We start from the raw sequence: 55,260 nt of genomic DNA on the forward strand, positions 1-55,260 counted from the left end.
GCCTTCATCATCGCCGTCTCGGCGCCGACGGCACTTGCCATCCGCACCGCAGACGACGCCGGCATGACGCTGGTGGCGCTGGTGCGCGGCGATGATTTCGATATTTTCACCCATCCTGACCGCGTGGTTTCCGGAGTTGCCAAGCATGTCGCATGACGAAGGCCACCTCATGAGCACCAGCGAAAAGCTGGTTCGCATGGCCAACCAGATCGCTGCCTTTTTCCACTCCAAGCCGCGCGAGCAAGGCATTGCCGGCGTCGCCGAGCACATCAACAAGTTCTGGGAGCCGAGGATGCGCCGGCAATTGTTCGAGATGCTCGACAGCGGCGGCGAAGGCTTCAACGAGCTTGTCGTCGCGGCCGCCCCACACATCAAGCGGCCGGGCGCGCCGGAGGGCGCAGGTTTTAGCGTCGGCGGAGCGAGCACCGAGACTACGGCTGCGTCACAGAAGTAGGCGCCGCGGGCCTACATTCACACCCTCTAAGGTTTCATCTGCCGCAAGTCTCGCGGCTCTGCTATGATCCGGCGATAAGAAATCGTCGGGTCGGGCGGACAAACCTCGTGAGGCCGATCGAAACTCGCTACGCGCTCAGCGGCGACGTGCGGATCGCCTATCAGGTGGTCGGCCAGGGATCGCTCAATCTCGTCTTCGTGCCGGGTTTCATTTCCAATCTCGACCTGCACTGGGAAGACGAAGGCTACAGCCGGCTGTTGGCGTTCCTTGCGGAACACCGCAGTCATACATCGTCTCTTATGCAAGGTGGCGGCAGCCGGGGCAGCGCAAGCCTCCATGACTACGGAGAGCGAAACCCCCTACTCGCTCTCACCCTCCAGCGCCGGCACCGACACCCCGGCAAGCTCCGCCGCCAGCAACCGCGCGGCACCGGCGCGCGCGATCCTCAGCATCAGCGCCTTGCGCGTCGCCGCCGCCATCCGGTGCTCGGGCGCATCGCGCAGGACCTCGGCACCATAGCCGTCGGAGAGAATGAAGCCGCACTCTTCCGGAAAGATCTCCTGGGGCACGCCGGGATGGGTGGCGAAGAAGAAGCGGTCGGAATGCAGCCGGTAGTCCGGCCATTTGCGGTCGACCCTGAAATCCTCGATCGAGGATTTGATCTCGATGATCCAGATATCGCCCTGGCGGGTCAGCGCTACGAGATCGGCGCGGCGCCCGGTGGCCAGCGACAGTTCGGGCAAGACATGCGCGCCCATCTGCTTGAGCAGCCGCTGCACGCCACGCCTGACCAGCATGGCACGCTCCGACTGGCGACCGTCGATCAGCGGGTTAAGGGGTAGAGGTGAGATGATAGGCATGGCCGCACCATGTCAGATTTTGTTCACGGTTTGAACCCGGTTTTTTGGGGCGATTATCCGGTTGACAAACCCAACCAGAACGGGACACCGCCGGTGCAGAACCCTGAAGCGCAAGCGGCCCACCGTGGGTGTTTTCCTACGGGTATTTACTGCCTGCAAGCTGTCTGGCACGACCCTCGGCAGTGGTTGCCTTGCGGGTTAGTGGGCCGCACATTACCCTTTCTCCACCTGGTGTGTTTATATAATAAGCACGCACACAGTATTTATTTGGAGTGTCCGGAAGACAAAGTTCACGCTTGTGGCCTGACCCCGGCTCAACATAGATTCTACAGGTTTTTTTACTCGTGTCATAAGGAACGTTCGCCTGGCTAGTGCATGCCGATGCACTGACGGCAATGGCTATAACGATGGCTATGCGGATCATGTTTTCCCCCAACACAACCGCATTTGAATCATGTTTTGTCGCCGCTGCCAAGGCGGGTTGCCAACCGGATAATCGCCTTTGTGCTGGGGCCAGTGCTGGTCTAGGAGCTCTTGTCTGTCGGATTAAGCCACTCACGCGCCTTCCGGTTTTTCAAATCAAATCGGTATAAGGAACAGGCGAGCACCGCTGGAAGACCAATGCCTCCGACAATAACCAGCGCGATAGGGCCAAACCAGCGGTAGGCTAGAACCCCAACCAAACTGAGGATCATGGCTCCAATGAAACTACTAATAGGCGCGGGCGTCACGGCTGATTTGTAGCGGAGCTTTGGTCAGCGGTCATCCGGGTTTGTCAAATATATAGCCGCCTTCTGGGCGGCTATTATCTGGTTGACAACCCCCTCTAACTGACCGGCATCATGCCCTCCAGAGCAATGATCCTCGTCTTTGCACAGCGTTCGCGGATGGCTTTGAGGCGGCCGTATTCCGGAGAGTCGTACCATGCGAGGAGCGAGGCCATGTCGGGAAATTCGACGATGACAAGGCGATGAGGCTCCCAATCGCCTTCCAGCACTTTGGTGGCTCCGCCACGAGCGATGTACCTTCCCCCGTAGCGGGCTTCGGTTGCAGGCACGTCCCGGCGGTATTCCTCGAAAACGGCGGCGTCGGTTATGTCGACATCGGCAATAAGATAGGCTGCCATTGACCTTACTCCCCTTAGGAAAGGCATTGAAGCAGGTCCATTAGCGGTCCCGCAACTAAGCCAGCGGTACTACGCCTCGGAAACGACTCGCGTTCTCCCGGATTGGGGCGCTTTACTACATTCGTGGGGATAGCTCTGGGAGGAGACGAACCATGCCGATGTATCTCACGCGATTCAGCTACAGGCCCGAAACGTGGGCGCGCTTGATGGATAATCCCGAGGACAGACGCGAGGCTGCCCGTTCCTACATCGAGTCGGTCGGCGGAAAGCTGCACGGGTTCTGGTATGCCTTCGGAGAACACGACGGCTGGAATCTGTGGGAGGCGCCGGACAACGTCTCCATGGCATCGGTCATGCTTGCCATTGGTGCGGGAGGCGCGCTCAGCTCCTACGAGACCACCGTGCTGCTAAGTGTCGAAGAGACGATGGAAGCGCTTGGCAGGGCGAAGTCGATCCGGTATCGCCCACCGGGATCGTGACGGCCGCCCGTGCTTCGCGGAGTGTCGAAGGCTAGGTAACGCTTGCTGTCGAACGGCGCACGCTCCTAAACTTTTGCGCAAAAAAATGTCCGCTGCACCCTCTTGGCAGCGCCGGCAGCTTGCGCTTTCAATGTCGGCCACGGGATTTTTACGAGGAGCATTAGATGACGGACGATGACGGACGCAAATCGGCGACACCGGAGGAAATCCGCTCGGCCGTTAGAGGATGGGCGGTGCTTGGGGCAATCATCGTTGCCGTGTTTGGTGCCGCCTACGTCATGATCGATAGTTGAATGGCCGACGATCCTGGTCGCCCCGATGGACTGCCTGAAAAGATCGGCACGGTCCTTGGTGCAGTGGTGGTGATCGGCACGTTCGGGCTTCTGGCTTGGACGGTGCTTCGCGGCGTTCTTTATTGAACCGGCCTATTGAACCAGGCTTGTCAGGATTATCTCCTGCAGCGGCCGCGTCTCAGGCGAGATCAGGCCGATCTCCTCGTAGTAACGGATGGCCTTGGCTGGCCGGCCAGAGCGCCAGCCAGCGTCACCGACATTCATGGTGATTCCCCGTCTCGGGGTTCTTGTTCTTGGCCCATTGATTTTGCAGCATAATCCTGCGGGGGCTGTTGCCGAAATGCCATAGTCGCAGGTTTACCAGCACGCAAGCCCAAGGATATAGGCATCGCCCGCTTGGCAAGCAAAGCAAATGCCAGCATGAATGAAGATGAAAAAAGCGGCCGACTCGAGCCGCTGTTGTTTGGGCAGGCATCGGACCTTTTCATGCGCATGAAGTCACTTGCAATCGTCGCGGCCCTGGCGCTGTCGACGGCTGTCGCCGGTTGCAGCACCATCGGCTCGCAGATCTTCACCAACAACTACGGCGCGGTGACCGATGCCGGCTATCATCTGCCGCGCATCCCGATCGAAAAGGTGCCGTTCAAATACCGCCGCCAGATCGTCGACTACGACACCAGGGAAAAGCCGGGCACCATCATCGTCGATACGCAGAACAAGTTCCTCTATTTCGTCATGGGCGACGGCGAGGCGATGCGCTACGGCATCGGCGTCGGCCGTGAAGGTTTCGAATGGCACGGCACCGCCCGTATCGCACTAAAGCGCGAATGGCCGACCTGGACGCCGCCGTCGCAGATGATCAGGCGGCAGCCGGAGCTGGCCAAGTTTGCCGGCGGCATGGAGCCGGGGTTGAAGAACCCGCTCGGCGCGCGCGCCATGTACCTGTTCAACAAGGGCGGCGACATGGGCTACCGCCTGCATGGCAGCCCGGAATGGAATTCGATCGGCAAGGCGATGTCGTCGGGCTGCATCCGGCTGATGAACCAGGACATTATCGACCTCTACGACCGCACCTCGGTCGGCGCCAAGGTCATTGTGCTGTAAGACCATGATCCCGAAAAGCGGGACCCGGTTTTCGGACAAGATCATGGTCAAACAAGAAGAGCTTTATACGCGGACCGTCTAGGCAACACACAGACGTCGCAAACAGAAAACCGGGCACTTTGGCCCGGTTTTTTGTTGTCTATCGACGTTGACGATGGAACGGCGCGTCAGGAGACCTGTTCGACGTGCTGCACTTCCGGCACAAAGTGCCGGAGCAGGTTCTGGATGCCGTGCTTCAGCGTCGCCGTCGAGGACGGGCAACCGGCGCAGGCGCCCTTCATGTGCAGGAATACGGTGCCGTTCTCGAAGCCGCGGAAGGTAATGTCGCCGCCATCCTGGGCCACCGCCGGGCGCACCCGCGTGTCGAGCAACTCCTTGATGGTGACGACCAGCTCCTCGTCGGCCTTGTCGTAGAATTCGCCGGTCTGGCTGGTCTCGGCGGCGGGGCCGGCCTTGGCCATCACCGGGGCGCCGGACATGAAATGCTCCATGATGGCGCCGAGGATAGCCGGCTTCAGATGCTGCCAGTCGGGACCGTCCTTGGTCACGGTGATGAAATCATAGCCGAAGAAGACGCCGGTGACGCCGGGGATCTCGAACAGACGGCCGGCCAGCGGCGAAGCCGTCGCGGCGCTGTCGGCATCACGGAAATCGGCGGTGCCTTCTTGCAGCACTTCCTTGCCGGGCAGGAATTTCAGCGTCGCCGGGTTTGGCGTCGACTCGGTCTGGATGAACATGGCCATCTCCGTGCCCGTTTCGGGCAGCTAGTTTGGAATAATTCTAATTAGGCTTTATCCGCCCGACATTCAAGCGAAAGGCATCGCGGGGAACGGCTGGCTGGTGGAATGTTTTGCTAGCTCGCTGAAACAATTGGAGATGTGTTGAGATTCAGGTCAGGCCGAGCCGAAAATGATGGTTTCCGAGAACCGGAGCGGAGCGTACTTTTGGTACGTGAGCACCGGAAGCGCAGGAAGCCGCCATTTGTAGGCCGGCCTCACCTGAATATCGGCACATCTCAGGCGAGGCTGTCGATCTCCTCGTCCGACAGGTTCTGCGGCACCACAGTCACTGGAATCGGAAAGGCGGCGCCCTTGCCGGCAACCGCGCCGACCAGCGGCCCAGGCCCTTCCTTGCCAGCGCCTGCCGCCAGCACCAGGATGGCGATGTCCTGGTCTTCCTCGATCAGCTTGTGGATCTCTTCGGTCGGCTTGCCTTCGCGCACCACCAGTTCCGGCTCGATGCCGAGCTTCTGGCGCACCTTGTTGGCGTAGCTGTCGAGCGCGGCGCGCGCCGTGGCGGTCGCCTCCTCGCGCATGATCTTCTCGACGCCCAGCCAGTGCTGGAAATCATCCGGCTCGATGACATAGAGCAGCACCAGCACGCCGCCCGTGCTTTGCGCCCGCTTCGAGGCGTAGGCGACGGCGCGCTCGCATTCCGGCGTGTCGTCGATGATCGCCAGGAACTTGCGGCGATGACCGGCTTCGCGGCTGAGGCGTTTGGAGACCATATTCACCCTGCTCGATGGTTTTCGGCCGCAATCTGCCACCGCCACAGCCCGCCCGCAAGCGACCGGCGGCTGTGGCGATGTTGGTGCAGCTTAAAGCGCGTCGCGTTCGACCGGCCTCATGCGACGCGCTTCAGGTTCTTGTTTTATGCATGTCGTTATCGCAAAACCGCTGCACACTTTTGCGCGACATAAATTAGCCTTGCAGCAGGCCGATAATGTCGCGCACGGTCTTCATCGTCGCTTCGGCCAATGTGCCGGCACGCTCGCCGCCATCCCGCAGCACCGCGTCGACATAGGCGCGGTCGCCGGAGATGCGGCGCATCTCGCCGGCGATCGGCGCCAGCTTTTCCACCGCGAGATCGGCCAGCGCCGGCTTGAACACCGAAAACTGCTGGCCGCCGAATTCCTTCAGCACCGCCTCTTTCGATATTTCGGCGAGGCCGGCATAGATGCCGACGAGGTTTTCCGCTTCCGGCCGGCCGGCAAGCCCGTCCAGTTCGCCGGGCAAAGCCTCCGGGTCCGTCTTGGCCTTGCGGATCTTCTTCGAGATGGCGTCGGCATCGTCGGTCAGGTTGATGCGCGACAGGTCCGACGGGTCGGACTTCGACATCTTTTTCGAACCGTCGCGCAGCGACATGATGCGCGCCGCCGGGCCGCCGATGACCGGCTCGGTCAGCGGAAAATAGCCGTTCACCGTCTCTTCGCCCACCTGCATCTCGACGCCGACACCAAGCGCCGCGATACGGTCCGAAAAATCGTTGTTGAATTTCTGCGCAATGTCGCGGGTCAGCTCCAGATGCTGCTTCTGGTCGTCGCCGACCGGCACATGGGTGGCGCGGTAGACGAGGATATCGGCGGCCATCAGGGAGGGGTAGGCGAGCAGGCCGAGCGAGGCGTTCTCGCGGTCCTTGCCGGCCTTGTCCTTGAACTGCGTCATCCTGTTCATCCAGCCAATGCGCGCCACGCAGTTGAAGATCCAGGCAAGCTCGGCGTGCTGCATCACCCGCGACTGGTTGAAGACGATGTGCTTGGTCGGATCGATGCCGGAGGCGAGAAACGCCGCGGTGATCGAACGCGTCTGGTCCTGAAGATCCTCATAGACGAGCTGCGCGGTCAGCGAATGCAGGTCGACGACGCAGTAGATGCAGTCGGAGGTGTCCTGCAGGGCGACGAATTTCTTGATGGCGCCGAGATAATTGCCGAGATGCAGATTGCCGGTTGGCTGGACGCCGGAAAAGACGAGTGGCTTGAAGGCGGGCTGGTTGAGGCCGGTCATGGTGTATCCCTGGCTTGTGGAGGGCCGTTTCGCGCGCGGCGAAAGTCTTGCGACGGCGCGCTTATGGACGAGAGCGAGGAGACGATCAAGAGGGGTGTTGGCTAGGCCGCGCGGGGCTTTGACCGTGGCCGAGCAAGACGCCACAGAAGGCTGTTTGAAGGGGATGGCGCCGACCAGAATCAAAAACCCGCCTTGCGGCGGGGTCGTCGGTGCGAATCAGCACCATACGCAAATTACTAGCATAGCTGCAGGCACAAAGCAAGAACAAAATTGGACCTGACGAATTTTCCGCCTCACGAATCCGGAGATTGCTCCTTGACCGGCTGGGAGCCTTTACGCCCGATATTGCGGCGGATCATGCCGAAATCCGCACCCCCGGTGGCAAACGCAGTGACGAAGTAAAGCAGCGCCCCGCCGGCGACGAGCGCAAGCAGCGTTACCGCCTTGATCACCAGCGGCGAGCCCGAGCCGAGACTTGCGGCGAACCAGTGCTCGGCAAAATAGAGCGCCGCCGCCATCACCGCCGCCGACAGCACCAGCCGCGGGATGCGTTTCATGAGCGGCAAGTCGCGGCCCCAGTGGCCGCGCCGGATCAGCACGGCCAGCAGCATCGCCGCATTGACCCAGCCGGCGACGGCGGAGGCAACGGCAATGCCGGGCGCGCCCATCGTCGGAAACAGCGTCAGTGCCGTCGTAATGTTAACCGCCACCGAGATGGCGGCGAAAATCATCGGCGTGCGCGTGTCCTCGCGGGCGAAATAGCCTGGGGTGAAGGCCTTGATCAGCACGAAGGCCGGCAGACCGAGGCCGAAGATCTCCAGGATTGCCGCGACCGTCGGCGTCGAATTGTTGGCGGCGAAGGCGCCGCGCTCATAGACCAGCCGCACGATCGGCTCGGACATGACCAGCAGGGCGGCCGCCGCCGGCAAGGTCATGAACAGGGTGAACTCGACCGAGCGGTTCTGCAGATTGGCCGCCTCGACCAGATTGCCTGACTTCAGCGCCCGCGACAGTTCCGGCAAAAGCACGATGGCGACGGCGACGCCGACAACGCCCAGCGGCAGCTGGTAAACGCGGTCGGCATAGGCCAGCGACGACACCGCGCTGTCCTGCGCCGACGCGATCGCCGTGCCAATCAGCTGGTTGATCTGGGTGATGCCGCCGGTGATCGCCGCCGGCAGTGCCAGGATCAGCAGCCGCTTGACGCTGGGCGTCATCTTCGGCCGGCGGAAGCCGATCGAAATGCCGGCATGGCGCACCGCCGCCCAGACGATCGCCAGCTGCACCAAGCCGGCCGCCAGTACGCCCCAGGCCAGCCCGAAACCGACGGTGCGGGCGTCCGAACCCTTGTACCAGGCATAGGCAAGCACGGCGATGAGGATGATGTTGAGGAACACCGGCGCCACCGCGGCGGCGAAATAGCGGCGCAGCGAATTCAGCATGCCGGCCATCATGGCGCCGAGCGACATGCAGATCAGGTAAGGGAACATGACGGTCGCCAGTGCCACCGTCATCTCGAATTTTCCGGGCGTGTCGGCAAAGCCCGGCGCCACCAGGTAGCGCACGATCAGCGGCATCGCCAGTTCCATGGCGATGGTCAGCGCCAGAAGCGCGGTGAACAAGACGCCGAACACCTCTTCGGAAAAACGCTTGGCGCCGTCGGTGCCGTGCGTCTCGATCTCTTTGGCGAACAGCGGCACGAAGGCGGCGTTGAAGGCGCCTTCGGCGAACAGCCGGCGAAAGGTGTTGGGAAACTGGAAGGCGGCGTTGAAGGCGTCGGCGATCGGCCCGGTGCCGAGTGCGGCAGCCATCAGCATCTCGCGGCCAAAGCCGAGGGCGCGGCTCATCAGCGTGCCGGAAGCGACCGTGGCGAATTTCTTGACAAGGCTCATGCGCTTGAAGACTGCCTGTGGGATTGGGGCAAATGGAAGGTAACAGTCACTCGGCGGCCGTTTTGGTCTTGCCGCGCTCGGACGCCGTGCCCTCGAGCACCGCGATCAGCCTGTTGCGGATGGTCGCCGTACGCGACGGGCTGTCGATCTTCTGGCCGGTGAGATCGGTGACGTAGAACGTGTCGATGACCTTTTCGCCGAAGGTGGTGATGTGGGCCGAGGCGATGTCGAGCGACAGGTCCGACAACATGCCGGTGATCTCCGACAGAAGGCCCGGCCTGTCCAGTCCTTCGACCTCGATCACCGAGAACCGGTTCGACAGGGTGTTGCGGATCTCGGCGCGTGGCGGGATGCGGAAGACCTTGGCGCCGCGCCGTGGCTTGGTGCGCTTCTCGATCATTTCGGGCAGCCAGCTCTTGCCCGACAGCATGTCCTCGATCAGCCGGCCGACGCGCTCGGCACGGCGACGCTCGTCCTCGTCGCGGTCGAACTCCCTCGAGATCAGGATGGTGTCGAGCGCGCGGCCGTCCGAAGTGGTGAATATCTGCGCGTCGACGATGTTGCCGCCGGCCGCAGCACAGGCGCCGGCAATCACCGAGAGCAGGCGCGGATGGTCCTGCGCCAGCACCGTGATCTCGGTCACCGCCTCGAACTGGTGGGTCTTGACCATGGTGGCGAGCTTCTTGCCGGCGTGATCGGCCTCGCGGATGAATTCGGCATGGCGCAGCTGGTCGGGAAGATCGACCGCCAGCAGATAGTTCTCGTAGTGCTGGCCGACATAACGCTTGCGGGCCTTTTCCGGCCAGTCGGCAAGTGCCTCGGCCAGTTGTTCGCGCGCCGCCGCCGTCCGCTTGGCGCGCGACACCTCCGAAAACCCGCCGGTCAACAAAAGCTCGGTCTCGTAGTAGAGCGTACGCAGCAGCTGGCCTTTCCAACCGTTCCAGACCCCCGGCCCGACGCCACGGATATCGCAGACGGTAAGCACCAAAAGCATCTTCAGCCGTTCGACCGACTGCACGATGGCGGCAAAATCCTCGATCGTCTTGCGGTCGTTGAGATCGCGGGTCTGCGCCGTCATCGACATGACGAGGTGGTTCTCGACCAGCCAGGCGACCGTTTCGGTGTCGGCCGGCGAGAGCCCCATATGCGGGCAGATGCGCCGCGCGATCCTGGCGCCGGCTTGCGAATGGTCCTCAGGCCTGCCCTTGGCGATGTCGTGCAGCAGCACGGCGACATAGAGCGCCTCGCGGCTCTTCTTCAGCCCCGGCATCAGCGCGTGGGAAAGCGGATGCACCTTTTCGCCGTCGCCGCGCTCGATCTCGGCCAGCACGCCGATGCAGCGGATCAAATGCTCGTCCACGGTGTAGTGGTGATACATCGAGAACTGCATCATGGCGACGATCTTGCCGAAGTCCGGGATCAGCTTGGCAAGCAGTCCGGCCTCGTTCATTCGCCGCAGATTGAGCTCGGCGTTGCGGTCCGAGGTCAAGATGTCGAGGAACAGCCGGTTGGCCTCCTCGTCGCGCCTGAGCGCCTTGCCGACGAGGCCGAGAGAGCGGGTCAAAAGCTTCAGCGCATCGGGGTGGAATTCCAGGCCGTGCTTGTCGGCAAACCAAAACAGCCTGAGCAGGTTGACCGGATCGCGCTCGAACACCTCGTCGTCGGCAATGTTGATGCGGTGGTTGTCGACGATGAAATCGGCCGTGCCGGCGAGCTTGCGCTTGCGCCGCGAGAAGGTGAGGAAGATGCGGTTGAAGCCCGGCACATGCTTGGCCTGCTCCTCTTCCAGCGCGGCGCAGAAAATGCGGGTCAGGTCGCCGACATCCTTGGCGACGAGGAAGTAGTGCTTCATGAAGCGCTCGACCGCCGACAGGCCGGGATGGGTGGTGTAGCCGAGCCGCTCAGCGATGTCGCGCTGGATGTCGAAATGCAGCCGCTCCTCCGCCTTGCCGGTGAGGAAATGCATGTGGCAGCGCACCGCCCACAGGAAGTCCTCGGCCTTCTGGAATTCCCTGTATTCGGCGTCGGTAAAGACGCCCTTGTCGACCAGTTCCTCGCCGGTGCGCACCCGGTAGAAATATTTGGCGATCCAGAACAGCGTCTGCAGGTCGCGCAGGCCGCCCTTGCCGTCCTTGACGTTAGGTTCGACCAGGTAACGGCTCTCGCCGGCCTTGGCGTGACGCTCGTCGCGTTCGGCAAGCTTGGCCTGGACATATTCGGGGCCGGTGGTGCGCACCACCTCGTGGTCGAAGCGCTGCAGAAGCTCGTCATAGAGCTTTTGCTCGCCCCACAGGAACCGCGCCTCCAGGATCGAGGTGCGGATGGTGATGTCGGTGCGCGACAGCCTGAGGCACTCGTCGATGTTGCGCGTCGCGTGGCCGACCTTCAGCCCGAGGTCCCACAGCATGTAGAGCATATATTCGACGATCTGCTCGCCCCATGGCGTCTGCTTGTAGGGCAGCAGGAACAGCAGGTCGATGTCGGAGCCCGGCGCCAGCGTGCCGCGGCCATAGCCGCCGACGGCAACGACCGCCATGCGCTCGGCCGACGATGGGTTTTTCACGCGGTAGACATGGGTGGCAGCGAAATCGTAGAGCGCACGGATGATCTCATCCATCAGATGCGACAGCCGGGCGGCGCAGGCGGTGCCGCTGCCGTCGTCCATCAGCATGCGTTCGGCGACAGTGCGCCCGTCGGCGAGCCGGCTTTTGAGCAGCTTGAGGACGCCGCCGCGCGCGGCCTTGCCCGAACCGTCGCCTGCCGTGGCCGCGGTCAGTTCGGTCATCTCGCGGCGCAAGGCTTCGCCGTCGATCAGTTCCTCGAGCTTCAGGGATATTCTTGCCATAAATGCCGTTCGGCCTCGCCGTTTCGGCGGCGTCTATAGCGCGTTTTCGCGGCGCTGGGTATGGGGCGGACGGACGCGTTCTCCGCGGCCGCCGACGGGACGATCGTCTCGTGCCCGCAGCCGGTTCGGTTTGGGCCTGGCCGCGAAAAATCGAAAATCGGCCCTTGACCTTCCAGTTACTGGAAGCACTACCTCCGCTGCAACATCGAAATACAGGGGCTTTCGGCATGACGCATTCCGACCACGATCATCACAGCCATGGCAGCTGCTGCTCGGCAAAGAGCGCCTCGCCTGCCGCGGACGCCGTCGTCCGGGATCCGGTCTGCGGCATGACCGTCGATCCGGCCGCCGGCAAGCCGACCGCCGGGCATGACGGCCATCGCTATCATTTCTGCAGCGAAAGCTGCCGTTCGAAATTCGTCGCCGAACCTGAAAAATATCTGACCGCAACCGATCCCGTCTGCGGCATGAGCGTCGATCGCGCCACGGCCAAGCACTTTTTGCGCCACGAGGGCCAAGGCTTCTATTTCTGCTCCGCCGGCTGCAAGGCGAAGTTCGAGGCCGAGCCGGCAAAATATCTCGGCGACAAGCCGGCGCCGCAGGCGATGCCCAAGGGCACGCAATACACCTGCCCGATGCATCCCGAAATCATCCGCGACAAGCCCGGCTCCTGCCCGATCTGCGGCATGGCGCTGGAGCCGATGGGCGTGCCGACCGGCGACGAGGGGCCTAACCCCGAACTGGTCGATTTCACCAGGCGCTTCTGGGTGAGCGCGGTGCTGTCCGTGCCGTTGCTGGTCATCGCCATGGCACCGATGCTCGGCCTGACATTCCAGGCCTTCATCGACGACCGCGCGAAGGTCTGGCTGGAGCTGGCGCTGGCGAGCCCCGTGGTGCTGTGGGCGGCATTCCCGTTCTTCCACCGCGGCTGGGATTCGATCCTCAATCGCAGCCCCAATATGTGGACGCTGATTTCGCTCGGCGTCGGTGCCGCCTATCTCTACAGTGTCGTCGCCACACTGTTTCCAGGCCTCTTTCCGCACCAGTTCCGCGGCCATGACGGCACCGTGCCGGTCTATTTCGAGGCGGCGGCGGTAATCGTCGCGCTGGTGTTCCTCGGCCAGGTGCTGGAATTGCGTGCCCGCGAGAAAACCGGCTCGGCGATCCGTGCGCTGCTCGACCTGGCGCCGAAGACGGCGCGGCTGATCGGCGCGGACGGTTCCGAAAACGACGTGCCGCTCGATATTGTCAAGGCCGGCGACCGCCTGCGCATCCGCCCAGGTGACGCTGTACCGGTCGACGGCATTGTGCTTGAAGGGCGCTCTTCCGTCGACGAATCGATGATCACGGGCGAGCCGCTGCCGGTCGAAAAGACCGAAGGCGACAACCTCACCGGCGGCACGCTCAACAAGAATGGCTCACTGGTCATGCGCGCCGAAAAGATCGGCGCCGAGACGACACTGGCGCGGATCGTCGAGCTTGTCGCCAAGGCGCAGCGTTCACGCGCGCCGATCCAGGGGTTGGCCGACCGCGTCTCGTTCTACTTCGTCCCGGCCGTCGTGCTGGTCGCGATCATTGCGTTTATCGCCTGGGCGATCGTCGGACCGGAACCCAGCCTGGTGTTTGCCATCGTCGCGGCGGTCTCGGTACTGATTATCGCCTGTCCATGTGCGCTGGGCCTTGCGACCCCAATGTCGATCATGACCGCTACCGGGCGCGGCGCGCATGCCGGCGTGCTGATCAAGGAAGCGGCGGCGCTCGAGCGCTTTGCCTCGGTCGACACGCTGATCGTCGACAAGACGGGAACGCTGACCGAAGGCCGGCCGCGACTGACCGACGTCGTTGCCGTCGAAGGCATGGCGCAAGACGAGTTGCTGGCGCTCGCCGCCGGGCTGGAAAAAGGCTCGGAGCATCCGCTGGCCGAGGCGATCGTTGACGGCGCCCGCGGACGCGGGGTGAAGGTCCCCGACGCGAGCGGTTTCGAGGCTGTCACCGGCAAGGGTGTTTCCGGCACGGTTTCGGGACAGAAGGTGGCGCTTGGCAATGCCGCGATGATGGCCGATCTCGGCATCGATACGGCTTCGGTCCTGGCCAGTGCCGAGGCGCTGCAGTCCGACGGCAAGACCGCGATGTTCGTCGCTGTCGCAGGCAAGCTCGCCGGCCTCGTCGCCGTCGCCGACCCGATCAAGGCGACCACCGCCGAGGCGATCAAGGCGCTGCATGACAGCGGGCTGAAGATCGTCATGGCGACCGGCGACAATGAGCGCACCGCCAAGGCCATCGCCGCCAAGCTCGGCATCGACGCGGTGCATGCCGGGCTTTTGCCCGAACAGAAGAACGCGCTGGTCGAGGAGTTGCGCGCCGGCGGTGCCGGCGTCGCCATGGCCGGCGATGGCGTCAACGATGCGCCGGCACTTGCCGCCGCCGATGTCGGCATCGCCATGGGCACCGGCGCCGATGTTGCGGTCGAAAGTGCGGGGATTACGCTGGTCAAGGGCGATCTCAACGGTATCGTCAGGGCCAGGACGCTGGCCCGCGCGACGATCCGCAACATCCGCCAGAACCTGTTTTTCGCTTTTCTCTACAATGTGCTTGGCGTGCCGGTGGCTGCCGGCGTGCTTTATCCGCTCACCGGCACGCTGTTGTCGCCGATGATTGCGGCGGCGGCGATGAGCCTGTCTTCGGTTTCGGTCATCGCCAACGCATTGCGGCTCAGGACATTGAAACTCTGAGTAAAACTTCCAGATACACCCTGTTCAAAAAAGGAGACGATGAATGACCTTGGCCAAGAAGATCGTGCTGCTGATGATGGCGGCGGGAATGCTGCTTGCTGTTTTCCTCGAAAGCGTTCCTGCACAAGCCGAGGAGATGAAGCACGACATGGGCGCCATGGGCGCGCAGAGCCCCTCGACCGAGGGCTACAAGGCGGCGATGGACAAGATGCATACCGACATGATGGCGATCGAATATTCCGGCAATGCCGATGTCGATTTCGCCCGCGGCATGATCCCGCATCACCAGGCTGCCATCGACATGGCCAAGGTCGAGCTCGCCAATGGCAAGGATCCGGAAATCCGCAAGCTGGCCGAAGCAGTGATAGCCGCGCAGCAAGCCGAGATCAAGCAGATGCAGGACTGGCTCGCTGCCCATCCGGTGAAGTAGGGCTTCACGCTGTCGGGAATCCAGGCGAGAGACTTCACCGGGATTTCTGCTTCACCTGGATTTCCCTTGGCGGCTATGGTGCTATCCGGGCCTCGGACTGGAGCATGCCATGCCATCGACGATACGAACGACCACCCTGCCCTGCGGCGAAGCCGTGCCGGTGCTCGGCCAGGGCACCTGGAAGATGGGCGAAGACGGCCGCCGCCGTACCGACGAGGCCAATGCCCTGAAGCTCGGGCTGGATCTCGGCATGACGCTGATCGACACCGCCGAAATGTATGCCAGCGGCGGTGCCGAGGAGGTGGTGGCGGAGGCCATCGCTGGTCGCCGCGACGAGGTTTTCCTGGTCTCCAAAGTGCTGCCGTCCAATGCCTCGCGCGCCGGCGTGAAACGGGCCTGCGAGAACAGCCTGAGGCATCTCGCCACCGACCGCATCGATCTTTATTTGCTGCATTGGCCGGGCAGCGTGCCCTTGACGGAAACGGTCGAGGCATTCGAAGCGTTGAAGGCAGCCGGCAAGATCCGCCATTGGGGCGTCAGCAATTTCGATACCGGCGAGATGGAAGAGCTGGTCCGATTGCCGGCCGGCGGCAACGTCCAGACCAATCAGGTGCTCTACAATCTGTCGCAGCGCGGCGTCGAGTTCGACCTCGCCCCGTGGAGCCGGCAACGCGGTATGCCGCTGATGGCCTATTCGCCGGTCGATCAGGGGGTATTGGCGCGCAATGCCAGGTTAGATGCCATCGCCGCTCGCCACGGTGCGACGCCGGCGCAGATCGCGCTTGCCTGGGTGATGGCGCAGGACGGGGTGATCGCGATTCCCAAAGCTAGCCGCCCGGAGCATATCCGGCAGAATGTCGCGGCGTTGGACATCGAGCTCACGAGCGAAGATTTCGCCGAAATTGACCGCGCCTTCCCACCGCCGAGGCGGAAGTCGGGCCTGGCGATGATTTGAGGGGGTGGGGCGGAAGGCAAGCCAAAGCAGCGTTCCGTCACACCCCCCTCTGTCCTGCCGGACATCTCCCCCTCAAGGGGGGAGATTGGATCTCGCATCGGCTTTCGCCAACTTCGAACGTCGAAGGAAAAAGCGCTGTCAGCGAAACTGCCAATCTCCCCCCTTGAGGGGGAGATGTCCGGCAGGACAGAGGAGGGCGCCGTAGAGCGCTATCGGACGAGCACTACTTCCCCACCATCCCCTTCAGCCGGTACAGCGCTTCCAGCGCCTCGCGTGGCGTCATCTCGTCGGGATTGATCTCCGCTAGCGCTTCACCCAGCCCATCACTCCTGGCCGGCTTCGACGCTTCCCGCTTCGCCGCCACGGAAAACAGCGGCAGGTCGTCGACCAGACGGTTGGCCTTGCCCGAGACCTCGCCGGCTTCAAGCTGGTGCAGCACTTCTTTGGCCCGGCCGACGACGGCTTCCGGCAAGCCGGCAAGCCGCGCTACCTGGACGCCGTAGGAACGGTCGGCGGCACCCTTGCCGACCTCGTGCAGGAAGACCACGTCGCCCTCCCATTCCTTGACCCGCATGGTGACGTTGGAGAGCCGCGGCAGTTTTCCGGCGAGCGCCGTCATCTCGTGGAAATGCGTGGCGAAGATCGCCCGGCAGCGGTTCTTCTCGTGCAAATATTCGACCGCCGCCCAGGCGATCGAGAGGCCGTCGAAAGTGGCGGTGCCGCGGCCGATCTCGTCGAGGATGACCAGTGCGCGTTCGCCGGCCTGGTTGAGGATCGCCGCTGTCTCGACCATCTCGACCATGAAGGTCGAGCGGCCGCGCGCCAGATCGTCGGAGGCGCCGACCCGCGAAAACAGCCGGTCGACGACGCCGATATGGGCTGATGCCGCCGGCACGAAGGAGCCGGTCTGGGCAAGGATGGCGATCAGCGCGTTTTGCCTGAGAAAGGTCGACTTGCCGCCCATATTGGGGCCGGTCAGCAGCCAGATCGCGCCGGCCTTGGCATCGCCTTGCGGCGACAGATCGCAATCATTGGCGACGAACGGGCCTTCGCCGGAACGCCGCAGTGCCTGTTCGACCACCGGATGGCGTCCGCCCGAAATCTCGAAGGCAAGGCTCGCATCGACCAGCGGCCGGCACCAGGCCTCGCTTTCGGAAAGCAAGGCAAGGGCTGCCGAAACGTCGAGCGCGGCGAGCGCTTCGGCGCCGGCGCGGATCCTGTCGGCCTGGCCGACGACTTCCGCCGTCAGCGCCTCGAAAGCGGCAAGCTCGATCGCCAGCGCCCGGTCGGCGGCATTGGCGATCTTCGATTCCAGCTCGGCGAGTTCCGTGGTGGTGAAGCGCATGGCGTTGGCCATGGTCTGGCGGTGGATGAAGCGCGCCTTGGCGCCGTCGCTGCCGGTCATCAGCGCATGGTGGTTGGCGGTGACTTCGATGTAGTATCCCAGCACATTGTTGTGCCTGATCTTCAGCGAGCGGATGCCGGTCTCGTCGATCAGCGAGCGCTCCAGCCCGGCGATCACTTTTCGCGACTCGTCGCGCAGTGCCCGCATCTCATCGAGTTCGGCGTGGTAACCGGAACGGACGAAGCCGCCGTCGCGCTTGAGCAGCGGCAGCTCGTCGCTGAGCGCCTGTGCCAGATGCGTCGCCAGCGCGCCGGGCAGTGCCTTGATGGCCGCTAGCGCCGCCGCCAGTTCGGCGGGCAAGGCGGTTTGCCCGAACAGTCCGGCGATGGCGCCGGCCGCTTCGAAACCGGCGCGCAGCGCGCCGAGATCGCGCGGACCCCCGCGGTTGAGCGCCAGCCTGGACAGCGCGCGCGGCATGTCGGCGACGCTCTTCAGGCTGGCCCGCACCGCCTGGCAGAGGCGCGTCTCGGAGCGGAAGAACGACACCGAATCCAGCCTTGCAGCGATTGCCGCCGGGTCGGTCAGCGGCGCCATCAGCCGGTCAGCGAGCAGCCTTGCGCCGCCACCGGTCACCGTGCGGTCGATCGCCTTGAACAGCGACCCCTCGCGGCTGCCGGACAGCGTGCGCAGCAGCTCCAGATTGGCGCGCGTCGCCGGGTCGATGAACAGTGTCGATCCCTGCTCCTCGCGCTCCGGCCGCGACAGCGGCGGCCGCTCCGCTTTCTGCGTCTTCTCGACATACGCGATGACGCCTGAGATCGCCGACAGCTCGGCGCGCGAAAACGAGCCGAAACTGTCAGGCGTCGCCACCTCGAAGAAGCGGGCGATGCGGCCGGCGGCCGAAGCCGAATCGAACAGCGACGGCGGCTGCGGGCTGGCGACGCGGCCGAGCACGTCGAACACCGGTTTCAGCTCCGGGTCGTAAAACACCGGTTCGGCGACGATCAGCTCGCGCGGATCGACACGGAAGACGTCGGCGAGCAGCCGGTCGACGGTGGTTTCAGCGACGCGGAAGACACCGGTCGAGATCTCGATCCAGGCCAACGCGAAGGAATGCTCGGCGCCGCCCTTGACCCGTCCCAGCGCCATCAGAAAACTCGATTCCGACGGCGCCAGCAGTTTGTCCTCGGTGATGGTGCCTGGCGTCACCAGCCGCACAACATCGCGGCGCACCACCGATTTGCCGCCGCGCTTCCTGGCCTCGGCTGGATCCTCGATCTGCTCGCAGACGGCGACGCGGAACCCCTGGCCGATCAGCTTCTGCAAATAATCGTCGGGGGCGTGCACCGGCACGCCGCACATCGGGATGTCGAGCCCCTGGTGCTTGCCGCGCTTGGTCAGCACGATGCCGAGCGCCCGGCTTGCCTTCTCGGCATCGTCGAAGAACAGCTCGTAGAAATCGCCCATGCGGTAGAACAGCAGCGAATCCGGGTTCGCCGCCTTGATCTCGATGTACTGCTCCATCATCGGCGTCGCCGGCGCGAAGGCCGGCGTGGCGTTGTCGCTTCGAATGGGCGTCTCGTCGTTCAAAAAGCTGCTTCCAAAATTTTCCAAGCCATGCTTGGCGGTTTACAGCGGCGAAGTGTAGCCTTAATCCCGAACCTTCCACAAAAGAAAGCATGCGCACCCATCTCAAGCGGTGCCGTACGGGCGAGGAAACCAAGAGTACCATGGCCAAGAAAACCGAAAGCAACGGGCCCTCAGTCAGCGCCCAGGAGGCGCTGGAATTCCACGCCATGGGCCGTCCGGGCAAGCTGGAGATCGTCGCCACAAAACCGATGGCGACGCAGCGCGATCTCAGCCTCGCCTATTCGCCGGGCGTCGCGGTGCCGGTTCTCGCCATCGCCGAGGACCCGAGCCGCGCCTTCGACTACACGGTTCGCGGCAACATGGTCGCCGTCATCTCCAACGGCACCGCTATCCTCGGCCTCGGCAATCTCGGCGCGCTGGCCTCGAAGCCGGTGATGGAAGGCAAGGCGGTGCTGTTCAAGCGCTTCGCCGATGTCGATTCCATCGACCTCGAGGTCGACACCGAGGATGCCGACGAATTCATCAACTGCGTGCGCTTTCTCGGCCCCTCCTTCGGCGGCATCAACCTCGAGGACATCAAGGCACCGGAATGCTTCATCATCGAGCAGCGGCTGCGCGAATTGATGGACATACCGGTGTTCCATGACGACCAGCACGGCACCGCCATCATCTCGGCCGCCGGGCTGATTAACGCGCTGGAAATCACCGGCCGCGACATGAAGACCACGAAAATGGTCTGCAATGGCGCCGGTGCTGCTGGCATCGCCTGCATCGAATTGATGAAGGCGATGGGCTTTGCGCCTGAGAATATCATCCTTTGCGACACCAAAGGCGTCGTCTTCCAGGGCCGCACCGAAGGCATGAACCAGTGGAAATCGGCGCATGCCGTCAAAACCGGCGCGCGCTCGCTGGCCGAGGCGCTGGACGGCGCCGACGTGTTCCTCGGCCTCTCGGCCAAGGGCACGCTGACCACCAGGATGGTGCAGTCGATGGCCAAGAACCCGATCATCTTCGCCATGGCCAATCCCGACCCCGAGATCACACCGGAGGAGGTCGCCGAGATCCGCACCGACGCCATCATGGCGACGGGGCGGTCCGACTATCCCAACCAGGTCAACAACGTGCTTGGCTTCCCCTACATCTTTCGCGGCGCACTGGATGTGCGGGCGACCACCATCAATGACGACATGAAGATCGCCGCCGCCCGGGCGCTGGCGGAGCTGGCGCGCCAGGACGTGCCCGACGACGTCGCCGCCGCCTATCAGGGCAACCGGCCGAAATTCGGCCCCAACTACATCATCCCGGTGCCGTTCGACCCGCGGCTGATCTCGGCGATCCCGATCGCGGTCGCCAAGGCGGCGATGGACTCCGGCGTCGCGCGCAAGCCGATCCTCGATCTCGACCGCTACGCGCAGGAGCTTTCCGCCCGCCGCGACCCGATCGCCTCGACGCTGCAGCGCATCTACGACCGCGTGCGCCGCCAGCCCAAGCGCATCGTCTTTGCCGAGGGCGAGGAGGAGCAGGTGATGCGCGCCGCCGTCTCTTATGTGAACCAGCGGCTCGGCACCGCCATCCTGCTCGGCCGCGACGACATCATCAAGGAAAACGCCCGGAATGCCGGCATCGACCTCGGCAAGCAAGGCATCGAGATCATCAATGCGCGGCTGTCGCGGCGCAACTCCGTCTACACCGATTATCTCTACGAGCGCATGCAGCGCAAAGGCTTCCTGTTCCGCGACTGCCAGCGGCTGATCAACAACGACCGCAACCATTTCGCCGCCTGCATGGTGGCGCTGGGCGATGCCGACGGCATCGTCACCGGCGTTACCCGCAACTATTCGACGGCGCTCGACGACATCCGCCGCGTCATCGACGCAAGGCCCGGCCATTGCGTCATCGGCGTGTCGATCGTGCTGGCGCGGGGTCGCACCGTGCTTGTCGCCGACACCGCCGTGCACGACATGCCGAACGCTGAACAGATCGCCGACATCGCCGAGGAGGCCGCCGGCTTCGCCCGCCGCATGGGCTACGAGCCGAGGCTCGCTATGCTCGCCTATTCGACCTTCGGCCATCCGCAGGGCGAGCGCTCCGAGCGCGTCCAGGAAGCGGTGCGCATCCTCGACAAGCGCCGCGTCGATTTCGAGTATGACGGCGAAATGGCCGCCGACGTGGCGCTCAACGCCCGCGCCATGGCGCAGTATCCGTTCATCAGGCTGACCGGCCCCGCCAATGTGCTGATCATGCCGGCGTTCCACTCGGCCTCGATCTCGACCAAGATGCTGCAGGAGCTCGGCGGCTCGACCGTCATCGGCCCGCTGCTGGTCGGCCTGAACAAGCCGGTTCAGATCGTCTCGCTGAATGCCAAGGATTCAGACATCGTCAACATGGCGGCGATCGCGGCGTATAGCGCGGGGGCTTGAGGAGCGGTTCGCAAAACGGACGCTTGGATGTTGAGCGCTCGACCTGAGAAAATAGTCGGCGTAGCCTTTAGTTATATGTCTCGTTGAAAGGCAGTTGAATGGCTAAGAGTAAGCCAGTCATATTAAACGGTCATCATTTTTCGAAGCGACAAGATGCAATTACCCATTTTCGTTCGATGCTATCGAGATATCCTGCAAACAGCGTCGTTTCTGATGTAGACGCTGCAGATCTTGAAGCGCTTCTCATGCGACACCCAGAGTGCACGGAGAAGGTCGGGAACGGAATTCACCATTTTGAAGTCATTGATGCCGATTATGGCACGACTTGCTTCTGCGTAATCAGAAATAACGGCAGTAGAGTACGTTTTTCATACATCACTTGCGTGAATACAGAGCCATCTCATCAAATTGGCGACCTCGCCTAAAGGCATTGAGATTTTGGCGAAATCCGAGGTCACCTAGCAAAACACGTTGCTCTTTCGACTGCACAGCTTGCGTTCGCGACCGGGGCAGTTCAAGCTTCATAGGGATGAGTCTCAACACCTATTGTCATTGGTAAGCTTTTTGGACAAGCAGTTAGAGGAGGAGGAAGATAAGGCGCGGCTCGATCAAATGATTGCGTCGATGTCCAACGATTTCAGCCACTTAAAGGCTCTCATAAAAACCCTAGAACATACAATCCAATGCACCGACAAAAATGTTCAGATTCGAGCCCACTATCTTCCTTTTAGGAACGGAAAGCCGTGTACAGGAGAATTGCTCGATAACATTAGAGGTTACATTTGCAATTTTGCTATGAGCCGCTCGGAGATCGACCTGGTTCACAAAAGCGCTGCGACGTTCTCCCCTCAACAAATGATGATTGCTTATAATAAACTGAGAGATGATGCGGCAGACTTATTTATAAAAGCGCAAAAATCCACAAGCCGCAATGGCGAATGTGGCGAGCTAATTTTGTATCTATTGATAGAATGGATACTCGAAGCGCCCCAAATTCTGGCCAAAATGTCGCTTAAGACCAGCGGGCAAATGCCGGTCCATGGGTCAGACGGAATACATGTAAAATACGATCCCGCTACTGACGGTCTAATCTTTTTTTGGGGCGAGGCGAAGTTTCATGCAACGATATCAGGAGCTATGAGCAGCGCGGTTACGTCAATATCCAGTACACTTAAATATGACAAACTGAAAGAAGACATAAATCTTGTCAGACGTTACATCAGTTTCTCAGGGTTGTCTCCTGGAGATCAAACTAAAGTGGTCGAATTTCTTGATCCGCTCAGCCAACAGTATCAGAAGAAGACGGACGCCTCTGCGTGTTTAATCGGTTTCGATTTCGACGGATTTGCGAAGCTAAAAGACTGCGATTCGGCGACATTAGAGCTGCGATTTAGGGAACTGTTGGAGGAGGCTTTGAAATCCGCCGCTGCAAGCCTCGCCTCGAACCTAGAGGCGGCAGGCATTTCACATCATCGAATGGAGGTGTTCTTTATACCAGTGCCTTCCGTTGAGGATTTGAGGATTGAATTCCAGAACCGTATTGGTTGGAAATCGTGATTGGCGCACTGATAGATAAAGTCTGGCAAAATCCGGTGCTAGCACAGGCTCTCGGTGCATTGGAGCAGAACTGGCTCGTGCAGACGCTTCATTTGGAACGGTCTCCGCCTGTTGCGATAAGCAAGGCCGATGCCTGCCGGTATATCGAGGCGGCAGCAATTTTGGCTTGCTCTGAGTTGGCCGCTCAGAGATTGGCTGCTTATAGAATTGCAACCTACACTTACGATCTATTTCGAGGTGAGATCGACGGCCTCGAAGCGTCTGTGAGGGCTGTCTTAACTCGGCTTGGTAATTTTCCAAGCCTTGCGACCGAGCCGGGGATCAATTCGGCCTTATCCAAGGCCTCTTGGGCGATTGCTGAGGAGGAAGTCGTTAGGCGGGCAGCAAATGAGGTAGAAATAGCCGGAGCGGCAGTAGCTTTAACAGATTTTCAGGTGACCCTTTGGCGTGCTTTGTCCACCGGAGAATCTATCGCTATTTCTGCGCCAACCTCCACCGGAAAATCCTTTATACTTCAGGCCTTCATTGCTCAGAGCTTGACAAAGCGGCCTTTATTTTCTGCGTGTTACATCGTCCCTACGAGAGCTCTGATAACGCAGGTTCACGGGGATCTTTCTGATGCGCTGGCAGCGGCAGGCCTGTCAGATGTTGAAGTTGTTACCGTTCCGCTGGAGGAAGGCGATCCGCTCCCTGAAAAGGCTGTCTATGTGCTCACCCAAGAGCGCCTTCAACTGCTCTTACTAAACCATCCGACCAAGAACGTGGATTTCCTGGTAATTGATGAGGCCCATTCGGTGCAGGACGGGGATAGAGGAATAATACTGCAATCCGCAATCGACGATATCCTTATTCGCGGTCCATCCGTTCAGCTCCTGTTTGCGAGCCCGACTGTATCAAATCTTAACGTTTTTTCTGGGATGACCGGCCGAAAGGACGTTTCCATTCAAGCCACCGAGCAGGTCACAGTTTCTCAGAATTTCATCAATATGACGGTCACTTCACCAAAGCTTGGCCGGGTGAAGGTCTATTCGCAATCCGCCAGCGGGGGTGCTGAGGTTGGCGCCGCGGAAATTGGGCAGCAACTTTCCTCTCGTGTTGAGTGCTTGGTTCATATCGCGCAGAAATTTGGTGCGGATAAGCAGTCTATCGTCTACGCGAATGGCCAGGCTGATGCTGAAAAGATAGCCTTTCAGATATCCGATCTCCGTTCCGAGAGTACGCCGGACGGGCAGTCAGGAGACTTGGATGCGCTGGCCGAGTTAGCTAAAGAGGCTGTCCACCCTAAGTATATCCTGGCGCTCACAGTGAAAAACGGCGTTGCATTTCACTATGGAAACATACCAACTGTACTGAGAAACGCCATAGAACAATCTTTTATAAGTGGAGCGCTGAGGTATATCGTATGCACAAGTACGTTATTGTCGGGCGTCAATCTTCCGGCGAGAAACCTCTTTATGTGCTTGCCACAGCGCATGAAGGGAGTTGCGCTGGAATCCGTGGATTTTTGGAACCTGGCTGGGAGGGCAGGTAGGTTACGTCGCGAGTTCCAGGGCAATATTTATTTAATTGACTACGACAAATGGACACACCAGCCGCTTGCCGCACCTAAATGAGCAAAAATTGTGCCAGCAATTGAACATACCATTCATACGCGCACTAACGATTTGGATGCCGTGATTCAAGATAGTCAGTTCTTGATGCCGGGCACTTCAGATGCAGGGCTTGAGACAATTTTTGTCAAGCTTCTTGCTGACTACAAGCGCGGTCGTATTGGAGTAACTCTGGATCGGGCCAATGTTGCCCGTGACGCTCCCCTAAGGGAGCAACTGGAGAACTCTCTCGCCATAGCAGATCAGCTTGTGCCGCTTTCAGCTGACGTTATTGCCGCTTCGCCTACAATCTCAGCTCATCGACAACAGCGGTTATACGACAGCTTTGTTGGAATAATTGATGGAGGAGGGGAACTCGCCGCGCGAGAATTATTATTAAAGCATCCGAGAGAGACGAAAGCTTTCGATTCCTACGTGGCTGCGCTGGCGCTATGTCATGGGACACTTCTGCGAAGGACCGGAAGTATTAAACAGAATAGGTTCTTTGCGTTGATGCTCCTTAAATGGATGCAGGGCATGTCGATTTCCGAATTAGTCGACGGTCGTACGAGCTTTTATCCAAATGAGAAGATCGATACCACGATACGCAGTACGCTCGATTTGGTAGAGCAGGAGCTCCGCTTTAACTATGTGCGTGCTTTTGGCTGCTACAACGCGCTTCTCAGTGAGGCGCTTAAAGTTAGCGGGCACGGTGAACTGTGTAAGAGCATGCCGTCAATCGCGCTCTACCTAGAAATTGGTGCTTCGGATAAAACTATGATTAGTTTTATTGCGCTTGGGTTATCTCGTCTGGCAGCCAAAAACCTGACCAATATTTGTCCGATCAAGACGCTGGATGTCAAGAACGCGCGGGCTTGGCTTTCCCGCCAGGATTTGGAGATATTGGGCTTTTCAACTTACATTCGTAGTGAAGTCAATTTGGCTTTGAAGCGCTCTTCCGTGACAGGTTGAGCTGGCCGCTGGCCAGCAGGTCCTGCGGCATGATGTTGTCGACCGGCGCCACGCTGGCGCGAGCCTACCCCCTTTCGATGGCGCGTGGATGGCTCTGTGCCTAGTATAGGCCCTCGCGCCTACCGCCCCGTTGACAGGTGAAGGGCGCTAAATCAACCCCGCCTGCTCGGCCTCGCGGCGCAGATTCTGGCGTGGCCTTGGGCCGATCTGCTGGATGACCAGCCCGGCGGCCAGCGAGCCGAGATCACCGCACTGCTTCAGGCCGCGGCCTTGCGTGTAGCCGTAGAGGAAGCCGGCGGCGTAGAGGTCGCCGGCGCCTGTCGTGTCGACCAGCTCGCGGATCCTGGTCGCCTCGATGGTGACGGTCTCGTGGCCGCGGACGATGACCGAGCCCTTTTCCGAACGGGTGACAATGGCGATCTTGCAGTCCCTGCGGATCTGCGCCAGCGCCTCGTCGAAGGACGCGGTCTGGTAGAGCGACTTGATCTCGTGGCTGTTGGCAAAGACGATATCCACGGTGCCGGAGCGCATCAGGTCGAGGAATTCGTCGCGGTAACGGTCGACGCAGAACGAGTCCGACAATGTCATCGATACTTCGCGCCCGGCGGCATGGGCGAACTTCGCCGTCTGCCGGAACGCTTCCTTGGCGCGCGGCGGGTCCCACAGATAGCCCTCGAAATAGGTGACGGCGGCGCCCGACGCCTTGTCGGCCTCAACATCCTCCGGGCCGAGCTCGACGCAGGCGCCGAGATAGGTGTTCATCGAGCGCTCGCCGTCCGGCGTGACGAAGATCATCGAGCGCGCCGTCGGCGGTTCGCCATCGAGCGGCCTGGTGTCGAAGGCGACGCCCTGGGCATGCATGTCATGCGCGTAGATTTTGCCGAGCGCGTCGTTGGAGACCTTGCCGAAGAAAGCGGCGCGACCGCCGAAGGAGGCGACGCCCGCCGCCGTGTTGCCGGCGCTGCCGCCCGAGGCTTCAATGGCCGGGCCCATGCGGCTGTAGAGCAGTTCGGCGCGCCGCGGGTCGATCAAATTCATCGCGCCCTTGATGATGCCGTTGGTCTCCAGGAACGCCTCATCGCACTGGGCGATGATGTCGACGATGGCATTTCCGATACAAAGCACGTCATAGTCCGGCATCAATTCATGTCTCCGCCAAAAACCCACCGGCTTTCTGCCATGCCGGGCGCGGGCGGGTCTAGCGGTTTGATGCGGCTTTGCCTAGTCGACAATGCGGCGATCCGACGAATGTCAGCATAGCCACCATCGTTGGATGGCGGCCGAAGCATTTCTCGCGTGCCTGGCTTACAAGCATGGCTGAGATGAGCGATGCCCAGAGGTCCCCGCCGGCCATGTCTATGAAAACCGACACGAGGATCGAGCTGGTGCTGCTCGTCGTGTTGGCAGTGCTCTGGGGTGCATCCTACAGCTTCATCAAGATCGGCGTTGCGACGATCCCGCCGGTGACGCTGATCGCCGCGCGAACCCTGATCGCGGGTGGCATCCTGCTTGCCCTGATCCGCTGGCGCGGGCTGACCTTGCCGGGTGATGCCACAAGCTGGCGCCGGTTTGCATTCCAGGCATGCCTCAACAGCGTCGTGCCGTTCACGCTGATCGCTTGGGCCGAGCGCTCGCTGGATGCCGGGCTGGCCACGATCCTCAATGCGACCTCGCCGATCTTTACCTTCTTGCTGACCGCCCTCATCACCCCCCACGAACCGTCGACCATGCTCAAGCTGTTTGGCGTCGCGGCGGGAATAGCCGGAATATGCCTCGTTGTCGGCGCCCCGGCGCTTGGCGGCCTCGGACAGCAATTGTTACCGCAACTTGCCGTGATCGCGGCGACGATCTGCTATGCCGGCGCGGCCGTTTTCGGCCGCGGCTTCAGGGGGCTCGACCCGATGGTGCCGGCCGCCGGTTCGATGCTCTGCGGCGCCGCGATGCTGATCCCCTTGAGCCTTGCGTTCGACCAGCCATGGACCTTGGCGCCGTCGACAGCTTCGATCCTTGCGCTGCTCGGGCTTTCGGTGTTTTCAACCGCGCTGGCCTTTTGCATCTATTTCCGTCTCCTCCACACGCTGGGCTCCGTCGGCACCACCTCGCAAGCCTATCTGCGGGTGCCGATCGGCGTTGCTATCGGAGCCGTGTTCCTTGGCGAAAGCCTTGGTCCGAGCGCGTGGTGGGGAATGGCCCTGGTCGTCGTCGGCGTGGCGGCGATGACCATTCCCCAGGCGAAGGTCGCGCGCTAGGGCGCTTGCAGCCTACGCTGTCTCCGCCTATTCGGAGATATCAGCCACGGGCATGTTTGACATGGAATTGGAAACGCCGTGATCCTCGACGCCGCCCGCGCCGCCTTGAGCCGGCTGTTCTCGCCCGAATTCCGTTCCGTGTTCGTGAAGACGCTGGGGCTGACCTTGCTGACGCTGGCGGCACTTTGGTTCGGGATCAGGGGCCTGTTCGACTGGCTGGCCTGGCCATGGATCGATGCATGGCTGCCCAGCCTGCCCTCCTGGGCCGGATGGCTGGGCGCCGTCGTCGCCGGCATCGGCCTTGCGCTGGGCTTGGCGCTGCTCATCGCGCCGGTGACGGCGATCATCGCTGGCCTGTTCCTCGACGACGTCGCCGAAGTCGTCGAGCGCACCGACTATCCCAACGATCCGCCCGGCCGCGTCGTGCCGGCGCTGCGCTCGCTGGTGCTGGCGATCAGGTTCTTCGGCGTCGTCATCCTCGGCAACATCGTCGCCCTGCTGCTTCTGCTGGTGCCAGGCATCAATATCGCCGCTTTCTTCGTCGTCAACGGTTATCTGCTCGGGCGCGAGTTCTTCGAGTTCGCCGCCATGCGTTTTCGCCCGGAGGCCGAGGCCAAGGCGCTGCGCAGGAAGCACGCGGTCACCGTGTTCCTGGCCGGGCTGGTTGTCGCCGCCTTCCTCGCCGTGCCGCTGCTCAACCTTCTGACGCCGCTGTTCGCCGCCGCCATGATGGTGCACCTGCACAAGGCGATCTCGGCGCGGGATGATGCTTAGCGCAGCAGAAAGCCGCGCCCCAGTTCGTCGTCGTCCTCGACAATGAATTCGGCCCGCCCTGAGTAGTAAGCGCGGCCGCCGACGCGGGCGATGACGGCGTCATGCGGCCCGGCTTTGGCCGTGCGTACGACCGCGCCGGAAAAGCGCGAGCCGGCGATGCTCTCGAACAGCCGTGTCCGGCCAATCTCGATCTGGCCCTTGGCGTGCATGGCCGCCAGCCGCGCGGTGACGCCCGAGCCGGTCGGCGAACGGTCGACCTCGGCTTCGGCGAAAACGCAGATGTTTTTGGTCGGCGTATCGGAGATCGCATCCTGTCCGTCGGTCAGGATGGTGCCGTAGAGAAAGGCGAGATCGGCATGGTCGGGATGCGACAGCGGCAATTCGGCCTTGAGCTTATTGGTCAGCGCCGTCGCTGCATCGACGAAATCGCGCACCCGGTTCCTGCCGAATTCCAGCCCGAACTGGCGGCAGTCGGCCAGCGCATAGAAGGCGCCGCCATAGGCGATGTCGAAGCCGACTGCGCCGTAGCCCGGCAGCTCGATCCGCTGGTCGCGGGCAAACAGAAACGCCGGCACGCTTTCGAATGACACCGCACCGGCCTTGCCATCCCTTACCTCGACCGCAGCCGAAATCAGCCCGCATGGCGCCTCGATATTGACCGTCGTCATCGGCTCGCGTGGCGCCACCAGCCGCTCGTCGACGGCATAGCGGCCGAGCGCGACGATGGCGTGGCCGCACATCGTCGAATAGCCTTCATTGTGCATGAACAGCACCGCGAGGTCGGCGCCCGGCAGGTCAGGCTCCACCAGCAGCGCGCCATACATGTCGTAATGGCCGCGCGGCTCGAACATCAGGATCTTTCTGAGATGATCGAGATGGTCGCGCACATAGGCACGCCTTTCGAGAATCGTGCCCTTGGGAATGTCGGGGTAGCCGCCGGTGACGATCCGCAGTGGCTCGCCGCCGGTGTGCATGTCGACGACGGTGAGCGTCATTCGCCGGGGCCTACCTAGGCTGAAGATTTGGCAAACAGCGCCTGCAGCTTGCCGAACGGCATGGCGGCGCGGGTGAAGCCGAACGTGCCGTCCTGCTGGATCTCGCGCGCCGCGGTCTCCAGCATGCCGAAGGCGAAATTGGTGAGCCATGGGCCGAGCGAGACGCGCTTTACCCCCGCCATGGCCAGGTCGGCGATGGTGAAGCCAGGCCTGGCCATGACGTTGACCGGCTTGGTCAGCGCCGAGCAGACGGTCCGCACCGTCTCGATGTCGCTCAGCCCTGGTGCATAGAGCACGTCGGCGCCGGCCTTCTCGAACGCCTGCAGCCGCTTGATCGTATCGTCGAGGTCGGGCTTGCCCCACAGGAAATTCTCGGCCCGCGCGGTGAAGACGAAATCGCATTTCAGCGCCCGTGCCGCTTCCGCCGCCGCCGCGACGCGCTCGACGGCATGCGAAAAATCATAGATCGGCTTGTCCGGCTCGCCGGTATGGTCCTCGATCGAGCAGCCGGCAAGGCCAGCGGCCTCGGCGGCGAAGATCGTCTCGCCGGCGCTTGTCGCGCTGTCGCCCTTGCCCTTTTCGAGGTCCGCCGAAACCGGCAGCCCGGTCGCCGCCGACACTTCACGGCAATGATGGATCATCGCCTCGAACGTCACCGCGCCATCGGGCAGGCCGCGCGAAAAGGCAAAACCGGCGCTGGTCGTCGCCAGCGCCTTGAAGCCGAACGAGGCCAAAAGCTTGGTCGTGCCGACGTCCCAGGAATTGGCCATGACGAAGATCGAGGCATGCAGGTCGCGAAAAATCTTGCCCTTATCCATGGATGCTCCCCTCCAGTGCAGAATGTGAGGCAAATTCTAGCCCGGCGGAACGCGCCGGGCAAACAAATGCGGTTGGCTCAGAAGCGTTTGGCGTTCTCATCTGCCAATCGGTCCAGCGCGTCGGAATCCTTGACGTAGTGCGAAGCGTTTTTGTCCCAATGATAGGTGACGGAAATGTCGCGCGAAGACGCCGCTGGCGGCTGCTGGCCGTCGCAGCTTTCTTCGCCCGGCACCGTCGCGTCGGTCACCGTAACCTTGATGGCTGCATAGGGCTGGCCGTCGGCAATCGCCTGGAACGCCGCATTCTGGGTCCTTCGGTTGGTGCAGAGGTTTTCGTCGAACGTATAGATCATGTCGATCAACTCGAACCTGTCGCTGCGGACCATGATCAGCGGCGTGATCCCATAGCCCTGACTCGAATTGAAATGCATGCTCATGCTGATGATGGCGTCGTCACCAGGCCCGATCGGCAGCTTGCCCGGATCGCGAAGATAGGTGATGCGGTCGACAGCGACATTGACCGCGTCGAGCAGGGCCGGCTTGCCGGTGATGTCGTAGAGTGCCAGCACGGCATAGCCCTCGGCACTGTCAGGCGAGTCGCCGAGATCGAACAGCATGGTCAGCCGCTCCTTGCCGCCGGCCTTGATGCCGAGCACGCCGGCGTTGGAAAGACCCGACGTCGCCGGCGGCGAGCCGTCGTAGTCCGGACCAGCGATGTGGCGCATCTCGATCGGCATCGAACCCCGGAAAAAGCCGTCCTTGTCCGCGGCCAGATCGGGAATGACCATCCTGGCGAGATCGAGATAGGTGACATCGCCGTGGCCAGGGACGGCGCTGCCGAGCTCCGGCAAGCTGACGGCCTCCGCTCTGCCCGTCCAAAGACAAGGCAGCAGCAGGCAGGCAAAGATGAAACGAAGCAGGGAGAAGGTCATGCGCGCGCTCGTTATGTCGGGCGCGCGCAAGCTAGAGCATTTTGCGGCCAAGGGGAAACACCTGGCGTTGCCTCACTATGTTGGCTTGGCTTCGGTCGCCAGGGTCTGCTGGAAAACCGGCACCAGGTGATCCATGGCGGCTGCGAGCCACGCGCCGAGTTCGTCGGGCAGAGTGTCGTGGATCCAGACCAGGCGGCTCCGGCCCTCGCCCTCGGCAAAGACCTGCATGGAAGTGTTATCGTGGGTGACCTCGTCGCCGAGCCATCCCCACACGATCCGCCGGCTCTGCTCGTCGCGAGCGATGAGCCGCTCTCGCACAATCTTGCCGTCGGCGAACATAAGGGCCCGCACGTCGCCCTCCTCCACCCGGCAGTCGACGAAAACGCCTGGGGCTATCCGTTGGGCGCCGCCGGCGAAGTCGCCGACTGTCGCCCATACGCTTTCCGGTGGAGCATCTACGATGATTTCCCTGACTATCGAAGCCATGTTTCGCCTTCCTTCGTTAACAGGTAGACCTGTCTGTCTACATGTGTAGATATACAGACCTGTCTGCTATACAGTCAAGGCATGTCCACAGCCCGAATCAACGATCGCCCCGAAAGCCTTGCGCGCCGCCGCATCCTCGATACGGCGACCGCGCTGTTTTGTCTGGAGGGGGTCCGTGCAGTCGGCATCGACCGCATTATCGCCGAAGCCGGCGTTGCCAAGGCGACGTTCTATCATCACTTCGCGGCCAAGGACGACCTCGTCCGCGCCTACATCGAGGAGGTCAGCAAGGGAGGACGGGCGGCCATCGCGAGACTTGGCCGGCGGCCACCTCGCCAGATGATCCTTGCCATATTCGATCTCATCGCCGATGCGGCGGATCAGCCGGGCTACCGCGGCTGCCCGTTCCAGAATGCCGCTGCCGAATACCCCGATCCCAGCAGCCCGGTTCGCCAGGCGATCGATAAGCATCGTCACTGGAAGTGGGGCATCCTAAGGGATCTGCTGATCGCGGACGCAAATTCCCATCCGGACCGCACCGCGGACGCGCTAACGGTGGCGGCGGACGGACTCCTTGTCGTCAGTCATCTCGACAGGCCGGCCAATCTGCGCAGTCTTATACGCGACACGGTCGACCGAGTACTTGGAGCGTCACGCCCGGTCTGAGATCGAGCGCGTACAGCCTGCGCAAAGGCGATTAGTGGATCGGCACCAGCCCGGCCAGTTCACGCATGTCGTCGAACAGGATGCCGCCGGCTTCGCTCAGTCCGTCGCGGTCGGAAAGCGGGTCGCCGTGGTAGGAATAGACGCGCATGCCGGCGGCGATGCCGGCTGCCGTCCCGGCGACGCTGTCCTCGATGACGATGCAATCGGCGGGCGCGAAGCCCATCGTCGCTGCCGCATGCAGGAAGAGGTCGGGGAACGGCTTGCCACGCGAGACCATGGTCGAGCTGAACAGCGCATGCTCGAACAGCGGCAGCAGCCCGGTCAGACCGAGTGTGATGTGCATTTTCGATACCCGTGCCGACGAGGCGACGCAGGTGGCGATGCCGGCGGCGTGCACGGTTTCGATGAACTCGCGAACGTAGGGGATGGCCTCGACGCCATGCGCGAACAGGTCCGGCAGGCCGGCGTTCCAGCGCTCGACAAAATCGGCGCCGAGGCTGACGCCGGTCGCCTCGACTTCCTTCTGCACCGAGACCATGCTGCGGCCGGAGAAATTCTTGCGGCAATATTCGAAGCTGGCCGGAAAGCCTGCCGCGCTCAACCATTCGGCGAGGCGCCGGTTGGCCAGGTTCTCGGTGTCGACCAGAACCCCGTCGCAATCGAAGATGACGAGCTTGGGGATCTTCATTTCGCCGCGCTCATCAGGCCGTGCCGGTCGATCCGAAGCCACCGGAGCCGCGCGTTGTGCCGCCGGCCAATGTGCGCTCCTCGACGGTCGCCTGCGTCACCGGGGCGAAGACGATCTGGGCAATCCGCATGCCGCGCGTTACCGCGAAATCCTCGTCGCCGAGATTGATCAGCAGCACCTTGACCTCGCCGCGATAGTCGCTGTCGATGGTGCCGGGCGTGTTGAGGCAGGTGAGCCCGTGCTTGAAGGCGAGGCCCGAACGCGGCCGGACCTGGCCTTCGACGCCCTCGGGAATTTCCAGGACCAGGCCGGTCGGCACCAGTGCGCGCTTTCCCGGCAGGATCAAGAGCGGCCTGTCGTCCGGGACGGCGGCGCGCAGGTCCATGCCGGCGGCGCCCGAGCTCTCATAGGCGGGAAGCGGCAATCCCTCGCCATGCGGCAGCCTGACGAAGCCGACAGCCGGACCGATGACGGAGGTGGGATAAAGTGCTGCGCGCATAAGGCTGATCCTATCGTCGCGAACGCCGGTCCAGTCAACTCGGCGACAATGCTATCAACGGCTTTCTTTCAGCGCAGTTCCGCCTCAGCGCAGTTCCATCGGAACGATCGTGGTCTCCTTGATCTCTTCCATGACGAACGAGGCCGAAACGTCCGACAACGCCACCTTGGCGATCAACCGCTGATAGAGCCGGTCATAGGCTTTGACGTCGGCGACACGGGCGCGCAAGACATAGTCGAGATCGCCGGACATGCGGTAGGCGCCGGTGATCTCGGCAAAGCCGGTCACCGCCGCCCGGAATTTTTGCAGCCAGTCGGGATCGTGATTCGAGGTGCGGATCAGGATGAACACGGAAAGGCCGAGCCCGAGCTTGTCGGCGTCGACCAGCGCCACGCGGCCGGTGATGACGCCGTCTTCCTCCAGCCGCTTGACCCGGCGCCAGCAGGCATTGCGCGACAGCGATATTCTTGCCGAGAGCTGGTCGACGGACAGCGTGCCGTCGCGCTGCAGCTCGGCCAGCAATCTCCGGTCTATTTCGTCGATTTCCGGCGTCATGTGGGATGTTTGTCCCAAAATTCAGCCTTTCACAAGGACAATTTGGGACCGATGAACCGAACACCCATGCCAGGATATTCATCGTCGGCTCTTCATGCTGGCAGGAGGGACCGACATGACCGCACGGCTCGCAAGACTTTTCACCTCTCACCCGGCTGCGGTCGGCGAGAGTTATTTCGGCCATATGGCTTTCGCCGCATGGTTCTCGTCGCGATTGTTCATGGCGGCTTTTGCCGCGCTCATTCATGCTTTCTTGCCGTTTCTGTTCGAGACCACGGCAAGCGGCATCATCCGTGAGCTCTACGAGCGGACGCATAACAGGGGACGTTAGGCGCTATGTGCCGGTGGGCCGCCTATCTCGGCGAAGCCGTCTTTCTCGAAGACATCGTCACGGCGCCCTGCCACTCGCTGATCGCCCAGAGCCACTGCGCCCAGGAAGCCAAATCGCCGACCAATGGCGATGGTTTTGGCTTGGCCTGGTATGGCGACCGACCGGAGCCCGGCCTCTATCGCGACATCCTGCCGGCCTGGTCGGACCCCAATCTGAAAAGCCTGTGCCGGCAGATCAAGTCAGGCCTGTTCCTCGCCCATGTCCGTGCTTCGACCGGTGGCGCCACCAGCCGCATGAACTGTCATCCGTTCATTTCGGGCCGCTGGTCGTTCATGCACAATGGCCAGATCGGCGGCTTCGAAAAGATCCGTCGCGCGCTGGAGAATTCGCTCTCCGACGCCGCCTTCGACCAGCGTGAGGGCGCCACGGATTCGGAACTGTTCTTTCTGATGATAACCGAAGAGGACCTGGCAGGTGATCCGCAGGGCGCCGTATCGCGTGCCACCAGCCGCGTCATCGACGCCTCGCGCCGCGGCGGCTTCGAGCCGGCGCTGAAATTGACGGCGGCTTTTTCCGACGGACAATCGCTTTACGCGGTGCGCTATACGAGCGACGGCCACGCGCCGACGCTCTACACGTCCGCCTTCCGCAATGGCGGAGGCCGTTGCGTCGTGTCGGAACCCTTCGACGGCGACGGCAGCGACTGGCAGGCGATTCCGCCCTCGAGCTTCGTCACCATCGGCAGAGACGGCATGAGCATTCGTCCGTTTGTGCCCGCCGCGGCAAAGCTGGCGCTGGCCGTGTAGATTCCTCGCTACGCGTCGCAGGACAGCGTCGATTGCAACAGGCAGCGCAATTCCGATCAAGCACCGCCTGTCCTCGAATGCTGAACTCGGCTTGAAGACGCGCCGTTGCCCGCCATTTGGTGAGGCTGGCGCCGCTGGCAAGCCGGAGTATTGGTCATGGACCTCGCCTTTTCCTCCGCCACAGAATTGGTTGCCGCCATTCGTGACCGCAAGATTTCCGCTGTGGAAGCGCTGGACGCGCATCTGGCGCAGATCGACAGGCACAATGAGGCGGTCAATGCCGTCGTAACCCTCGATCGGGAAGGTGCGCGGCAGCGCGCCGGCAAGGCCGACGAAGCGCAGGCGCGCGGCGAAGCCCTTGGGCCGCTGCACGGCGTGCCGTTCACACTGAAGGACACGCACGAAACCGCGGGCATGAGAACCACTGTCGGCTTCCCGGCCTTCGCCGACTATGCCGCGAGGGCAGACAGTCCAGTCGTTGCACGGCTGAAAGCGGCAGGCGGCATATTGGTGGGCAAGACGAACGTGGCGACAATGCTTAGTGACTGGCAGTCGAGCAATCCGCTGTTCGGCCGTACCGGCAATCCTTGGGACCTCCAGCGCACCGCCGGCGGCTCCAGTGGCGGTGCGGCGGCGGCGCTCAGCGCTGGAATGACGCCGTTCGAGGTCGGCACCGACATGCAGGATTCGATCCGGCTGCCCGCTGCCTTTTGCGGCGTCTACGGCCTCAAGCCGACCGAGCACCGCGTCTCGCTCGCCGGCGCCTTCCCCGATCCAGGCGGCGCGCCGCGCAGCGTCCGGCGGATCTCCTGCCTCGGACCGATGGCGCGCAGCGTCGAAGACCTGGTACTGATCTACCGCCTCATTGCCGGGCCGGATGGAAGCGACACCGACCTTGCGCCGGTACCGGTCGAAAGCATGCCGGAGTTGGATCTCAGGAATTTGCGCATCGCCATCGCGCCGTCCTTTCCGGGCTTTCCGGTGGTCGGCGAGATCAGCGCGGTGGTCGAAAGTCTGGCAAAAGAGCTTCAGGCCGCGGGCGCCATCGTCGAGGAAGCCAAATTGCCGGAGCTCGACCTGCACGACGACCTGGAGCAGGGCGGCGTCCTGATCGGCATGATGCTGGAGGCGGCGCAGCCCGAACCACCGGAGAAGCCGACGCCGGTCTCGCGCTGGTTCGAGGCGCTCGCCCGCCGCGACCGCTCCATCCTGGCGTGGGATCGGTTCTTCGACGGTTGCGACGCCTTGCTGTGCCCGGTCGCAATGGTCACCGCCTTCCCGCATTGCGAGCCGGGAACGCCGATCGAGGTCGACGATAGCGAGCAAAGCTACTGGATGCTGCCGGCCTATGGCGCGGTGTTCAACTACAGCGGCCATCCCGCACTGTCGCTGCCCCGCGGACAGGATAGCAATGGCCTGCCCATCGGACTACAGCTTGTTGGCAAACGCTGGTCGGAGTCGCGCCTGCTCGGGATCGCCAGGGCAATCGAGCCGCTGGCCGGCGGCTTTCGCCGCCCGCCCGGTTATTGAGTAAACCGCGCCAGCCCGTAGGGATCAAGCAGCGGATCGCGATCGCCGTCGAGGATCTCGCGGGCGGCGAACAGGCCGACGGCCGGTGCCAGCGTGATGCCGGAATGCATAACGGCGACGTAGACGCCGCCCCCGCCTTCGGCGCGGCCGATGATCGGAAAGCCGTCGACCGGCGTCGGCCGGTAGCCAATGGTGTGGAAATCGAGTTCCAGCCCATCTGCGCCGCGCAGCATGGCCTTCATCGCCGCAAACAGGTCGCGGGCGGTCGCCGCGGCATCCATGCCGGGATCGGCGCCGCCGAAATCCGAGCCGGCGATGGTGCGGCCTTCCGCGGTCTGGCGCATATGCAGTCGGTCGCCGATCACCAGGCCATTGAGCAGCTTTTGGTAGGGGCGCGAATGCACGATCAGGCCGGGCGGTGTCCCGATCGGCAGTTCTATCCCGGCTGTTGCCGCTAGTGCCGGAGAGCCGGCTCCGGCCGCGATCACCACCTCGTCGGCAACAATCCGCCCGGCGGATGTGTCGACACCGGAGACCTGGCCGTTGGCCCGCACAAGCGCGGTCGCGGTAACTCCTGTCAGCAGCCGCGCGCCGCGCCGTTCGACGTCGGCCAGCAGTGCTTGCGTGGCGGCGACCGGCTCGGCGACACCTTCCTCGGCGACATAAAGGGCGAAATCGGGAAGTTCGGTCAGATTGGGCTCGATGCGCGCAGCTCCGGCACGGTCGACACGCTCGATGCCGTAGCCCCAGGCGGAGTGCTCGGCCGCATAGGCCTCAAGTTCGGGACGTGGCAGGTCCCAGCACAGGCCGCCGCACCATTGCAACGGGATGCCGGGCACCTCGTTCGCCAGTCGCGTCCATTCGGCCATCGACCGAATGCGCAGCCGGAAATAGGGCTCCGGATTGCCCCAGCTGGCATTGATCCAGGCAAAGGAATTCGGCGTCGCGACGCCGCCGGCGCCGCTGCCGGCAATGACCGTCACCTTTGCTCCGGCCTTGGTCAGGTGCCAAGCGATGGAGGCGCCCATGATGCCGGCGCCGGTGACAATCACTTCTTTCGCCTCTGTCATGCTTCACTCCTCGTTCCAACGCCACCACCGCGATGCCATTGCCCGTGGGTTCTGCCAAGAGCGCGCGGTATCAAATATGCTTCTTGACTTTAATACGTACGTACGTATTGTATCGATATGGCCAGACATTCACTTCGCGAAAAACTTCTCGACGCCGGTTTCAAAACCATCTGGAATTCCGGCTATTCGTCCGCCGGCGTACGCGACATCGTCGCCGCGGCCGATGCCCGCCCGGGGTCCTTCACCAATCATTTTGCCTCCAAGGAGGCGTTCACCGGCGAGGTGCTGGACCGCTATTTCGCCTATGTGAGCGGCTTGGTGGAGCAGGCCCTCGCCCGAGACGGCACGCCCCCGGTCGGGCGCTTGCGCCGCTATCTCGAAATCATCACGTCGAAGCTGGAGGCGCATGATTGGGCACGGGGCTGCATGATCGGCAATCTCAGCCTCGAGACGGCGGCTCACAGTGAGGCGCTGAGGCTGCAACTCGTCGCCATTTTCGAACGTTGGCGTAAGCCCTTTGCCGAATGCATCGCCGAAGGCCAGGCGGCCGGCGATATCACCGACGCGTTCGATGCCGAGGATCTCGCCGATTTCCTTTTGAGTTCCTGGCAAGGCGCGATGCTGTGCATGAAGGTGGAGCGCAGTCCCGAACCGCTCGAGCGTTTCAAGAATATCGTCTTCAAAACAGTCTTCGCAAAAAGGAGCTGATCCGATGAACCCGAAACTCGAAAAGCAGCAATCCCGCACAATGTTGCCGCGCTCGCAAGTCGCGGTACTCGATTCAACCATGTCCTATGTGGAGGCAGGCACTGCCGGTCCGACGGTGCTCTTCCTGCACGGCAACCCGACGTCGTCCTACATCTGGCGAGACATCATCCCGCATGTGGCGCCGTTCGGCCGCTGCATAGCGCCCGACCTGATCGGCTATGGCCAGTCCGGCAAGCCGGACATCGACTATCGCTTCTTCGACCAGGTCCGTTATCTCGATGCTTTCATCGAGACGCTTGGCGTCGCCGATATGGTGGTCGTCGCGCAGGACTGGGGCACCGCACTCGCCTTCCATCTCGCAGCCCGGCGATCGCAGCGGATGCTCGGCCTCGCCTTCATGGAATTCATCCCCCCCTTCGAGAGCTGGGACGATTTCCACCAGCGTCCACAGGCGCGCGAACTGTTCAAGGCAATGCGCACTCCTGGCGTCGGTGAGAAGCTTGTTCTGGAAGACAACGTCTTCGTCGAAAAGGTGCTGCCGGCCGCTGTGCTGCGCACGATGAGCGATGAGGAAATGGCCGCCTACCGGGCGCCGTTCCCGACACCGCAATCGCGCAAGCCGATCCTGCGGCTGCCGCGCGAACTGCCTATCGAAGGCCAGCCTGCCGATGTCGCTGCCATCAATGAGCACGACCATCGGGCGCTCCGGGCTTCCTCCTACCCGAAGCTGCTTTTCTCAGGCGATCCCGGCGCCCTCGTCTCGCCGCAGGCGGCCCGGGAATTCGCGGCTGGCCTGAAGAACTGCCGGTTGATCGATCTCGGACCCGGCGCGCATTATCTGCAGGAGGACCATGCCGACAAGATCGGCGCCACAATTGCCGAGTGGATTCCCGAGGTGGCCTTCGAGAGCCATGCCGCCGAACCGGCCTGACGTCGGGACGTGAACCGGCGGCTGCGGCAGCCGGAGAGGTCGACAGCACTGCACTCCGCTGCTAGAAGCCCGGCCTCACACGGAAATCCTGAAAAATGTCCGAAATGATTACAGAAGCGGTATCGCGCCGCCGCACTTTCGCGATCATCGCGCACCCCGACGCCGGCAAGACCACGCTCACCGAAAAGTTGCTTTTGTTCGGCGGCGCGATCCAGCTTGCCGGCGAGGTCAAGGCCAAGAAGGATCGTATCCAGACCCGCTCCGACTGGATGAAGATCGAGCGCGAGCGCGGCATTTCGGTGGTCACCTCGGTGATGACCTTCGAATATGAGGACACTGTCTTCAACCTGCTCGACACGCCAGGCCACGAGGATTTCGCCGACGACACCTATCGCACGCTGTCGGCGGTCGACAGTGCGGTCATGGTCATCGACGCCGCCAAGGGCATCGAGCCGCGCACGCTGAAACTGTTCGAGGTCTGTCGGCTGCGCGACATCCCGATCATCACCTTCGTCAACAAGATGGACCGCGAAAGCCGCGACCCGTTCGATATCCTCGACGAGATCGAGCAGAAGTTGGCGCTGGACACAGCACCGATCACCTGGCCGATCGGCCGCGGCAAGACCTTTTCCGGCACCTACCATCTGGCGCTGAACGCGGTGCGCAAGGGCGACGCCGAAAAGGAGCGCACGCCGGTCCACGGCCCCGATTCCAACCGCGTTGCCGGCCTGCTGCCGGAGAACGAGCGCGAGGCTTTCATCGAAGAGCTGGAGCTGGCGCGCGAAGCCTGCCGCCCGCTCGACCTCGATGCCTTCCGCGAGGGCCATCTGACGCCGGTCTATTTCGGCTCGGCGCTGCGCAATTACGGCGTGCGCGACCTGATCGAGGCGCTCGGCGCCTATGGGCCGCCGCCGCGTGCGCAGGAGGCCGACAGCCGCAAGGTCGAGGCGACCGAGGACAAGATGACGTCCTTCGTCTTCAAGATCCAGGCCAATATGGACCCCAACCACCGCGACCGCATCGCCTTCGTCCGGGTCTGCTCCGGCAAGCTCGAGCGCGGCATGAAGGCCAAGCTGGTGCGCACGGGCAAGCCGATGAGCCTGTCGGCGCCGCAATTCTTCTTCGCCCGCACCCGCGTCACCGCCGACGAGGCGTTCGCCGGCGATGTGGTCGGCATCCCCAACCACGGCACGCTGCGCATCGGCGACACGCTGACCGAGGGCGAGGAGATCCTGTTTCGCGGCGTGCCGAATTTCGCGCCTGAGATCCTGCGCCGCGTTCGCCTCGGCGACGCTATGAAAGCCAAGAAACTCAAGGAGGCGCTGCATCAGATGGCCGAGGAAGGCGTCGTGCAATTGTTCTCGCCGGAGGACGGCTCGCCGGCCATCGTCGGTGTCGTCGGCGCCTTGCAGCTCGACGTGCTAAAGGAGCGGCTGAACTTCGAATACACGCTGCCGGTCGATTTCGAGATGTCGCGCTTTTCCGTCTGCCGCTGGATATCGGCCGACGACAGGGCCGAACTCCAGCGCTTCATCGAAGCGCATCGCGGCGACATCGCCCGCGACCTCGACAATGATCCAGTGTTCCTCGCCCAGCACGCCTTCTCGCTAAACTACGAAGCCGAACGCTGGAAGGCGATCCGCTTCGCGGCGGTGAAGGATTACCAGGTCCGCGACAGAGCGGCTTGATGCGGCGCTTTCCTTCTCCCCTTGCGGACCTGTTGCGCAGTCATGAGCAACAGGTCCCTTACAGGGGGAGAAGGGAAGATCGCGTTCGTTCACGCCTTGGCCGCCTCTTCGATCTTGGCGACGTCGATCTTGGTCATCTGCATCATCGCCTGCATCACGCGGCCGGCCTTTTCCCTGTCGGGGTCCAACAGCAGTTTGGGCAGCTGCTCGGGAACGACCTGCCAGGAGAGGCCGAATTTGTCCTTCAGCCAGCTGCACTGGCTGGGCTCGCCACCGCCCGCGATGAGCCTGTCCCAGAAATAGTCGACCTCTTCCTGCGTCTTGCAGTCGATGGAGAGCGAGACCGCCTCGGTGAACTTGAATTGCGGGCCGCCGTTGAGGGCCTGGAACGGAACGCCGTCGAGCTCGAATGAGACCATCAGCACCTTGCCCTCACGATCGCCGCTGCCCTTGGGCCAGCGCATCACGCTCAGCACCTTCGAATTCTTGAAGATGGAAACGTAGTGGTTCATGGCCTCCTCGGCCTGGTCGTCGAACCACAGGCAGGTGGTGATCTTTTGCATTCTCTTGCTCCTCGGGCTGGTTTGTTTGCTTTCGAAACGGCCGGCTGGTGATTGATGCCCCGCTCCTGCCGTCTGCCCAAGGACGCTCGAGTAAAACACGATCCGACAGCACCTCTGACTTTTTTGCGGTCTGGACCGGCTGCGTCTTTGGCTGGCCGTTCGTTCCGCTACCTGGCGCAGCGCAAAATTGTGGCCAGACCAGAGCGTGGCGTCTATAAGGCCTGCGGCTCAATTCCGGTTTTCCGCACCTTTGGGTGCGACGCAGACAGCAAGGACAGTTCAATGCCCGCCTACCGTTCCCGCACCACCACCCATGGCCGCAACATGGCCGGCGCCCGCGGCCTGTGGCGCGCCACCGGGATGAAGGATTCGGATTTCGGCAAGCCGATCATCGCCGTGGTCAATTCCTTCACCCAGTTCGTGCCGGGCCACGTCCATCTCAAGGACCTCGGCCAGCTGGTTGCCCGCGAGATCGAGAAGGCCGGCGGCGTCGCCAAAGAATTCAACACCATCGCCGTCGACGACGGCATCGCCATGGGCCATGACGGCATGCTGTATTCGCTGCCGTCGCGCGAATTGATCGCCGATTCCGTCGAATACATGGTCAACGCGCATTGCGCAGACGCCATGGTCTGCATCTCGAATTGCGACAAGATCACGCCGGGCATGCTGATGGCGTCGCTGCGCCTCAACATCCCGACTGTCTTCGTCTCCGGCGGACCGATGGAGGCCGGCAAGGTGGTGCTCGCCGGCAAGAGCCAGGCGCTCGACCTAGTCGACGCCATGGTCGCCGCCGCCGACGACAAGATCTCCGACGAGGACGTCAAGATCATCGAGCGCTCGGCCTGCCCGACCTGCGGCTCGTGCTCGGGCATGTTCACCGCCAATTCGATGAACTGCCTGACCGAGGCGCTCGGCCTCTCGCTACCCGGCAACGGCTCGACGTTGGCGACGCACGCCGACCGCAAGCGCCTGTTCGTCGAGGCCGGCCATCTGATCGTGGATCTCGCCCAGCGCTATTACGAGCAGGACGACGACACCGCGCTGCCGCGCAGCATCGCCTCGAAGGGCGCCTTCGAGAACGCCATGACGCTCGACATCGCCATGGGCGGTTCGACCAACACCGTGCTGCACATCCTTGCCGCAGCACATGAGGGCGAGGTCGACTTCACCATGGAGGACATCGACCGGCTGTCGCGGCGGGTACCGGTGCTTTGCAAGGTGGCTCCGGCCAAGGCCGACGTCCACATGGAGGATGTCCACCGCGCCGGCGGCATCATGGCGATCCTCGGCCAGCTGGATAGCGCCGGGCTGATCAACCGCGACCTGCCGACGGTGCACACCGCGAGCCTCGGCGAAGCGCTCGACCACTGGGATATCTCGCGCACCACCAGCCAGAATGTCCGCGATTTCTTCCTGGCGGCACCCGGCGGCGTGCCGACGCAAGTCGCGTTCAGCCAGGACCGCCGCTGGGATGATCTCGATCTCGACCGCGAGAAAGGTGTCATCCGCTCGGCCGAACATCCTTTCTCAAGGGATGGTGGCCTCGCCGTGCTGAAAGGCAATCTCGCATTCGACGGCTGCATCGTGAAGACTGCCGGCGTCGATGAATCGATCCTGAAATTCACCGGTCCGGCAAGAGTGTTCGAAAGCCAGGACGCCAGCGTCAAGGCGATCCTGTCGAACGAGGTCAAGGCCGGCGATGTCGTCGTCATCCGCTATGAAGGGCCGCGCGGCGGCCCCGGCATGCAGGAAATGCTCTATCCGACCAGCTATCTTAAATCGAAGGGTCTCGGCAAAGCCTGCGCACTGATCACCGACGGGCGTTTTTCCGGCGGCACCTCCGGCCTGTCGATCGGCCACGTCTCGCCGGAAGCGGCGGAAGGCGGGCTGATCGGGCTGGTCAGGGAAGGCGACACGATCGAGATCGACATCCCCAACCGCACCATCCGGCTGGCTGTCGACGACGCGGAACTCATCGCCCGTCGCGCGGCGATGGAGGCGAAGGGAACGGCTGCCTGGAAGCCCGAGGAAAAGCGCAAGCGCAAGGTGACGATGGCCTTGCGCGCCTATGCGGCGATGGCAACCAGTGCTGCCAAGGGTGCGGTGCGGTACGTGCCGGAATAGGCATCATTCTTCAACGAGGTGGCGATAAATGGATTTCGACCTTGTGGTGCGCGGCGGGACGCTGCCCGACGGCAGGATCGCCGATATCGGCATCGTCGGCGAGACGATCGCGGCGATCGAGCCTGAGCTCAACATCAGCGCCGGCACGGCGATCGATGCCCATGGCAATCTGGTCTCGCCGCCTTTCGTCGATCCGCATTTCCATATGGACGCCACGCTTTCGCTCGGCATTCCCCGCATCAATGTCTCGGGCACGTTGCTCGAAGGCATTTCTCTGTGGGGCGAGCTGAAGCCGCTTCTGACCCACGAGGCGGTGCGCGACCGTGCGCTTGCCTATTGCGACTGGGCGGTGTCGATGGGCCTGCTCGCCATCCGCACCCATGTCGATGTCTGCGACGATCGCCTGCTGGCGGTGGAAGCGCTGCTCGACGTGAAGAAGACGGTTGCGCCGTATATCGACCTGCAATTGGTCGCCTTCCCGCAGGACGGGTTTTACCGCTCGCCGACGGCGCGCGACAACACCACCCGCGCGCTCGACATGGGCGTCGATGTCGTCGGCGGCATCCCGCATTTCGAGCGCACCATGGCCGACGGTACGCGCTCCGTCACCGAGCTCTGCGAGATCGCGGCCGAGCGCGGCCTGATGGTCGACCTGCATTGCGACGAGACCGACGATCCGCTGTCGCGCCACGTCGAGCAGCTTGCCTATGAGACGCAGCGGCTTGGATTGCAGGGCAGAGTGGCCGGCTCGCACCTCACCTCGATGCATTCGATGGATAATTACTACGTCTCGAAGCTGTTGCCGCTGATCGCCGAGGCCGGCGTTTCGGCGATCCCCAATCCGCTGATCAACATCATGCTGCAGGGCCGCCACGACACCTTTCCCAAGCGCCGCGGCTTGACGCGGGTCAAGGAAATGCTGGCGCACGGGATCCGCGTCGGCTGGGGCCAGGATTGCGTGCTCGACCCCTGGTATTCGCTGGGCACCGCAGACATGCTCGACGTCGCCTTCATGGGCCTGCATGTCGCGCAGATGTCGAGCCCAGCCGAGATGGCGCGCTGTTTCGACATGGTCACCAACGTCAATGCCGCCATCATGGGTCTCGACCACCTTGGCCTGGCCGTCGGCAAGCGCGCCAGCCTGGTCGTTCTCGATGCCGGCAACCCGCTCGAGGCGCTGCGCCTGCGCCCCGAGCGGCTCTGCGTCATTGCCAAAGGCAAGGTGGTGGCCGAGCGGAGCCGGCAGGACACGCGGCTTTCGATCGCCGGAAGGCCGGGCACCGTGAACCGGCGCCACGCTTAGTCCAGCCGATTTCCGGCGCTGGTCTTACCGAATTCTCGATTTTCGCCTCGTCACGGCCGCTGCTAGCGACTACGACGCGGGTCACCGTAGCCACGGCGAGGAACCGGTAACGGAATGGCGCAGCCTGCAGCCCAGAATTCGACGATCAGGAACGTGCTGCTGGCCGGCATCCTGCTGATGCTCGCCGGCGATTTCCTGTTTGCGCTGAACGACGCGATGGGCAAGTGGCTGGTCGCCAGTTTTTCCGTCGGCCAGGTCGTGCTGATCCGCTCGATCGGCGCATTTTTCATACTCGGGCCGATGATTGCACATCAGGGTGCGGCCAAGCTGTTTCGCATGGAGCGGCCGGAGCTGCAGCTGCTGCGCGTGGTGATGACGACGCTCGACACGGCGCTGTTCTACGCGGCGGTCGTCTATCTGCCGCTCGCCGACGTGATGAGCTTCTACATGGCCGGGCCGATCTATGTCGCGGCGCTGTCGCACTTCTTGCTTGGCGAAAGGGTCGGCTGGCGCCGCTGGGCGGCTATCCTGGTCGGTTTCTGCGGCGTGCTGATCATGCTGAAGCCGTCTTCGGCGGCGTTCTCGCTGTCGTCGATGTTCGCGCTCGCCGGCAGCATTTCCTTTGCCTTCGCCATCATCCTCAACCGGCGACTGCGCGGCACCAGCGACACCTCGCTGGTCACCTGGCAAACCATCGGCACGCTGCTGGTCGGCGCTGCGTTGACCATCGGCAGTTGGAAGACGCCGTCCTCGCTCGATTTCGGCGCCATGCTGCTTCTCGGCATTGTCTCCTGCGGCGCGCATCTGATGATCACCAGGGCATTGAAGCTTGCGCCTGCCTCGACCTTGGCGCCGCTGCATTACAGCCTGCTGTTGTGGGCAGTGGTCTTCGGCTCGGCCTTCTTCGGCGATGTGCCTGGGCCACGCATCCTGGTCGGCTCGGCCATTGTCGTGCTGGCCGGCCTGTTCATCTTCCACCGCCAGAAGGTGGTCGACACGGTGCCGCCCGAAAACGTGCCGAAGGGTGTGAACTAACCCTGGCGCACCGCCGCGAGATGCCGTGAAAATTCCGGCGTCTCCATCAGTGCCTTGCAGCGCGCGAAGCGGCCGTCGGCGTAGGCGCGGAAATCGTCGACCGGATTGCCGTTGGCAAGCTGGATCAAGCCCCACAGCGTCCACAACAGGTCGCACATCGCCTTGTAGATGACGATGCGGGCGCGCTCCGCCGGTCTCGGCTCGCCGCCGAAATAGGCCAGCATCATCTCCTCGTCCTGCCCGGCGTCGAATTGCCCTTCGACGCTGAGGTCGCCGAGATCCCAGAGCGGATCGTTCATCCCGGAATATTCCCAGTCGACGATCCACATCCTGTCGCCCGTATCGAGAAAGTTTTCGCAGAGCGGATCGCAGTGGCAGGCGACGATTGGCAGAGGATGAGCCGCAAGTGCCGAGCGCACGGTTTCCGCTTCGCGGACCCCATCGTGGTAGCCGGCAGGCAGGGCGACGTCCTTGGTCGACAGCACTTTCAGATAATCATCGATCATCGCAAACAGTTCAAAGCGGAAGGGGAACACCGCGCCGGATGTGTGCAGTTTGCGAAAGGCCTTGCCGGCGCGTGCCGGGCTGCCCGGTCGGGTCTTGAATTTTTCCGGCGACATCGTCTCGGCGCTGGCGATGAAGCGGGTCACCAGCACGCCGGTCTCGGCATCGACATGCAGCACTTCCGGGCTGACGCCGGCCTTCGCCGCTTCCCGCGCCGCCACTGCCTCGTTGGCGCGGTTGATGTATTCCTCGGTACCCTTGCCGGGGATACGCAGGCAGAAATCCTTACCCCTGAAGACGAGGTTGGTCAGGCCGCCGAGCCGTTCCAGCGGGCCGTCATAACCGGCCAGCATCGGAATGGCCGCAAGTGCGGCGCGTGCCTGGTCGTCCGCCATGGCTTTCGCTCCTTTTCCAGTCTTTATTGTCGCGACGACGGTTCCACAGTTTTCGCCGTTTGGCTATGATCGCGTCGCAGATCGATACCAGGCGACGGAAAGCGATGACGGACAGCAAACAGCAGAGCGCGCTCGCCGCAGCCTATGCGGCGAAGCGACCGGAAGACGTCGCGGCGCTCTACGACAGCTGGGCCGGCACCTATGACGCCGACATGTCGGCGGCCGGCTATCGCCATCCGACCATCTGCCTTGCCTTGCTGGCCCGCCATCTGCCGCGCGGCGCCGCTCCTCTCCTCGATGCTGGCGCAGGCACCGGGCTCATCGGCGAATGGCTTGCCATCACCGGTTATCCGCAGGTCGAGGCGCTCGACATTTCGGAAGGCATGCTGGCGCAAGCCGCGCGCAAAGGCGTCTATTCGGCCCTTCATTGCCTGGCGCTTGGCGCGCCGCTGCCTTTCGTGGACGATGCCTATGCCGGGATCATCTCAGCCGGCGTCTTCACGTCCGGCCATGTCGGGGCCGAGGGTCTGGACGAGCTGATCCGCATCTGCCGGCCGGGCGGGGTGATCGTGCTGACGGTGAAGAACACGCTGTGGGATGCGGGTTTTGCCGCGCGGATCGCCGAGCTCGAGGCGCAAGGCACCGTCACCCGCGCCGAGGAGACGCCGCCCTATGTCTCGATGCCAGGCGAGGCCGATACGGTGCCCAGCCGGGGGCTGGTGCTCATCGTGAACTGAGGCTGAAACCGGAAGGCTCTAGGCCTTCACCTTTGCTCCCGCCGGATCGTAAAGCGGCTCGAGGTGGATTTTAGCCGGCGTCCGTTCCATCGCCACCACCAGCTCGTAATCGCCGGAGGTGAGGAAATCATCGCCGACGCCATCGGCATTGCGCACATAGCCGTAGCCGATGTTCTTGCCGACGGTGTAGCCATAGCCGCCGCTGGTGAGATAACCGACGGCCTCGCCATTGCGCAGGATGGTCTCACGCCCGAGCAGCACGATATCCGGATCATCGACTGTGAAGCCGGCAAAACGTTTCCTGAGCGCCGCGCCGTCGAGCTTTTCAAGCGCCCGCCGGCCGAGGAAATCGGTGTTCTTCCTGAGCTTCACCGCCCAGCCGAGGCCGGCCTCCTGCGGCGTGTCGTTGGGCGTGATATCGGCGCCCCAGGCGCGGTAACCTTTTTCCAGCCGCAGCGATTCTAGCGCCCGATAGCCGACCGGGCGAATGTTGTGGACAGCGCCCGCCGTCATCAGCGCGTCGAAAACCTCGCCCGTCGCCGCGATCGGCGCATGCAGCTCCCAGCCGAGCTCGCCGACATAGGTGACGCGCAGTGCCCGAATGACGTGGCCGGCAATGGCGATCTCGCGAACATGGCCGAACGGAAAGGCGGCGTTCGAGACGTCGGCATCGGTCACCGCTGACAGCACGTCGCGGGCGCGCGGCCCCATCAGCGACAATGTGCCGAACTCCTCGGTGACGTCGGTCAGCGTCACGTCGAACTCGCTGCCGATATGATCGGCAATCCAGGAGAAATCATGCGTGCGGAAACCGGTGCCGGTGACGATGTAGAATTTCTCCTCATCGAGCCTCGCCACGGTCAAATCGGCCTCGATACCGCCGCGCGTGTTGAGGAGCTGCGTGTAGGTCAGCCGGCCGACCGGCTTGGCAACGTCGTTGGCGCAGATCCAGTCCAGCGCCTTCAGCGCGTCGGCACCGGTCATTTCGTATTTGGCGAAAGACGACTGGTCGAAAATGCCGATCTTTTCGCGCACGTGGCGGTGCTCGTCGCCGACGGGTGAAAACCAGTTCTGCCGGCCCATCGAATAGAGGTCCTTCGGCTCGATGCCTTCCGGCGCGAACCAGTTCGGCCGCTCCCAGCCAAGTTTCGAGCCGAACACGGCGCGATGTTTTTGCAGCCGTTCGTATAAAGGCGAAACGATGCGTGGCCGGCCGCTGACATATTCCTCGTGCGGGAAGCCGATCGTGTAGTGCTTGCCGTAGGCTTCCAGCGTGCGGTCTCGGACCCATTGCCGGTCGCGGTGCAGATCGGAAAAGCGGCGGATGTCGACCACCCACAGATCGAGCGGCGCCTCGCCGTCGACCACCCATTGCGCCAGCACCCAGCCGGCGCCGCCGCCGGATGCAATGCCGAAGGCGTTGAAGCCGGCGCCGACGAACATATTGGGGCATTCCGGCGCCACACCGAGGATGAAATTGCCGTCCGGCGTAAAGCTCTCCGGACCGTTGATCATCTGCTTGACGCCGACATTGGTGAGCGCCGGGACACGCTCGATCGCCTGGCTCATATGCTGTTCGAAATGATCGTAATCATCGTCGAACAGCCGGAACTCCCAATCGTCCGGCACATCGCCGCCGGGCAGACCGGTCGTCCAGGCCTGCGGGTTCGGCTCGTAGCCGCCCATCACCAACCCGCCGACCTCCTCCTTGAAATAGGTGCGGCGATCGGGGTCGCGAATCGTCGGCGCATCGGTCGCCAAGCCGTCGATCCTCCCGGTGATGATGTACTGGTGCTTCACCGGCTGCAGCGGCACGTTTATGCCGGCGAGCGCACCCACCTGCCGCGCCCATTGCCCGGCGCAGTTCACCACCTTGTCGCAGGCGATATCGCCCTTGCTGGTCTTCACCGCGGTGATGCGGCCGTCTCTCATTTCGAAGCCGGTGACCCGCACCTCCTCGAACAATTTTGCGCCGTGCATGCGCGCGCCTTTGGCCAGCGACTGGGTGATGTCGGAAGGGCTTGCCTGACCGTCGCTCGGCAGCCAGGAAGCGCCGACGAGGTCGCCGGTTTCCAGCAGCGGCCACATTTCCTTGACCTCGGTCGGCGACAGCAGATGCATGTCCATGCCGAAGCTCTTTGCCGTCGTTGCCAGCCGCTTATACTCGGTCCAGCGGTCGGCATTGGTGGCAAGCCGCAGGCAGCCGGTCATCTTCCAGCCGGTGGCAAGGCCGGTTTCGGCTTGCAGCCCTTTGTATAGATCGACCGAATATTTGAGCACCCGCGTGATCGACGCCGACGAGCGCAGCTGGCCGACCAGCCCGGCAGCATGCCAGGTCGAGCCCGAGGTCAGCTTGCCCTGTTCGAGCAGCACGATTTCGGCCTTGTGGTCGCGCGCCAGATGATAGGCCGTCGAACAGCCGATGATGCCACCGCCGATGACGACGATGCCGGCCTGGGCGGGCAAGGTCATGGCCGCATCCCGTATTTTGTCCTGTAGTTTTCCAGGGCGGCTTCGAGCCGCGCCAGGTTTTCGTCGGCGTAGGCGGCGTAGTCGACGCCGGGCGCATCGAGGTAGAGCTCGGAAACCATGCCCCACATCGCCTCGCGCAGCAGCGACGCGCATTGCATGGCGGCGTGCGAGCGCCGTATCGCTTCGTCCGGCTCCTTCATGAAGTAGGCGGTCAGGAAGGCGAAGGATTCCTCGTCGCTCATGCCGGCATTGGAAGCCGCGCCGGCAAGGTCGAACATCGCGGTGTTGAAGCCGGCATATTCGAAATCGATGAGCCATAGCCTGTGACCGTCATCGATTATGTTAGCCGGCAGAAGATCGTTGTGGCCGAAGACGATCGGCAGCAGTTTTTGCGCGCGCTCGAGCTCGTCCGCCAGCGTCAGCAGGCGTGGCAATTCGCCCAGCTTGCGGCTGCCGCCTTCCTCCAGCGTGCGCGCATAGTCGCGAATGACGTGGAATACCCAGAACATGAAGCCGGCGCCGGAGACATGACCGGGCATCTCCCGGTGGAAACCGCGCAGCAACGCGGCGACGCGGCCGAGATCGGCGCGCACGTCTTGCGCGACATAGGCCTTGGCGCCGAGATACTCCGTCACCATGACGCCGGGTCCGGTGTAGCGGACGGCCGGAGCGAAGCCTGCCGCGTGTGCTGCCCGCGCGGTCATCATCTCGCGCTCGCGAAAGACATGGTGGAACGGATAGTCCTGCCCGATGCGCACGACGTGCCGCCCGGCCGCGTCCTTGACCAGGTAATTGGCATTGCTCAACCCGCCCGGCAGCGGCGCAATGTCGATGCTGCCGGTCCAGCAAGGCAGCGCGCGGATGCGGTCTTCGACAGTCACGATCTCGTCCAACATTGGGTCAATTTTCCACGCATGTCATGGCTGGCCAGCGATGACAATCGGACGGAGGAATGGAGGCAACGCGAAGATCTCGTCGGTGCAGATCTCGGGATCGGTATCCCGCACCGCACCGACGAGCCCCTTTGTGCCGGGTTCTTCGACGCCGGCATCCGCCCCCGCGGATCCTAATTTTCGGTTCCCTCGCACCCGAGGATTTCCCAGGCGTTCAGGCAAGCAATTTTTCGTGCGGCTCAGCCGTCGGCCTCCGTTCCGAGCCTGTCACAGCGATAATGTCGCGCCAGGCTGGAGACGTTGTCAACGCGAAATTGTGGTGTTTTCTGCTTTTTTGCCCGAATTTTGCGAAATATCTTGGAGTAAGTGGCATTTATGCCGTAGAAACGGTCAATGGTGCAACAATTCGACCGGTTGGAACCGATGGGCCACTCGAAGCGGCATGGCGAAATCCTGCGCCTCCTCAAGGAGGAAGGCACCGTCACCATTGCCAGCCTGGCTGACCGGCTGGGCGTCTCGCTGGAGACGGTACGCCGCGATGTCAAGCCACTGACCAGCGATGGTTCCATCCTCAAGATGCATGGCGCCGTCGGCCTGCCGTCGATTGCCGGCGAAGCGCCGTTCGAGCGGCGCATGCGTGAGAACGCCGATGCCAAGCGGGCAATTGCCCGCATGGTCGCTGCCACCATCCGCGACGGCGAGTCGATCATGCTCGACACCGGCACGACCACGAGCTTCCTGGCCCGCGAGCTGCTCGGCCACCGGCGGCTGACGGTCGTCACCAATTCCTCCGACATCGCCCGCACGCTGGCCACCGTCAACGGCAACAAGGTCTATATGGCCGGCGGCGAGCTGCGCAGCGATTCCGGTGCTGCTTTCGGCGTCTCAGCCATCGAATTCGTCAGCCGCTTCTCCGTCAGCCACGCGGTGATTTCGACCGGCGCGGTCGATGCCATCACGGGTGTCATGGACTATGACCTCGAAGAGGCTGAGTTCGCCCGCATGGTGCTGTCGCGCGGCCAGCGTTCGCTTGTCGTCACCGACCACAGCAAATTCGGCCGGCAGGGTCTGGTTCAGGTCTGCGGCTTCGACGGCTTTTCCGAACTCGCGACCGACCGTCTGCCGCCGCATGACATCGCCGCCGCCCTTGCCCAGGCCGGCGCGCGGCTCAGCATTGCGGATGGCGGAAGCGAGGACTGAGCTCTATCGGGAGAACGGCACCAGCACCCACTTCCCAGCGCCGCCTCTGCCGTGTTTAGTCCGGCCATGGCTTTCACCATCCGCCAATTGCAGTTCTTCATCGCCGTCGCCGAGCAAGGCACGGTGTCGGGCGCCGCCCAGAATCTGTCGATCTCGCAATCCTCGGTCACCGAGGCGATCAAGGAGCTGGAGCACGATCTCGGCGTCGAGCTGTTCGAGCGCCACCCGCGCGGGCTGAACATCACCCACAAGGGCCACCAGTTCCTGCGCCATGCGAGGAAGATCCTTGCCGACGTTTCCGATGCGCGCCGCGCCTTCTTCGGCGAACAGATCGCGGCAAGCGGGCGGCTGCAACTTGGCGTCACCTCGCTGGTCGCCGGCTATGTGCTGTCCGATCTTCTTGCCCGCTACCGCCGCGCCTATCCGGGTGTCGAGGTCTCGGCGATCGAGGACAATGGCGACTATCTCGAGCACCTGTTGATCGGCGGCAAGCTCGACATTGCGGTCATGGTCACCTCGAACCTGCGCGACCGCACCGCGCTGCAGTCCGAAATCCTCGAAGTCTCGGCCTACCGGCTGTGGCTGCCGCTCGGCCATCCGTTGGCCGGTGCCGACATCATCGGCATCGGCGATATCGCCTCGGAACCGCTGATCATGCTGACCGTCGACGAGATCGAGGAGAATACCGGAAAGCTGCTGACGGCGATCGGCGCCAAACCGCACGTCGCATTCCGCACCCGCTCGGTCGAAGCGGTGCGCAGTCTCGTCGCCACCGGCGCGGGCGTGGCGCTGCTGCCGGACCTCGTCTACCGGCCATGGTCGCTGGAAGGCGACCGCATCGAATCGCGCGATATTTCGGGATCGTTGCCGGTCGTCCAAGTCGGCATGGTCTGGCGGCGCGGCTCCGGCCTGCCGCAGGCGGCGCGCGACTTCATCGGACTTGCCCAGTCGCAGCGCATGGTGCGCCAACGGCCCGAGAAGATCGGCCGGTGATGTATCGGAAAAACCGATATCGGCTTTCTGATAAATGAATTTGCGAAACCGGAAATTTCGCAGCACTTTTGAGCCAGGGAACAAAGCTGCCGCAGGAGCACGGCCCCTTAGAGCCGCGCATCCAACGTTTGAACGGGCGCATGACCTTTTCCGAAAACCGAAACCGGTTTCGAGGTCATGCAAAATGGGAGATCGACGATGAATTCATTGCTGAAATCATGCACTGCCTTGACGGTCGCGCTGACCTTCTCCGGCCAGGCCATCGCCCAGGTCAAGGAGCTGGGCAAGGGTGAAGGCGAGGTCAATATCGTCGCCTGGCCGGGCTATATCGAGCGCGGCGAAACCGACAAGGGCTATGATTGGGTCACCTCGTTCGAGAAGGAAACTGGCTGCAAGGTCAACGTCAAGACCGCCAACACCTCCGACGAGATGGTTTCGTTGATGAACGAAGGCGGTTTCGACCTTGTCACTGCCTCCGGCGACGCCTCGCTGCGCCTGGTTGCGGGCAAGCGCGTCCAGCCGATCAACACCGACCTCATCCCGAGCTGGAAGACGGTCGACGACCGGCTGAAGGATGCGCCCTGGTTCACCGTCGGCGGTGTCCATTACGGCGTGCCGTACCAATGGGGGCCGAATGTGCTGATGTACAACACCGAAGTGTTCAAGGAGGTGCCGAAGAGCTGGAACATCGTGTTCGAGGAAATGAAGCTACCCGACGGCAAGTCGAACAAGGGCCGCGTCCAGGCCTATGACGGGCCGATCCACATTGCTGATGCCGCCAACTACCTGATGGCCCACAAGCCGGAGCTCGGCATCAAGGATCCGTACGAACTGACTGAGGACCAGTACAAGGCTGCGCTCGACCTGCTGCGCGTCCAGCGTACGCTGGTCGGACGCTACTGGCATGACGCTGCCATCCAGGTCGACGATTTCCAGAACGAAGGCGTCGTCGCCTCCGGTTCATGGCCCTATCAGGTCAACACGCTGATCGCGGCCAAGAAGCCGGTCGCCTCGACCATTCCCGAGGAGGGCGTCACCGGCTGGGCCGACACCACCATGATGGAGGCCGATGCGGCCCACCCGAACTGCGCCTACATGTGGATTGAGCATTCGCTGTCGCCGAAAGTGCAGGGCGACGTCTCCGCCTGGTTCGGCTCGCTGCCGGTGGTGCCCGCCGCCTGCAAGGGCAACGAACTGCTCGGCGAAGAGGGCTGCAAGACCAACGGCTACGACAATTTCGACAAGATCAAGTTCTGGAAGACGCCGGTCTCGAAATGCGCCACCCAGAACGACCAGTGCGTGCCCTATTACCGCTGGGTGTCGGACTATATCGGCGTCATCGGCGGACGGTGAGTTCGTCTCACCTACGAAGCTCGGCGCTGCCCCTCACCCTTACCCTCTCCCCGTGAAGAACGGGGGGTCGCCAGCGTTGGAGCGCCTCCCTTCTCCCCGTCCACTACGGGAGAAGGTACCGGCAGGCGGATGAGGGGCAGCGCTACCCTGAATTTGATGAGCCTGACAGATCAGGACAACCCATGACCTCCGCCGTTTCTTTCCAAAAAGTCTCCCGCCATTTCGGCAGCGTGCGTGCCGTCGACGCGGTCGATCTCGACATCGTGCCGGGCGAGTTCTTCGCCATGCTCGGGCCTTCCGGCTCGGGCAAGACGACGTGCCTGCGCCTCATCGCCGGGTTCGAGCAGCCGACGGCGGGCTCGATCTCGATCTTCGGCGAACGCGCCGAGGGCGTGCCGCCCTATCGCCGCAACGTCAACACCGTGTTCCAGGATTATGCGCTGTTCCCGCATCTCAACGTGCTCGACAACGTCGCCTATGGGCTGATGGTCAAGGGCGTCGGCAGACCGGAGCGGCAAAAGGCGGCGGAAGAA

General features: G+C 62.8%; 53 protein-coding genes and 1 pseudogene (2 of these 54 only partly in view). 31 read left to right on the forward strand and 23 right to left on the reverse strand.

From position 1 onward, the window contains the following. On the forward strand, positions 1-156 hold the final stretch of the coding sequence (gene fdhD / locus NKH71_RS15565; RefSeq protein ID WP_023717901.1) for a formate dehydrogenase accessory sulfurtransferase FdhD. The gene continues 672 nt to the left of window position 1, outside the view; the window shows 156 of its 828 coding nt (coding positions 673-828); its start codon lies beyond the left edge, outside the window; it ends in the stop codon at positions 154-156. Beyond that, positions 146-454, forward strand: a complete 309-nt coding sequence (locus tag NKH71_RS15570; protein WP_352483304.1) for a formate dehydrogenase subunit delta — start codon at positions 146-148, stop codon at positions 452-454. The genes fdhD and NKH71_RS15570 overlap by 11 nt, the downstream gene beginning before the upstream one ends. Before the next feature lie 26 nt (positions 455-480). Here the strand turns inward: NKH71_RS15570 and NKH71_RS15575 are convergent, their stop codons facing one another. From NKH71_RS15575 to NKH71_RS15585, 3 genes are all read right to left on the reverse strand, one after another. Continuing rightward, positions 481-741: a hypothetical protein gene (locus NKH71_RS15575; protein ID WP_198030469.1), complete on the reverse strand. Its 261-nt coding sequence runs from the start codon at positions 739-741 to the stop codon at positions 481-483. Between the two features lie 72 nt (positions 742-813). Next, the gene (locus NKH71_RS15580) at positions 814-1,314 is read right to left on the reverse strand and encodes an MmcB family DNA repair protein (protein WP_352483305.1); all 501 of its coding nucleotides are present in this window, start codon (positions 1,312-1,314) and stop codon (positions 814-816) included. Between the two features lie 826 nt (positions 1,315-2,140). Further along, positions 2,141-2,440 (reverse strand): DUF1330 domain-containing protein, encoded by a 300-nt coding sequence (locus NKH71_RS15585; protein ID WP_023717905.1) that lies wholly within the window; start codon positions 2,438-2,440, stop codon positions 2,141-2,143. A gap of 152 nt (positions 2,441-2,592) precedes the next feature. On the opposite strand from NKH71_RS15585, the gene NKH71_RS15590 reads away from it, so the two are divergent. The 3 genes from NKH71_RS15590 (at position 2,593) to NKH71_RS15600 (ending at position 3,338) form a co-directional block, all read left to right on the forward strand. Further along, the gene (locus NKH71_RS15590; protein ID WP_352483306.1) at positions 2,593-2,919 is read left to right on the forward strand and encodes a GYD domain-containing protein; all 327 of its coding nucleotides are present in this window, start codon (positions 2,593-2,595) and stop codon (positions 2,917-2,919) included. 164 nt (positions 2,920-3,083) lie between these two features. Then, positions 3,084-3,212, forward strand: coding sequence for a hypothetical protein (locus NKH71_RS15595; protein ID WP_352483307.1), 129 nt, complete (start codon positions 3,084-3,086; stop codon positions 3,210-3,212). After that, positions 3,213-3,338 (forward strand): hypothetical protein, encoded by a 126-nt coding sequence (locus tag NKH71_RS15600; protein ID WP_352483308.1) that lies wholly within the window; start codon positions 3,213-3,215, stop codon positions 3,336-3,338. A gap of 54 nt (positions 3,339-3,392) precedes the next feature. Here NKH71_RS15600 and NKH71_RS15605 read toward each other — a convergent pair. Beyond that, positions 3,393-3,476, reverse strand: a pseudogene (locus tag NKH71_RS15605) (Cu(I)-responsive transcriptional regulator); the annotation flags it as partial. 222 nt (positions 3,477-3,698) lie between these two features. Between NKH71_RS15605 and NKH71_RS15610 the strand changes: the two are divergent. Then, positions 3,699-4,316: a L,D-transpeptidase gene (locus tag NKH71_RS15610; protein WP_023717909.1), complete on the forward strand. Its 618-nt coding sequence runs from the start codon at positions 3,699-3,701 to the stop codon at positions 4,314-4,316. Between the two features lie 167 nt (positions 4,317-4,483). On the opposite strand, the gene NKH71_RS15615 is transcribed toward NKH71_RS15610, so the two are convergent. The 5 genes from NKH71_RS15615 to NKH71_RS15635 form a co-directional block, all read right to left on the reverse strand. After that, the gene (locus NKH71_RS15615; protein ID WP_023676386.1) at positions 4,484-5,053 is read right to left on the reverse strand and encodes a NifU family protein; all 570 of its coding nucleotides are present in this window, start codon (positions 5,051-5,053) and stop codon (positions 4,484-4,486) included. A 278-nt stretch (positions 5,054-5,331) separates the two neighbouring features. After that, positions 5,332-5,823: a universal stress protein gene (locus NKH71_RS15620; RefSeq protein ID WP_023717912.1), complete on the reverse strand. Its 492-nt coding sequence runs from the start codon at positions 5,821-5,823 to the stop codon at positions 5,332-5,334. A 193-nt stretch (positions 5,824-6,016) separates the two neighbouring features. Next, positions 6,017-7,099, reverse strand: coding sequence for a tryptophan--tRNA ligase (trpS, locus tag NKH71_RS15625; RefSeq protein ID WP_352493729.1), 1,083 nt, complete (start codon positions 7,097-7,099; stop codon positions 6,017-6,019). 293 nt (positions 7,100-7,392) lie between these two features. Then, a complete protein-coding gene (gene murJ / locus NKH71_RS15630) occupies positions 7,393-8,991 on the reverse strand; it encodes a murein biosynthesis integral membrane protein MurJ (protein ID WP_352791093.1) in 1,599 nt (532 codons plus the stop codon). Positions 8,992-9,037: 46 nt separating this feature from the next. Next, positions 9,038-11,836, reverse strand: coding sequence for a [protein-PII] uridylyltransferase (locus NKH71_RS15635; RefSeq protein WP_023717915.1), 2,799 nt, complete (start codon positions 11,834-11,836; stop codon positions 9,038-9,040). 227 nt (positions 11,837-12,063) lie between these two features. Between NKH71_RS15635 and NKH71_RS15640 the strand changes: the two genes are divergently transcribed. The 3 genes from NKH71_RS15640 (at position 12,064) to NKH71_RS15650 (ending at position 15,953) form a co-directional block, all read left to right on the forward strand. Then, positions 12,064-14,568, forward strand: coding sequence for a heavy metal translocating P-type ATPase (locus NKH71_RS15640; protein ID WP_023717916.1), 2,505 nt, complete (start codon positions 12,064-12,066; stop codon positions 14,566-14,568). A gap of 43 nt (positions 14,569-14,611) precedes the next feature. Beyond that, positions 14,612-14,998: a CopM family metallochaperone gene (gene copM, locus NKH71_RS15645; RefSeq protein ID WP_023676379.1), complete on the forward strand. Its 387-nt coding sequence runs from the start codon at positions 14,612-14,614 to the stop codon at positions 14,996-14,998. 109 nt (positions 14,999-15,107) lie between these two features. Continuing rightward, positions 15,108-15,953: an aldo/keto reductase gene (locus tag NKH71_RS15650; protein WP_023717917.1), complete on the forward strand. Its 846-nt coding sequence runs from the start codon at positions 15,108-15,110 to the stop codon at positions 15,951-15,953. A gap of 223 nt (positions 15,954-16,176) precedes the next feature. Here NKH71_RS15650 and mutS read toward each other — a convergent pair whose 3' ends face one another. Beyond that, positions 16,177-18,825: a DNA mismatch repair protein MutS gene (gene mutS / locus NKH71_RS15655; protein WP_352895161.1), complete on the reverse strand. Its 2,649-nt coding sequence runs from the start codon at positions 18,823-18,825 to the stop codon at positions 16,177-16,179. A 203-nt stretch (positions 18,826-19,028) separates the two neighbouring features. Between mutS and NKH71_RS15660 the strand changes: the two genes are divergently transcribed. From NKH71_RS15660 to NKH71_RS15680, 5 genes are all read left to right on the forward strand, one after another. After that, entirely contained in the window at positions 19,029-21,308 is a 2,280-nt protein-coding gene (locus NKH71_RS15660; protein WP_023717919.1) for an NADP-dependent malic enzyme, read from the forward strand. Between the two features lie 176 nt (positions 21,309-21,484). Further along, positions 21,485-21,733: a DCL family protein gene (locus tag NKH71_RS15665; RefSeq protein ID WP_352684386.1), complete on the forward strand. Its 249-nt coding sequence runs from the start codon at positions 21,485-21,487 to the stop codon at positions 21,731-21,733. Positions 21,734-21,872: 139 nt separating this feature from the next. Beyond that, positions 21,873-22,865: a HamA C-terminal domain-containing protein gene (locus NKH71_RS15670; RefSeq protein ID WP_156948039.1), complete on the forward strand. Its 993-nt coding sequence runs from the start codon at positions 21,873-21,875 to the stop codon at positions 22,863-22,865. After that, positions 22,862-24,478 carry a DEAD/DEAH box helicase gene (locus NKH71_RS15675; RefSeq protein ID WP_352895162.1) on the forward strand — a complete coding sequence of 539 codons (1,617 nt, stop codon included), beginning with the start codon at positions 22,862-22,864 and terminating at the stop codon, positions 24,476-24,478. The genes NKH71_RS15670 and NKH71_RS15675 overlap by 4 nt, the downstream gene beginning before the upstream one ends. Positions 24,479-24,487: 9 nt before the next feature. Then, entirely contained in the window at positions 24,488-25,426 is a 939-nt protein-coding gene (locus NKH71_RS15680; protein WP_352895150.1) for a hypothetical protein, read from the forward strand. A 147-nt stretch (positions 25,427-25,573) separates the two neighbouring features. Here NKH71_RS15680 and NKH71_RS15685 read toward each other — a convergent pair whose 3' ends face one another. After that, complete coding sequence (locus NKH71_RS15685) at positions 25,574-26,566, reverse strand: adenosine kinase (RefSeq protein ID WP_352682999.1); 993 nt, start codon at positions 26,564-26,566, stop codon at positions 25,574-25,576. Between the two features lie 218 nt (positions 26,567-26,784). Between NKH71_RS15685 and NKH71_RS15690 the strand changes: the two genes are divergently transcribed. Together NKH71_RS15690 and NKH71_RS15695 are read left to right on the forward strand one after the other, a co-directional pair. Continuing rightward, complete coding sequence (locus tag NKH71_RS15690; RefSeq protein WP_036244423.1) at positions 26,785-27,675, forward strand: EamA family transporter; 891 nt, start codon at positions 26,785-26,787, stop codon at positions 27,673-27,675. A gap of 78 nt (positions 27,676-27,753) precedes the next feature. Further along, positions 27,754-28,449: a sulfate transporter family protein gene (locus tag NKH71_RS15695; protein ID WP_023717923.1), complete on the forward strand. Its 696-nt coding sequence runs from the start codon at positions 27,754-27,756 to the stop codon at positions 28,447-28,449. Here NKH71_RS15695 and NKH71_RS15700 read toward each other — a convergent pair. The 4 genes from NKH71_RS15700 to NKH71_RS15715 all read right to left on the reverse strand — a co-directional run bounded on the left by NKH71_RS15700 (position 28,446) and on the right by NKH71_RS15715 (position 31,680). Then, on the reverse strand, positions 28,446-29,444 hold the full coding sequence (locus tag NKH71_RS15700; protein ID WP_023717924.1) for a proline racemase family protein: 999 nt from the start codon (positions 29,442-29,444) through the stop codon (positions 28,446-28,448). The genes NKH71_RS15695 and NKH71_RS15700 overlap by 4 nt on opposite strands. 14 nt (positions 29,445-29,458) lie before the next feature. Further along, entirely contained in the window at positions 29,459-30,262 is an 804-nt protein-coding gene (locus NKH71_RS15705; RefSeq protein WP_023717925.1) for an isocitrate lyase/PEP mutase family protein, read from the reverse strand. 77 nt (positions 30,263-30,339) lie between these two features. After that, entirely contained in the window at positions 30,340-31,194 is an 855-nt protein-coding gene (locus NKH71_RS15710) for a hypothetical protein (protein ID WP_023717926.1), read from the reverse strand. Positions 31,195-31,269: 75 nt separating this feature from the next. Further along, entirely contained in the window at positions 31,270-31,680 is a 411-nt protein-coding gene (locus NKH71_RS15715) for an SRPBCC family protein (RefSeq protein WP_023717927.1), read from the reverse strand. Positions 31,681-31,761: 81 nt separating this feature from the next. Here NKH71_RS15715 and NKH71_RS15720 point away from each other — a divergent pair, with 81 nt between their 5' ends. Continuing rightward, the gene (locus tag NKH71_RS15720) at positions 31,762-32,346 is read left to right on the forward strand and encodes a TetR/AcrR family transcriptional regulator (RefSeq protein WP_352716824.1); all 585 of its coding nucleotides are present in this window, start codon (positions 31,762-31,764) and stop codon (positions 32,344-32,346) included. Between the two features lie 31 nt (positions 32,347-32,377). On the opposite strand, the gene NKH71_RS15725 is transcribed toward NKH71_RS15720, so the two are convergent. The 3 genes from NKH71_RS15725 to NKH71_RS15735 all read right to left on the reverse strand — a co-directional run bounded on the left by NKH71_RS15725 (position 32,378) and on the right by NKH71_RS15735 (position 34,088). Beyond that, the gene (locus tag NKH71_RS15725; protein ID WP_023717929.1) at positions 32,378-33,034 is read right to left on the reverse strand and encodes an HAD family hydrolase; all 657 of its coding nucleotides are present in this window, start codon (positions 33,032-33,034) and stop codon (positions 32,378-32,380) included. A 13-nt stretch (positions 33,035-33,047) separates the two neighbouring features. Then, complete coding sequence (dut, locus tag NKH71_RS15730; RefSeq protein ID WP_023717930.1) at positions 33,048-33,533, reverse strand: dUTP diphosphatase; 486 nt, start codon at positions 33,531-33,533, stop codon at positions 33,048-33,050. 84 nt (positions 33,534-33,617) lie between these two features. Continuing rightward, on the reverse strand, positions 33,618-34,088 hold the full coding sequence (locus NKH71_RS15735) for an Lrp/AsnC family transcriptional regulator (protein ID WP_023717931.1): 471 nt from the start codon (positions 34,086-34,088) through the stop codon (positions 33,618-33,620). A gap of 115 nt (positions 34,089-34,203) precedes the next feature. Between NKH71_RS15735 and NKH71_RS15740 the strand changes: the two genes are divergently transcribed. The 3 genes from NKH71_RS15740 to NKH71_RS15750 all read left to right on the forward strand — a co-directional run bounded on the left by NKH71_RS15740 (position 34,204) and on the right by NKH71_RS15750 (position 36,755). Next, complete coding sequence (locus NKH71_RS15740; protein ID WP_023717932.1) at positions 34,204-34,419, forward strand: DUF6356 family protein; 216 nt, start codon at positions 34,204-34,206, stop codon at positions 34,417-34,419. A gap of 5 nt (positions 34,420-34,424) precedes the next feature. Further along, a complete protein-coding gene (locus NKH71_RS15745) occupies positions 34,425-35,225 on the forward strand; it encodes a class II glutamine amidotransferase (protein WP_352895151.1) in 801 nt (266 codons plus the stop codon). Between the two features lie 156 nt (positions 35,226-35,381). Next, entirely contained in the window at positions 35,382-36,755 is a 1,374-nt protein-coding gene (locus NKH71_RS15750; RefSeq protein WP_023717934.1) for an amidase, read from the forward strand. Here NKH71_RS15750 and NKH71_RS15755 read toward each other — a convergent pair. After that, positions 36,749-37,825, reverse strand: coding sequence for an NAD(P)/FAD-dependent oxidoreductase (locus NKH71_RS15755; protein ID WP_023717935.1), 1,077 nt, complete (start codon positions 37,823-37,825; stop codon positions 36,749-36,751). The genes NKH71_RS15750 and NKH71_RS15755 overlap by 7 nt on opposite strands. A gap of 117 nt (positions 37,826-37,942) precedes the next feature. Here NKH71_RS15755 and NKH71_RS15760 point away from each other — a divergent pair, with 117 nt between their 5' ends. From NKH71_RS15760 to NKH71_RS15770, 3 genes are all read left to right on the forward strand, one after another. Further along, positions 37,943-38,533 (forward strand): TetR/AcrR family transcriptional regulator, encoded by a 591-nt coding sequence (locus NKH71_RS15760; RefSeq protein WP_023717936.1) that lies wholly within the window; start codon positions 37,943-37,945, stop codon positions 38,531-38,533. 4 nt (positions 38,534-38,537) lie between these two features. Continuing rightward, the gene (locus NKH71_RS15765) at positions 38,538-39,464 is read left to right on the forward strand and encodes a haloalkane dehalogenase (protein WP_023717937.1); all 927 of its coding nucleotides are present in this window, start codon (positions 38,538-38,540) and stop codon (positions 39,462-39,464) included. A 95-nt stretch (positions 39,465-39,559) separates the two neighbouring features. Continuing rightward, positions 39,560-41,152: a peptide chain release factor 3 gene (locus NKH71_RS15770; protein ID WP_352484942.1), complete on the forward strand. Its 1,593-nt coding sequence runs from the start codon at positions 39,560-39,562 to the stop codon at positions 41,150-41,152. Positions 41,153-41,241: 89 nt separating this feature from the next. Here NKH71_RS15770 and NKH71_RS15775 read toward each other — a convergent pair whose 3' ends face one another. Continuing rightward, on the reverse strand, positions 41,242-41,715 hold the full coding sequence (locus NKH71_RS15775) for a VOC family protein (protein WP_023717939.1): 474 nt from the start codon (positions 41,713-41,715) through the stop codon (positions 41,242-41,244). Positions 41,716-41,997: 282 nt separating this feature from the next. On the opposite strand from NKH71_RS15775, the gene ilvD reads away from it, so the two are divergent. From ilvD to NKH71_RS15790, 3 genes are all read left to right on the forward strand, one after another. Beyond that, the gene (gene ilvD / locus NKH71_RS15780; RefSeq protein WP_352548904.1) at positions 41,998-43,842 is read left to right on the forward strand and encodes a dihydroxy-acid dehydratase; all 1,845 of its coding nucleotides are present in this window, start codon (positions 41,998-42,000) and stop codon (positions 43,840-43,842) included. A gap of 28 nt (positions 43,843-43,870) precedes the next feature. Then, a complete protein-coding gene (locus NKH71_RS15785) occupies positions 43,871-45,145 on the forward strand; it encodes an amidohydrolase family protein (protein WP_352495764.1) in 1,275 nt (424 codons plus the stop codon). A 114-nt stretch (positions 45,146-45,259) separates the two neighbouring features. Further along, positions 45,260-46,180 (forward strand): DMT family transporter, encoded by a 921-nt coding sequence (locus tag NKH71_RS15790; protein ID WP_352483994.1) that lies wholly within the window; start codon positions 45,260-45,262, stop codon positions 46,178-46,180. Here the strand turns inward: NKH71_RS15790 and NKH71_RS15795 are convergent. Continuing rightward, the gene (locus NKH71_RS15795) at positions 46,177-47,079 is read right to left on the reverse strand and encodes a phosphotransferase (protein WP_352790617.1); all 903 of its coding nucleotides are present in this window, start codon (positions 47,077-47,079) and stop codon (positions 46,177-46,179) included. The two genes, NKH71_RS15790 and NKH71_RS15795, sit on opposite strands and share 4 nt — an antisense overlap. 104 nt (positions 47,080-47,183) lie before the next feature. Between NKH71_RS15795 and NKH71_RS15800 the strand changes: the two genes are divergently transcribed. Beyond that, complete coding sequence (locus tag NKH71_RS15800; RefSeq protein ID WP_023717942.1) at positions 47,184-47,816, forward strand: class I SAM-dependent DNA methyltransferase; 633 nt, start codon at positions 47,184-47,186, stop codon at positions 47,814-47,816. An 18-nt stretch (positions 47,817-47,834) separates the two neighbouring features. On the opposite strand, the gene NKH71_RS15805 is transcribed toward NKH71_RS15800, so the two are convergent. Both NKH71_RS15805 and NKH71_RS15810 read right to left on the reverse strand, forming a co-directional pair. After that, complete coding sequence (locus NKH71_RS15805) at positions 47,835-50,288, reverse strand: GcvT family protein (RefSeq protein ID WP_352483992.1); 2,454 nt, start codon at positions 50,286-50,288, stop codon at positions 47,835-47,837. Continuing rightward, complete coding sequence (locus NKH71_RS15810; protein ID WP_023717944.1) at positions 50,285-51,169, reverse strand: phosphotransferase family protein; 885 nt, start codon at positions 51,167-51,169, stop codon at positions 50,285-50,287. The genes NKH71_RS15805 and NKH71_RS15810 overlap by 4 nt, the downstream gene beginning before the upstream one ends. Positions 51,170-51,604: 435 nt before the next feature. Between NKH71_RS15810 and NKH71_RS15815 the strand changes: the two genes are divergently transcribed. From NKH71_RS15815 to NKH71_RS15830, 4 genes are all read left to right on the forward strand, one after another. Next, positions 51,605-52,381 (forward strand): DeoR/GlpR family DNA-binding transcription regulator, encoded by a 777-nt coding sequence (locus NKH71_RS15815; RefSeq protein ID WP_352484001.1) that lies wholly within the window; start codon positions 51,605-51,607, stop codon positions 52,379-52,381. 66 nt (positions 52,382-52,447) lie between these two features. Beyond that, positions 52,448-53,374: a LysR family transcriptional regulator gene (locus NKH71_RS15820; RefSeq protein WP_023717947.1), complete on the forward strand. Its 927-nt coding sequence runs from the start codon at positions 52,448-52,450 to the stop codon at positions 53,372-53,374. A 198-nt stretch (positions 53,375-53,572) separates the two neighbouring features. Then, positions 53,573-54,727 (forward strand): ABC transporter substrate-binding protein, encoded by a 1,155-nt coding sequence (locus tag NKH71_RS15825; protein ID WP_352483991.1) that lies wholly within the window; start codon positions 53,573-53,575, stop codon positions 54,725-54,727. Between the two features lie 182 nt (positions 54,728-54,909). Further along, positions 54,910-55,260: the 5' portion of an ABC transporter ATP-binding protein gene (locus NKH71_RS15830; RefSeq protein ID WP_352495758.1), read on the forward strand. The gene runs 648 nt beyond the window's last position; 351 of the gene's 999 nt are visible here — the first part of the coding sequence; the start codon lies at positions 54,910-54,912; its stop codon lies off the right edge, out of view.

It is taken from the genome of Mesorhizobium sp. M0983, from assembly GCF_040318975.1.
Lineage (GTDB): Bacteria > Pseudomonadota > Alphaproteobacteria > Rhizobiales > Rhizobiaceae > Mesorhizobium.

What these genes read in the sequence shown, in the direction of transcription:
- NKH71_RS15570 (WP_352483304.1), top strand. Translation starts at nt 146, where the DNA reads ATGTCGCATGACGAAGGCCACCTCATGAGCACCAGCGAAAAGCTGGTT.
- NKH71_RS15575 (WP_198030469.1), bottom strand. Translation starts at nt 741, where the DNA reads ATGACTGCGGTGTTCCGCAAGGAACGCCAACAGCCGGCTGTAGCCTTC.
- NKH71_RS15580 (WP_352483305.1), bottom strand. Translation starts at nt 1,314, where the DNA reads ATGCCTATCATCTCACCTCTACCCCTTAACCCGCTGATCGACGGTCGC.
- NKH71_RS15585 (WP_023717905.1), bottom strand. Translation starts at nt 2,440, where the DNA reads ATGGCAGCCTATCTTATTGCCGATGTCGACATAACCGACGCCGCCGTT.
- NKH71_RS15590 (WP_352483306.1), top strand. Translation starts at nt 2,593, where the DNA reads ATGCCGATGTATCTCACGCGATTCAGCTACAGGCCCGAAACGTGGGCG.
- NKH71_RS15595 (WP_352483307.1), top strand. Translation starts at nt 3,084, where the DNA reads ATGACGGACGATGACGGACGCAAATCGGCGACACCGGAGGAAATCCGC.
- NKH71_RS15600 (WP_352483308.1), top strand. Translation starts at nt 3,213, where the DNA reads ATGGCCGACGATCCTGGTCGCCCCGATGGACTGCCTGAAAAGATCGGC.
- NKH71_RS15610 (WP_023717909.1), top strand. Translation starts at nt 3,699, where the DNA reads ATGCGCATGAAGTCACTTGCAATCGTCGCGGCCCTGGCGCTGTCGACG.
- NKH71_RS15615 (WP_023676386.1), bottom strand. Translation starts at nt 5,053, where the DNA reads ATGTTCATCCAGACCGAGTCGACGCCAAACCCGGCGACGCTGAAATTC.
- NKH71_RS15620 (WP_023717912.1), bottom strand. Translation starts at nt 5,823, where the DNA reads ATGGTCTCCAAACGCCTCAGCCGCGAAGCCGGTCATCGCCGCAAGTTC.
- trpS (WP_352493729.1), bottom strand. Translation starts at nt 7,099, where the DNA reads ATGACCGGCCTCAACCAGCCCGCCTTCAAGCCACTCGTCTTTTCCGGC.
- murJ (WP_352791093.1), bottom strand. Translation starts at nt 8,991, where the DNA reads ATGAGCCTTGTCAAGAAATTCGCCACGGTCGCTTCCGGCACGCTGATG.
- NKH71_RS15635 (WP_023717915.1), bottom strand. Translation starts at nt 11,836, where the DNA reads ATGGCAAGAATATCCCTGAAGCTCGAGGAACTGATCGACGGCGAAGCC.
- NKH71_RS15640 (WP_023717916.1), top strand. Translation starts at nt 12,064, where the DNA reads ATGACGCATTCCGACCACGATCATCACAGCCATGGCAGCTGCTGCTCG.
- copM (WP_023676379.1), top strand. Translation starts at nt 14,612, where the DNA reads ATGACCTTGGCCAAGAAGATCGTGCTGCTGATGATGGCGGCGGGAATG.
- NKH71_RS15650 (WP_023717917.1), top strand. Translation starts at nt 15,108, where the DNA reads ATGCCATCGACGATACGAACGACCACCCTGCCCTGCGGCGAAGCCGTG.
- mutS (WP_352895161.1), bottom strand. Translation starts at nt 18,825, where the DNA reads ATGATGGAGCAGTACATCGAGATCAAGGCGGCGAACCCGGATTCGCTG.
- NKH71_RS15660 (WP_023717919.1), top strand. Translation starts at nt 19,029, where the DNA reads ATGGCCAAGAAAACCGAAAGCAACGGGCCCTCAGTCAGCGCCCAGGAG.
- NKH71_RS15665 (WP_352684386.1), top strand. Translation starts at nt 21,485, where the DNA reads ATGCTATCGAGATATCCTGCAAACAGCGTCGTTTCTGATGTAGACGCT.
- NKH71_RS15685 (WP_352682999.1), bottom strand. Translation starts at nt 26,566, where the DNA reads ATGCCGGACTATGACGTGCTTTGTATCGGAAATGCCATCGTCGACATC.
- NKH71_RS15690 (WP_036244423.1), top strand. Translation starts at nt 26,785, where the DNA reads ATGAAAACCGACACGAGGATCGAGCTGGTGCTGCTCGTCGTGTTGGCA.
- NKH71_RS15700 (WP_023717924.1), bottom strand. Translation starts at nt 29,444, where the DNA reads ATGACGCTCACCGTCGTCGACATGCACACCGGCGGCGAGCCACTGCGG.
- NKH71_RS15705 (WP_023717925.1), bottom strand. Translation starts at nt 30,262, where the DNA reads ATGGATAAGGGCAAGATTTTTCGCGACCTGCATGCCTCGATCTTCGTC.
- NKH71_RS15710 (WP_023717926.1), bottom strand. Translation starts at nt 31,194, where the DNA reads ATGACCTTCTCCCTGCTTCGTTTCATCTTTGCCTGCCTGCTGCTGCCT.
- NKH71_RS15715 (WP_023717927.1), bottom strand. Translation starts at nt 31,680, where the DNA reads ATGGCTTCGATAGTCAGGGAAATCATCGTAGATGCTCCACCGGAAAGC.
- NKH71_RS15720 (WP_352716824.1), top strand. Translation starts at nt 31,762, where the DNA reads ATGTCCACAGCCCGAATCAACGATCGCCCCGAAAGCCTTGCGCGCCGC.
- NKH71_RS15725 (WP_023717929.1), bottom strand. Translation starts at nt 33,034, where the DNA reads ATGAAGATCCCCAAGCTCGTCATCTTCGATTGCGACGGGGTTCTGGTC.
- dut (WP_023717930.1), bottom strand. Translation starts at nt 33,533, where the DNA reads ATGCGCGCAGCACTTTATCCCACCTCCGTCATCGGTCCGGCTGTCGGC.
- NKH71_RS15735 (WP_023717931.1), bottom strand. Translation starts at nt 34,088, where the DNA reads ATGACGCCGGAAATCGACGAAATAGACCGGAGATTGCTGGCCGAGCTG.
- NKH71_RS15740 (WP_023717932.1), top strand. Translation starts at nt 34,204, where the DNA reads ATGACCGCACGGCTCGCAAGACTTTTCACCTCTCACCCGGCTGCGGTC.
- NKH71_RS15745 (WP_352895151.1), top strand. Translation starts at nt 34,425, where the DNA reads ATGTGCCGGTGGGCCGCCTATCTCGGCGAAGCCGTCTTTCTCGAAGAC.
- NKH71_RS15750 (WP_023717934.1), top strand. Translation starts at nt 35,382, where the DNA reads ATGGACCTCGCCTTTTCCTCCGCCACAGAATTGGTTGCCGCCATTCGT.
- NKH71_RS15755 (WP_023717935.1), bottom strand. Translation starts at nt 37,825, where the DNA reads ATGACAGAGGCGAAAGAAGTGATTGTCACCGGCGCCGGCATCATGGGC.
- NKH71_RS15760 (WP_023717936.1), top strand. Translation starts at nt 37,943, where the DNA reads ATGGCCAGACATTCACTTCGCGAAAAACTTCTCGACGCCGGTTTCAAA.
- NKH71_RS15765 (WP_023717937.1), top strand. Translation starts at nt 38,538, where the DNA reads ATGAACCCGAAACTCGAAAAGCAGCAATCCCGCACAATGTTGCCGCGC.
- NKH71_RS15770 (WP_352484942.1), top strand. Translation starts at nt 39,560, where the DNA reads ATGTCCGAAATGATTACAGAAGCGGTATCGCGCCGCCGCACTTTCGCG.
- NKH71_RS15775 (WP_023717939.1), bottom strand. Translation starts at nt 41,715, where the DNA reads ATGCAAAAGATCACCACCTGCCTGTGGTTCGACGACCAGGCCGAGGAG.
- ilvD (WP_352548904.1), top strand. Translation starts at nt 41,998, where the DNA reads ATGCCCGCCTACCGTTCCCGCACCACCACCCATGGCCGCAACATGGCC.
- NKH71_RS15785 (WP_352495764.1), top strand. Translation starts at nt 43,871, where the DNA reads ATGGATTTCGACCTTGTGGTGCGCGGCGGGACGCTGCCCGACGGCAGG.
- NKH71_RS15790 (WP_352483994.1), top strand. Translation starts at nt 45,260, where the DNA reads ATGGCGCAGCCTGCAGCCCAGAATTCGACGATCAGGAACGTGCTGCTG.
- NKH71_RS15795 (WP_352790617.1), bottom strand. Translation starts at nt 47,079, where the DNA reads ATGGCGGACGACCAGGCACGCGCCGCACTTGCGGCCATTCCGATGCTG.
- NKH71_RS15800 (WP_023717942.1), top strand. Translation starts at nt 47,184, where the DNA reads ATGACGGACAGCAAACAGCAGAGCGCGCTCGCCGCAGCCTATGCGGCG.
- NKH71_RS15805 (WP_352483992.1), bottom strand. Translation starts at nt 50,288, where the DNA reads ATGACCTTGCCCGCCCAGGCCGGCATCGTCGTCATCGGCGGTGGCATC.
- NKH71_RS15815 (WP_352484001.1), top strand. Translation starts at nt 51,605, where the DNA reads ATGGGCCACTCGAAGCGGCATGGCGAAATCCTGCGCCTCCTCAAGGAG.
- NKH71_RS15820 (WP_023717947.1), top strand. Translation starts at nt 52,448, where the DNA reads ATGGCTTTCACCATCCGCCAATTGCAGTTCTTCATCGCCGTCGCCGAG.
- NKH71_RS15825 (WP_352483991.1), top strand. Translation starts at nt 53,573, where the DNA reads ATGAATTCATTGCTGAAATCATGCACTGCCTTGACGGTCGCGCTGACC.